This window comes from Cupriavidus sp. TMH.W2, assembly GCF_050847365.1.
In the GTDB taxonomy this organism is placed as follows: domain Bacteria; phylum Pseudomonadota; class Gammaproteobacteria; order Burkholderiales; family Burkholderiaceae; genus Cupriavidus.
The window spans coordinates 2099058-2154807 of sequence record NZ_CP193793.1; the positions used below are offsets into that span (position 1 = coordinate 2099058).

At 66.0% G+C, this 55750-nt stretch carries 54 protein-coding genes and 1 pseudogene (2 of these 55 only partly in view); 25 read left to right on the top strand and 30 right to left on the bottom strand.

The genetic code is table 11. The features are described from left to right. Positions 1-783: the 5' portion of an IclR family transcriptional regulator gene (locus ACREYQ_RS27000; RefSeq protein ID WP_432261037.1), read on the bottom strand. 48 nt of this gene lie to the left of the window's left edge; 783 of the gene's 831 nt are visible here — the first part of the coding sequence; its start codon is at positions 781-783; its stop codon lies beyond the left edge, outside the window. Positions 784-1116: 333 nt separating this feature from the next. On the opposite strand from ACREYQ_RS27000, the gene ACREYQ_RS27005 reads away from it, so the two are divergent. The 4 genes from ACREYQ_RS27005 to ACREYQ_RS27020 all read left to right on the top strand — a co-directional run bounded on the left by ACREYQ_RS27005 (position 1117) and on the right by ACREYQ_RS27020 (position 6197). Continuing rightward, a complete protein-coding gene (locus ACREYQ_RS27005) occupies positions 1117-2553 on the top strand; it encodes an amino acid permease (protein ID WP_432261038.1) in 1437 nt (478 codons plus the stop codon). 81 nt (positions 2554-2634) lie between these two features. Further along, the gene (locus ACREYQ_RS27010) at positions 2635-4197 is read left to right on the top strand and encodes a PLP-dependent aminotransferase family protein (protein ID WP_432261039.1); all 1563 of its coding nucleotides are present in this window, start codon (positions 2635-2637) and stop codon (positions 4195-4197) included. Between the two features lie 140 nt (positions 4198-4337). After that, positions 4338-4736, top strand: a complete 399-nt coding sequence (locus ACREYQ_RS27015) for a nuclear transport factor 2 family protein (protein WP_432261040.1) — start codon at positions 4338-4340, stop codon at positions 4734-4736. A 15-nt stretch (positions 4737-4751) separates the two neighbouring features. After that, positions 4752-6197 (top strand): NAD(P)/FAD-dependent oxidoreductase, encoded by a 1446-nt coding sequence (locus tag ACREYQ_RS27020; RefSeq protein ID WP_432261041.1) that lies wholly within the window; start codon positions 4752-4754, stop codon positions 6195-6197. A gap of 46 nt (positions 6198-6243) precedes the next feature. On the opposite strand, the gene ACREYQ_RS27025 is transcribed toward ACREYQ_RS27020, so the two are convergent. Next, positions 6244-7017 carry an SDR family NAD(P)-dependent oxidoreductase gene (locus ACREYQ_RS27025; protein WP_432261042.1) on the bottom strand — a complete coding sequence of 258 codons (774 nt, stop codon included), beginning with the start codon at positions 7015-7017 and terminating at the stop codon, positions 6244-6246. A 194-nt stretch (positions 7018-7211) separates the two neighbouring features. Between ACREYQ_RS27025 and fusA the strand changes: the two genes are divergently transcribed. After that, a complete protein-coding gene (gene fusA, locus ACREYQ_RS27030) occupies positions 7212-9278 on the top strand; it encodes an elongation factor G (RefSeq protein WP_432261043.1) in 2067 nt (688 codons plus the stop codon). A 7-nt stretch (positions 9279-9285) separates the two neighbouring features. Here fusA and ACREYQ_RS27035 read toward each other — a convergent pair whose 3' ends face one another. From ACREYQ_RS27035 to paaA, 9 genes are all read right to left on the bottom strand, one after another. Next, a complete protein-coding gene (locus ACREYQ_RS27035) occupies positions 9286-10950 on the bottom strand; it encodes a cation acetate symporter (RefSeq protein ID WP_432261044.1) in 1665 nt (554 codons plus the stop codon). Further along, complete coding sequence (locus ACREYQ_RS27040) at positions 10947-11255, bottom strand: DUF485 domain-containing protein (protein ID WP_432261045.1); 309 nt, start codon at positions 11253-11255, stop codon at positions 10947-10949. The genes ACREYQ_RS27035 and ACREYQ_RS27040 overlap by 4 nt, the downstream gene beginning before the upstream one ends. A gap of 253 nt (positions 11256-11508) precedes the next feature. Then, complete coding sequence (gene paaK, locus ACREYQ_RS27045; RefSeq protein WP_432261046.1) at positions 11509-12858, bottom strand: phenylacetate--CoA ligase PaaK; 1350 nt, start codon at positions 12856-12858, stop codon at positions 11509-11511. 66 nt (positions 12859-12924) lie between these two features. Beyond that, a complete protein-coding gene (paaN, locus tag ACREYQ_RS27050) occupies positions 12925-14589 on the bottom strand; it encodes a phenylacetic acid degradation protein PaaN (RefSeq protein ID WP_432261047.1) in 1665 nt (554 codons plus the stop codon). Positions 14590-14647: 58 nt separating this feature from the next. Beyond that, positions 14648-15724 (bottom strand): 1,2-phenylacetyl-CoA epoxidase subunit PaaE, encoded by a 1077-nt coding sequence (paaE, locus tag ACREYQ_RS27055; protein ID WP_432261048.1) that lies wholly within the window; start codon positions 15722-15724, stop codon positions 14648-14650. 19 nt (positions 15725-15743) lie between these two features. Beyond that, positions 15744-16259 (bottom strand): 1,2-phenylacetyl-CoA epoxidase subunit PaaD, encoded by a 516-nt coding sequence (gene paaD, locus ACREYQ_RS27060; RefSeq protein ID WP_432261049.1) that lies wholly within the window; start codon positions 16257-16259, stop codon positions 15744-15746. A 5-nt stretch (positions 16260-16264) separates the two neighbouring features. Then, complete coding sequence (gene paaC, locus ACREYQ_RS27065; RefSeq protein WP_432261050.1) at positions 16265-17029, bottom strand: 1,2-phenylacetyl-CoA epoxidase subunit PaaC; 765 nt, start codon at positions 17027-17029, stop codon at positions 16265-16267. A 13-nt stretch (positions 17030-17042) separates the two neighbouring features. Further along, positions 17043-17324: a 1,2-phenylacetyl-CoA epoxidase subunit PaaB gene (gene paaB, locus ACREYQ_RS27070; RefSeq protein ID WP_078200774.1), complete on the bottom strand. Its 282-nt coding sequence runs from the start codon at positions 17322-17324 to the stop codon at positions 17043-17045. 55 nt (positions 17325-17379) lie between these two features. Beyond that, positions 17380-18366, bottom strand: coding sequence for a 1,2-phenylacetyl-CoA epoxidase subunit PaaA (gene paaA / locus ACREYQ_RS27075; protein ID WP_432261051.1), 987 nt, complete (start codon positions 18364-18366; stop codon positions 17380-17382). A gap of 130 nt (positions 18367-18496) precedes the next feature. On the opposite strand from paaA, the gene paaX reads away from it, so the two are divergent. Next, complete coding sequence (paaX, locus tag ACREYQ_RS27080) at positions 18497-19453, top strand: phenylacetic acid degradation operon negative regulatory protein PaaX (RefSeq protein WP_432261052.1); 957 nt, start codon at positions 18497-18499, stop codon at positions 19451-19453. A gap of 49 nt (positions 19454-19502) precedes the next feature. On the opposite strand, the gene ACREYQ_RS27085 is transcribed toward paaX, so the two are convergent. From ACREYQ_RS27085 to ACREYQ_RS27115, 7 genes are all read right to left on the bottom strand, one after another. Continuing rightward, positions 19503-20351, bottom strand: coding sequence for an ureidoglycolate lyase (locus tag ACREYQ_RS27085; protein WP_432261053.1), 849 nt, complete (start codon positions 20349-20351; stop codon positions 19503-19505). A 36-nt stretch (positions 20352-20387) separates the two neighbouring features. Continuing rightward, complete coding sequence (locus tag ACREYQ_RS27090) at positions 20388-21170, bottom strand: SDR family oxidoreductase (RefSeq protein ID WP_432261054.1); 783 nt, start codon at positions 21168-21170, stop codon at positions 20388-20390. 12 nt (positions 21171-21182) lie between these two features. Beyond that, on the bottom strand, positions 21183-22241 hold the full coding sequence (gene uxuA / locus ACREYQ_RS27095) for a mannonate dehydratase (RefSeq protein WP_432261055.1): 1059 nt from the start codon (positions 22239-22241) through the stop codon (positions 21183-21185). Positions 22242-22295: 54 nt separating this feature from the next. Beyond that, the gene (locus tag ACREYQ_RS27100; RefSeq protein ID WP_432261056.1) at positions 22296-23843 is read right to left on the bottom strand and encodes a UxaA family hydrolase; all 1548 of its coding nucleotides are present in this window, start codon (positions 23841-23843) and stop codon (positions 22296-22298) included. Between the two features lie 34 nt (positions 23844-23877). Further along, positions 23878-25164 carry an MFS transporter gene (locus ACREYQ_RS27105; protein WP_432261057.1) on the bottom strand — a complete coding sequence of 429 codons (1287 nt, stop codon included), beginning with the start codon at positions 25162-25164 and terminating at the stop codon, positions 23878-23880. A gap of 168 nt (positions 25165-25332) precedes the next feature. Further along, entirely contained in the window at positions 25333-26463 is a 1131-nt protein-coding gene (locus ACREYQ_RS27110; RefSeq protein WP_432261058.1) for a mannitol dehydrogenase family protein, read from the bottom strand. A 16-nt stretch (positions 26464-26479) separates the two neighbouring features. Continuing rightward, positions 26480-27502 (bottom strand): zinc-binding alcohol dehydrogenase family protein, encoded by a 1023-nt coding sequence (locus tag ACREYQ_RS27115; RefSeq protein ID WP_432261059.1) that lies wholly within the window; start codon positions 27500-27502, stop codon positions 26480-26482. A gap of 242 nt (positions 27503-27744) precedes the next feature. Here ACREYQ_RS27115 and ACREYQ_RS27120 point away from each other — a divergent pair, with 242 nt between their 5' ends. Then, on the top strand, positions 27745-28452 hold the full coding sequence (locus ACREYQ_RS27120; protein ID WP_432261060.1) for a FadR/GntR family transcriptional regulator: 708 nt from the start codon (positions 27745-27747) through the stop codon (positions 28450-28452). 50 nt (positions 28453-28502) lie between these two features. On the opposite strand, the gene boxA is transcribed toward ACREYQ_RS27120, so the two are convergent. The 3 genes from boxA to boxC all read right to left on the bottom strand — a co-directional run bounded on the left by boxA (position 28503) and on the right by boxC (position 33110). After that, positions 28503-29783, bottom strand: a complete 1281-nt coding sequence (gene boxA / locus ACREYQ_RS27125; RefSeq protein WP_432261061.1) for a benzoyl-CoA 2,3-epoxidase subunit BoxA — start codon at positions 29781-29783, stop codon at positions 28503-28505. A 195-nt stretch (positions 29784-29978) separates the two neighbouring features. After that, entirely contained in the window at positions 29979-31406 is a 1428-nt protein-coding gene (boxB, locus tag ACREYQ_RS27130) for a benzoyl-CoA 2,3-epoxidase subunit BoxB (RefSeq protein WP_432261062.1), read from the bottom strand. A 45-nt stretch (positions 31407-31451) separates the two neighbouring features. Further along, complete coding sequence (boxC, locus tag ACREYQ_RS27135) at positions 31452-33110, bottom strand: 2,3-epoxybenzoyl-CoA dihydrolase (protein ID WP_432261063.1); 1659 nt, start codon at positions 33108-33110, stop codon at positions 31452-31454. A gap of 389 nt (positions 33111-33499) precedes the next feature. Here boxC and ACREYQ_RS27140 point away from each other — a divergent pair, with 389 nt between their 5' ends. The 7 genes from ACREYQ_RS27140 to ACREYQ_RS27170 all read left to right on the top strand — a co-directional run bounded on the left by ACREYQ_RS27140 (position 33500) and on the right by ACREYQ_RS27170 (position 40016). Further along, a complete protein-coding gene (locus ACREYQ_RS27140) occupies positions 33500-33976 on the top strand; it encodes a DUF4863 family protein (protein ID WP_432261064.1) in 477 nt (158 codons plus the stop codon). 8 nt (positions 33977-33984) lie between these two features. Further along, a complete protein-coding gene (locus ACREYQ_RS27145) occupies positions 33985-35532 on the top strand; it encodes a 3,4-dehydroadipyl-CoA semialdehyde dehydrogenase (RefSeq protein ID WP_432261065.1) in 1548 nt (515 codons plus the stop codon). A gap of 85 nt (positions 35533-35617) precedes the next feature. Next, positions 35618-37222 carry a benzoate-CoA ligase family protein gene (locus tag ACREYQ_RS27150; protein WP_432261066.1) on the top strand — a complete coding sequence of 535 codons (1605 nt, stop codon included), beginning with the start codon at positions 35618-35620 and terminating at the stop codon, positions 37220-37222. Between the two features lie 47 nt (positions 37223-37269). Continuing rightward, on the top strand, positions 37270-38628 hold the full coding sequence (locus tag ACREYQ_RS27155) for an MFS transporter (protein ID WP_432261067.1): 1359 nt from the start codon (positions 37270-37272) through the stop codon (positions 38626-38628). 505 nt (positions 38629-39133) lie between these two features. Continuing rightward, on the top strand, positions 39134-39358 hold the full coding sequence (locus ACREYQ_RS27160; RefSeq protein ID WP_432261068.1) for an isochorismatase: 225 nt from the start codon (positions 39134-39136) through the stop codon (positions 39356-39358). A 97-nt stretch (positions 39359-39455) separates the two neighbouring features. Beyond that, positions 39456-39677: a translation initiation factor IF-1 gene (gene infA, locus ACREYQ_RS27165; protein WP_008646230.1), complete on the top strand. Its 222-nt coding sequence runs from the start codon at positions 39456-39458 to the stop codon at positions 39675-39677. Between the two features lie 84 nt (positions 39678-39761). Beyond that, positions 39762-40016: a translation initiation factor 1 gene (locus ACREYQ_RS27170; RefSeq protein ID WP_115212181.1), complete on the top strand. Its 255-nt coding sequence runs from the start codon at positions 39762-39764 to the stop codon at positions 40014-40016. A gap of 51 nt (positions 40017-40067) precedes the next feature. Here the strand turns inward: ACREYQ_RS27170 and ACREYQ_RS27175 are convergent, their stop codons facing one another. From ACREYQ_RS27175 to ACREYQ_RS27190, 4 genes are all read right to left on the bottom strand, one after another. Then, positions 40068-40442, bottom strand: a complete 375-nt coding sequence (locus ACREYQ_RS27175; RefSeq protein ID WP_432261069.1) for a hypothetical protein — start codon at positions 40440-40442, stop codon at positions 40068-40070. A 91-nt stretch (positions 40443-40533) separates the two neighbouring features. Next, entirely contained in the window at positions 40534-40860 is a 327-nt protein-coding gene (locus ACREYQ_RS27180) for a hypothetical protein (RefSeq protein WP_432261070.1), read from the bottom strand. A 65-nt stretch (positions 40861-40925) separates the two neighbouring features. Continuing rightward, a complete protein-coding gene (locus tag ACREYQ_RS27185; protein ID WP_432261071.1) occupies positions 40926-41228 on the bottom strand; it encodes a hypothetical protein in 303 nt (100 codons plus the stop codon). Between the two features lie 189 nt (positions 41229-41417). Further along, entirely contained in the window at positions 41418-41621 is a 204-nt protein-coding gene (locus tag ACREYQ_RS27190; protein WP_010812830.1) for a cold-shock protein, read from the bottom strand. Positions 41622-41902: 281 nt separating this feature from the next. Between ACREYQ_RS27190 and ACREYQ_RS27195 the strand changes: the two genes are divergently transcribed. Further along, positions 41903-42130 (top strand): hypothetical protein, encoded by a 228-nt coding sequence (locus tag ACREYQ_RS27195; RefSeq protein WP_432261072.1) that lies wholly within the window; start codon positions 41903-41905, stop codon positions 42128-42130. Between the two features lie 81 nt (positions 42131-42211). Here ACREYQ_RS27195 and ACREYQ_RS27200 read toward each other — a convergent pair whose 3' ends face one another. Then, on the bottom strand, positions 42212-44449 hold the full coding sequence (locus ACREYQ_RS27200; RefSeq protein ID WP_432261073.1) for an NADP-dependent isocitrate dehydrogenase: 2238 nt from the start codon (positions 44447-44449) through the stop codon (positions 42212-42214). A gap of 340 nt (positions 44450-44789) precedes the next feature. Between ACREYQ_RS27200 and ACREYQ_RS27205 the strand changes: the two genes are divergently transcribed. Continuing rightward, complete coding sequence (locus ACREYQ_RS27205) at positions 44790-46151, top strand: esterase-like activity of phytase family protein (protein WP_432261074.1); 1362 nt, start codon at positions 44790-44792, stop codon at positions 46149-46151. A 121-nt stretch (positions 46152-46272) separates the two neighbouring features. Next, positions 46273-47661: an IS4 family transposase gene (locus ACREYQ_RS27210; RefSeq protein WP_432257562.1), complete on the top strand. Its 1389-nt coding sequence runs from the start codon at positions 46273-46275 to the stop codon at positions 47659-47661. 63 nt (positions 47662-47724) lie between these two features. Here the strand turns inward: ACREYQ_RS27210 and ACREYQ_RS27215 are convergent. Next, a pseudogene (locus tag ACREYQ_RS27215) lies at positions 47725-48087 on the bottom strand (methyl-accepting chemotaxis protein); the annotation flags it as partial. Positions 48088-48243: 156 nt separating this feature from the next. Between ACREYQ_RS27215 and ACREYQ_RS27220 the strand changes: the two are divergent. After that, positions 48244-48672, top strand: coding sequence for a phasin family protein (locus tag ACREYQ_RS27220; protein ID WP_432261075.1), 429 nt, complete (start codon positions 48244-48246; stop codon positions 48670-48672). On the opposite strand, the gene ACREYQ_RS27225 is transcribed toward ACREYQ_RS27220, so the two are convergent. Further along, positions 48669-48974 carry a DUF1272 domain-containing protein gene (locus ACREYQ_RS27225; RefSeq protein WP_432261076.1) on the bottom strand — a complete coding sequence of 102 codons (306 nt, stop codon included), beginning with the start codon at positions 48972-48974 and terminating at the stop codon, positions 48669-48671. The two genes, ACREYQ_RS27220 and ACREYQ_RS27225, sit on opposite strands and share 4 nt — an antisense overlap. Before the next feature lie 101 nt (positions 48975-49075). On the opposite strand from ACREYQ_RS27225, the gene ACREYQ_RS27230 reads away from it, so the two are divergent. Then, on the top strand, positions 49076-50812 hold the full coding sequence (locus tag ACREYQ_RS27230) for a SulP family inorganic anion transporter (protein ID WP_432261077.1): 1737 nt from the start codon (positions 49076-49078) through the stop codon (positions 50810-50812). Here ACREYQ_RS27230 and ACREYQ_RS27235 read toward each other — a convergent pair. Further along, the gene (locus tag ACREYQ_RS27235; protein WP_432261078.1) at positions 50787-51230 is read right to left on the bottom strand and encodes an EamA family transporter; all 444 of its coding nucleotides are present in this window, start codon (positions 51228-51230) and stop codon (positions 50787-50789) included. The genes ACREYQ_RS27230 and ACREYQ_RS27235 overlap by 26 nt on opposite strands. A 257-nt stretch (positions 51231-51487) precedes the next feature. On the opposite strand from ACREYQ_RS27235, the gene ACREYQ_RS27240 reads away from it, so the two are divergent. The 6 genes from ACREYQ_RS27240 to ACREYQ_RS27265 all read left to right on the top strand — a co-directional run bounded on the left by ACREYQ_RS27240 (position 51488) and on the right by ACREYQ_RS27265 (position 54463). After that, positions 51488-52096 (top strand): C39 family peptidase, encoded by a 609-nt coding sequence (locus tag ACREYQ_RS27240; RefSeq protein ID WP_432261079.1) that lies wholly within the window; start codon positions 51488-51490, stop codon positions 52094-52096. Further along, positions 52093-52998, top strand: a complete 906-nt coding sequence (locus ACREYQ_RS27245) for a transporter (RefSeq protein ID WP_432261080.1) — start codon at positions 52093-52095, stop codon at positions 52996-52998. The genes ACREYQ_RS27240 and ACREYQ_RS27245 overlap by 4 nt, the downstream gene beginning before the upstream one ends. A gap of 23 nt (positions 52999-53021) precedes the next feature. Beyond that, on the top strand, positions 53022-53453 hold the full coding sequence (locus ACREYQ_RS27250) for a hypothetical protein (RefSeq protein ID WP_432261081.1): 432 nt from the start codon (positions 53022-53024) through the stop codon (positions 53451-53453). An 11-nt stretch (positions 53454-53464) separates the two neighbouring features. After that, positions 53465-53833: a hypothetical protein gene (locus ACREYQ_RS27255; protein ID WP_432261082.1), complete on the top strand. Its 369-nt coding sequence runs from the start codon at positions 53465-53467 to the stop codon at positions 53831-53833. Next, entirely contained in the window at positions 53818-54162 is a 345-nt protein-coding gene (locus tag ACREYQ_RS27260; protein ID WP_432261083.1) for a hypothetical protein, read from the top strand. The genes ACREYQ_RS27255 and ACREYQ_RS27260 overlap by 16 nt, the downstream gene beginning before the upstream one ends. Before the next feature lie 106 nt (positions 54163-54268). Further along, positions 54269-54463, top strand: a complete 195-nt coding sequence (locus ACREYQ_RS27265) for a hypothetical protein (RefSeq protein ID WP_432261084.1) — start codon at positions 54269-54271, stop codon at positions 54461-54463. Between the two features lie 137 nt (positions 54464-54600). Here ACREYQ_RS27265 and ACREYQ_RS27270 read toward each other — a convergent pair whose 3' ends face one another. Beyond that, on the bottom strand, positions 54601-55750 hold the 3' portion of the coding sequence (locus tag ACREYQ_RS27270; protein ID WP_432261085.1) for a cytochrome-c peroxidase. 173 nt of this gene lie beyond the right edge of the window; 1150 of the gene's 1323 nt are visible here — the last part of the coding sequence; its start codon lies beyond the right edge, outside the window; it ends in the stop codon at positions 54601-54603.

Below are 55750 nucleotides of genomic sequence, written 5' to 3' on the forward strand. Positions count from 1 at the left end.
CTCGATGGCGGCCAGCGCACCCGCCGCGCGCTGCAGCGCCGGCAGCAATTGCAGCACCTTGTCACGCGCCACGCGCATCACCGGAGCCTGCAGCGCCAGCCCCAGGTTGGACTTGCCGCCGTCCGCCGCCGGCACCAGCACGCCGATGCAGACCAGCCCCGGCAGGAACTCTTCATCGTCCATCGCGTAGCCGTCGCGCTTCACCCGCTCCAGTTCGGCTTCCAGCTGCGCCTGGTCGGTCAGCGTGTTCTGCGTGTACCGTTCCAGCTCCGCGTTGGCCAGCAGCCGCTGGCGCTGCGCCGGCGCCAGCTGCGCCAGGAACAGCTTGCCCGTGGCCGAGCAGTGCGCCGGCACGCGCGAGCCCGGATGCAGGTAAAAGCGCAGCGGCGCCGCCGTCTCCACGCGGTCCAGGTACAGCACCTCGCCGCCGGAGAACGCGGTCAGGTTGCAGCTCTCGCCCACCTCTTCCACCAGCCGGCGCAGCACCATGTGGCGCGCGCCGTGCGAGGTGCTGTTGAGCAACAGGTTCTCCGCCAGCCGGCGCAGCCGCAGGCCGGTGCCGTATTGCCGCCCGTCGCCGTTGCGCTGGATCAGGCCCGCCGCCTCGAGCTGCTGCAGCATGCGGTGCAGCGTGGGCTTGGGCAGGCCGGTTTCTTCCACCAGCGCCTGCAGGTTGAAGGACTGGTCCTTCTCCGCGATGACTTCGAGCAGGCCGAACAAACGCAGTGCCGGCGTGTCTCCATCCGGCCTGGCGTCACTTTTGGCGAGGCGCATATCGTTCATGCCTGGCTCCATCATAGGTAAGTTTCATTTTCAGAGTCAAATCATATCAATTATCGAAACTTCCAGTTGACCTTCTCCTTCGAACGACCTACATTTCGGTTAAACAATGATTTTTCGGAACTTCTGGTTCCATTTTTTAAGCGAACACCGGAGACAATTCAATGTACGGATAGGCCATCCCTCTCCCGGGATTGCAAATACTGAACGACCACGGCCCCGTGCTGGCATTTACTGCCCAGCCACCTATACCGAAGAGAAGCCGTGGCGCCTGCCTTAAACGCTGGACTGCCTGCAACGCAGTACGAACAGCAAGCGCAGCACAGGAGACACAACATGATCCAACAACCCCAGTCCGGCAACGGACTATCGCACGGCCTCAAGCAACGCCACATGACCATGATCGCGCTGGGCGGCGTGATCGGCGCGGGCCTCTTTGTCGGCAGCGGCGTCGTCATCAAGTCGGCCGGCCCCGCCGCGGTTATTTCCTTCCTGATCACCGGCTTGCTGGTGGTGCTGGTGATGCGCATGCTGGGCGAAATGGCCTGCGCCATGCCCGGCAGCGGCGGTTTCTATGAGTATGCACGCGAAGCCTGGCGCGACCGCCCGGCGGTGGGCAACCTGGCCGGCTTCCTGACCGGCTGGATGTACTGGTATTTCTGGGTCATCGTGGTGGCGCTGGAAGCCGTGGCCGGCGCCGACCTGGTGCGCTACTGGCTGCCGGACGTGCCCAACTGGATCATCAGCCTGGTGCTGCTGGTGATGCTGACGCTGACCAACCTGGTGTCGGTCAAGTCATTCGGCGAGTTCGAATTCTGGTTCGCATCGATCAAGGTGGCCGCGATCATGGTGTTCCTGTTTATCGCCGGCGTCTATGTACTGGGCCTGACTCCGGGCGCGCATGGCATGCAGGTGGCCAACCTCACCGCCAACGGCGGCTTCATGCCGCACGGCATCGTACCGGTGCTGACCGGCGCGGTGGCGGCCACGGGCTTCTACTTCGGGGCCGAGATCGTCACCATCGCCGCCGCCGAGACCGCCGAGCCGCAGAAGGCGGTGGCCAAGGCCACCAGCTCGGTGATCACGCGCGTGCTGGTGTTCTATGTCGGCTCGATCCTGCTGGTGGTCTGTCTGGTGCCGTGGAACTCCACCAGCATCGGCACGCCGTACGTCAGCGCGCTGAACGTGATGGGCGTGCCGGCGGCCGCGCAGATCATGAACGCGATCGTGCTGACCGCGGTGCTGTCGGCGCTCAACTCTGGCCTCTATGCCTCGTCGCGCATGCTGTTTGCCCTGACGCGCCGTGGCGACGCCCCCAAGTCGCTGGCCCGCGTCAGCCGCAACGGCGTGCCGGTGCGCGCCATCCTGGTGGCGACGCTGTTCGGCTATGGTGCGGTGGTGATGTCCTATGTCTCGCCGGACAAGGTGTTCGCCTTCCTGGTGAACTCGTACGGCACGGTGGCGATCTTCGTCTACATCCTGATCGCGATCTCGCAGCTGCGCCTGCGTTCCCGCCTGGAGCGCGAGGCGCCGGGCCAGCTGCGCGTGCGCATGTGGTGCTACCCGTACCTGACCTACCTGGCGATCTTCGGCATGGTCGGCATCGTGGTGGCGATGGCCTTCATTCCCGACCAGCGCACGCCGCTCGCGCTTGGCGTGGTCAGCCTGGCGATCCTGCTGCTGGCCTACGCCGCGCGCCAGCTGTTTCGGCGCGGCGCGGATCAGGTAGTGCCGCTGGCGGAAATTCCGCGCCCCGACCTGCATGAGTATTGATGACTGACGCTGTCCGACCCTGACTGAAGTGGCGCGCCGGTGCGGTATGCTGGCGCGCTTCGCCATTCTGGCAACCTGCCCATGAGCCTGAAGTCTCCCACTACCCTCTGGTCCCAGCTGTTCCAGCAGCATGCCCATTCGGGCCTGAGCCTGCAGGGCAAGATCCGCCAGATGCTGGTTTCGGCCATCCTCGACGAGCAATTGCCGCAAGGCGAGCCGCTGCCCAGCAGCCGCGAACTGTCGGCGCAATTGCGCGTGGCGCGCAACACGGTGGTACTGGCTTACCAGCAGCTGGTCGACGAAGGCTACCTGGTGGCGCGCGAGCGCAGCGGCTATTTCGTCAACCCGGAGATCCTGGGCACGCGCGTGAGTGGCGTGGCCTCGCTGCGGGGCGAAGCGGTGCCCGCCCGCTCGGGCGAGCCCGACTGGGAGCGGCGCTTTGTGTTCCGCCCCACGCAGCAGCGCAATATCGTCAAGCGTGCCAACTGGCGCGACTACCCCTACCCCTTTATCTACGGCCAGTACGACCCGGTGCTGTTCCCCACGGCCGACTGGCGCGAATGCTGCCTGAAGGCGCTGAGCGTGCTCGACATCCACGACTGGGCCCAGGACATGATCCTGCGCGACGACGAGTCGCTGGTGCAGCAGATCCGCACCCGCGTGTTGCCCCGCCGCGGCGTGTGGGCCGGCGCCGACGAGATCGTGGTGACCGTGGGCGCGCAGCAGGCGCTGTACCTGCTGGCCGACCTGCTGGTCGGCGCCGACACGCCGGTGGGCATCGAGGACCCCGGCTATCCGGACGCGCGCAATATCTTCGGCTCGCACACCTCTCATCTGGTGCCGCTGCCGGTCGACGGCGACGGCCTGACCCTGTCCGACGCGCAGCGCGCCTGCGACTACGTCTATGTGACCCCCGGCCACCAGTGCCCCACCACCGTCACCATGCCGCTGGCGCGGCGCCAGGCCCTGCTGCGCCAGGCCGAGGAAGCGGACTTCGTGCTGATCGAGGACGACTACGAGAGCGAGAGCCGCTTCGAAGGCGACCCCACGCCCACGCTCAAGAGCCTGGACCGCAGCAACCGCGTGATCTACGTCGGCAGCCTGTCCAAGAGCCTGGCGCCGGGGCTGCGCATCGGCTACATCGTCGGGCCGGCGCCGCTGATCGCCGAGCTGCGCGGCGTGCGGCGGCTGATGCTGCGGCATCCGTCGGCGTATATTCAGCGCGCGTTCTCGCTGTTCCTGTCCCTGGGCCACTATGACGCGCACCTGCGCCGGCTGGCGGCCGCGCACCGCGAGCGCGCCGAAGCGGTGCTGGCCGCGCTGGCCACGCATATGCCCGACTTCCGCGCCGTGCCGATCGCCGGCGGCGCCTCATGCTGGATCGAGGGGCCGTCCTGGCTCGATGCCGACGCGCTCGCGCGGCTGGCCGAGCTGCAGGGCGTGCTGATCGAGCCCGGCAGCGTCTTCTTCATGGCCGAGCCCGCGCCGCGCAACCGCTTCCGGCTGGGCTACTCATCGATCTCGCTGGACCGCATCGAGCCCGGCATCCGCGTACTGGCGGGCGTGGCGCGTGAGCTGCAGGCCACCGCCAGCAGCGCTGCGCCCGCCGCCACGGTCACTTCCCGGGCCCGCCCCGCGGCCTGAACACGCCAGCGGCGCTGTCTCTCGCCCCTGGCCCAAGCGATTATCCCGAACTGGCGCTACAGCGCCGCGGCTGGCTTCCCTATCCTCGAGTCATGGCCGGTTCCCCACGGACCGGCAGACAACACTCAGGAGACCAACCCATGTCCAAGGACAACACCGCCGCCGGCATCGAACTGCTGCAGGCCTTCAACGACGCCTGGAACCGCCACGACATCGAAGCCCTGATGCGCTTCATGGCCGATGACTGCGCCTTCCACGGCGTGGCAGGTCCCGACCTGCTGGGCCGCAGCTTTATCGGCCGCGACGCGGTGCGCGAAGGCTTCCAGCTGGCCTGGCAGACCTTCCCCGACGCGCAATGGGTCGATGGCGACCACTTCGTCGTGGGCGACCGCGGCGTCAGCGAATCCACCTTCCGCGGCACCCGCGCCGACGGCGCCCGCATCGAGGCGCGCATGGTCGACGTGTTCACCTTCCGCGACGGCAAGATCGCGGTGAAGAATGCGTACCGCAAGGATCGCCCGCCCGTCGTAGCAGCCTGACCGGAGAGACGCGCCATGCAAGCCGTAGCCCCCCGCAGCAGCCTTCTTGCCGGCGAGCAGTCCACCGCGCCCACCCGGCCGTACGACCCCGCCTACGATCCCCTGCACACGCCCAACCCCGGCCATGGCCGCGAGTACGCGCCGACCTACTGGATCGGCACCGCGGGCGAACCGCCCGCCGACGACGGCCCGATCACGCACGACATCGACGTGGACGTGGCCATCATCGGCTCGGGCTTTACCGGCCTGACCTGCGCCATCTTCCTGGCGCAGGAATACGGCATCAAAGCCACCGTGCTCGAAGCCAACCGCGTCAGCTGGGGCTGCAGCACGCGCAACGGCGGCCAGGCCCAATGCGCGTCCGGGCGGCTCAAGCGCTCGCAGTGGATCCAGCGCTACGGCCTGGATACCGCGCTGCGCCTGCATGAAGAAGTCTGCGACGGCATGGAGACCTTCAAGGGGCTGATCAAGGACATCCCGTGCGACCCGCAGCCCGGCGGCCACCTGTATATCGCGCATCGCGCCAAGGTCATGCCTGGCCTGGAAAAGGAAGCCAAACTCCTGCGCGAAGTCTTCAAGTACGACGCGCGCATCATGGACGCCGACACCGTGCGCCGCGAATATGTCGACGACAAGGAAGCCGCGGGCGCCATGCATGAACCCGAAGGCATCGGCATCCACGCCGGCAAGCTCGCCTTCGGCTACCTGCGCCGCGCGCGCGAACTGGGCGCCAAGGTGCATCCGTCCAGCCCCGTGACCGGCTGGGAAACCCGCAACGGCGTGCACTACCTGCGCACCCCCGGCGGCATCGTGCGCGCGCGCGCCGTGGGCGTGGCCACCGGCGGCTATACCTCGCAGTCGCTGCACCGCGAGCTGAAGAACCGGCTGTTCCCGATCCTGTCGAACTCCATCGTCACGCGCCCGCTCACGGCAGCCGAACTGGCCGCGTGCAACTTCCGCACCACCCAGGTCATCACCGACACGCGCATCCTGCGCCACTACTACCGCCTGATGCCCGACGGCCGCCTGCAGATCGGCAGCCGCAGCGCCATCACCGGCAACGACGCGCCGCAGGAACAGTACAAGCAGAAGCTGATCGCCGACATGCACCGCAAGTTTCCCGCGCTGCAGGGCATCCAGGTCGATTATTCCTGGTGGGGCTGGGTGGACGTCAGCCACGACATGATGCCGCGCATCACGCAGCCCGATCCCGCGCAGTCGATTTACTACGCCATGGGCTACGGCGGCAACGGCGTGATGTACTCCGCCCAGGCCGGCAAGCGCCTGGCGGCGCTGATCGCCGGCAAGTCGTCGGCGCTGCCGGAGCTGCCGATCTTCGGCTCGCCGCTGCCGTTCCCGAACGTGCGCGAGATGGTGGAATCGCAGATGTTCGCGCCGTTCCGGAGGCTGGGGCAGCGGGTGTTGTATCACTGGTATCACCTGAAGGACGACGTGCTGTAAGTGGCGCGTGGGCGTGCCCCGGGCGCGCCCACGCCACGGCCGCCGCTTAGAACAGCGTATAGCCGCCGTCAATCACAAAGGTATCGCCCGTGTGGTACGCCGACGCCGGGCTCATCAGATAGACCGCGATTCCGCCGAAGTCGCTGCCCTCGCCCCAGCGGCGCATCGGCACGCGCTTGTGCACCATCTCCTGGAAGGCGTCGTTGGTCTGCGCCACGCTGGTCATCTCGGTCTTGATCCAGCCCGGCAGGATCGAATGGGCGCGGATGCCCTTGCGCGCATACTCGACAGCCAGCCCCCGCATCATCGAGATCACGCCGCCCTTGGTGGCGGCATAGTGCTCGGAGCGCGGCGCGCCCTCAATCGCAGCGACCGAGGCCGTGCTGCACAGCACCCCGCCCTCGCCCTGCACCAGCAACTGCCGGACTGCCGCGCGCAACGTAAAGAAGGCGCCGTCCAGGTTGACGCGCATGGTCCTGCGCCAGGCCTCGGTTGCCATCTGGTCAAACGGCCCCTTGTTGCCGCTGCCGACGCCGGCGTTGGCAAAGCAGCCGTCGAGGCGCCCCAGCGCGGCCACCGTGCGCTGCATTGCAGCATCGACCGCCTGCTCGTCGCCGACATCGCAAAGCTCGGTATGCACCTTGCGGCCATGCCGGGCCAGCCGGTCCGCCGCGGCGGCGTTCTTGTCCGCATTGGTGCCCCAGATGGCGATATCGGCGCCGGCGGCGGCCAGCCCCTCGGCAATGCCCAGGCCGATGCCGCCATTGCCGCCGGTCACCAGCGCCACTTTTCCTGTCAGGTCGAACGGGTGCTTCGTCATAGTGTCGTCTCCTCGGGTAGTTGGACATTCTTCACACGCGCGGCGGCTTCAGGCGTCGTCGGATCGGATGAAAATGACGGGGCGGTGGATTGCAATTGCTGCGGCGCAGCGTGCGGGGACAGACCCGCGCATGTGGTAGTGGCGGCCAATTTCGCCAATAATTCCCGGACAGCCATTGCCGGACGAGAGCCACCATGCACGATAGTCCCGATGCCATCCGCACCGTCGCCCTGCTTGGGCACGCGGGCTGCGGCAAGACCTCGCTGATCGAGGCACTGCTGTACAAGGGCGGTGCGCTGCACACGCCCGGCAGCATCGAACGCGGTTCCACGGTGTGCGACACCGATCCGCTGGAGCGCAAGTACAAACGCTCGCTGAGCGCCGCCGTTGCCCACCTGCATTACCGCGATACCCGCATCTACCTGCTCGACACCCCCGGCTACCCTGACTTCTCCGGCCTCGCCATCAGCGCGCTGGCCGCGGTGGAGACCGCCGCGATCGTCATCAATGCGCAGACCGGCATCGAGATGACCACGCGCCGGGCCATGGCGTGGGCCCAGGCGCGCCAGTTGTGCAGGATGATCATCATCAACGGCATCGACGGCGACAAGGTCGACCTGCCAACGCTGCTGGCGGATATCCAGGAGGCCTTCGGCAAAGAGTGCCTGCCGATCAACCTGCCGGCCGGCCACGGCGGCAAGGTGGTCGACTGCTTCTTCAATCCGGCCGGCGAGTCGGATTTTTTATCGGTGCCCGCCGCGCACGATGCGCTGATCGACCAGGTGATCGAGATCGATCCCGAGCTGATGGAACTGTACCTGGAGCAAGGCGAGGCGATCACGCCGGAGCAGCTGCATGCCCCCTTCGAGCGCGCGCTGCGCGAAGGCCACCTGGTGCCGATCTGCTTTACGTCGGCGGCCACCGGCGCCGGCATCACGGAACTGCTCGACGTATTCGTGCAACTGCTGCCCAACCCGACCGAAGGCAATCCGCCGCTGTTCTATCGCGATACCGGCGAAGGCGCCGGTGAAGGCAGCGAGCACCGCAAGGCCGTGCGCGCCGAGCCGGTGCCGCACAAGCACGTGCTGGCCCATGTCTTCAAGGTGGTGATCGATCCCTATGTCGGCAAGCTGGCCGTGTTCCGCATCCACCAGGGCACGGTCACGCGCGACAGCCAGCTCTATATCGGCGACGGCCGCCAGCCGTTCAAGGTGGCGCACCTGCTGCGGCTGCAGGGCAAGGAGACGCAGGAAGTGCCGCGTGCCGGCCCTGGCGATATCTGCGCGGTGGCGAAGGTGGACGAGCTCGGCTTCGATGCCGTGCTGCACGATGCCACCGAGGACGGCAATATCCACCTCACGCCGCTGGAATTCCCAACCCCCATCTACGGGCTGGCCATAGAACCGGCGCGGCGCGGCAACGAGCAGCGCCTGGCCGAGGTGCTGCACAAGCTCAGCGCGGAAGACCCGTGCCTGCGCATCGAGCATCCGGCGGGCACCAATGAAACCGTGGTGTTCGGGCTGGGCGAGTTCCACCTGCGCTGCGCGCTGGAGCGGCTGACCGAGCAGTACAAGCTGGAAGTGTCGACGCACCCGCCCAAGATCGCCTATCGCGAGACCATCGGCGGCAAGGCCGAGGGCCATCACCGGCACAAGAAGCAGACCGGCGGCGCGGGGCAATTCGGCGAGGTGATGCTGCGCATCGAACCGCTGGCGCGCGGCGAAGGCTTTGAGTTTGTCGATGCGGTCAAGGGCGGCGCGATTCCCGGGCAGTTCATTCCCGCCGTCGAGAAAGGCATCCGCCAGGTGCTGGACAGCGGCCCGCTGGCGGGCTTCCCGATGCAGGACGTGCGCGTGACCGTCTATGACGGCAAAAGCCACCCGGTCGATTCCAAGGAAGTCGCGTTCGCGACCGCCGGGCGCAAGGCCTTCATCGACGCGGTGCTCAAGGCCAGGCCCAGCGTGCTGGAGCCGATCGTCGAGATCGAGGTCACCGTGCCGGGCACCGCCATGGGCGACATCATCGGCGACCTCTCCACCAAGCGCGGCCAGGTCCATGGCACGCGCACCGCGGCCGGCAACGCGGTGATCGTGGCCGGCCAGGTGCCGCTGTCGGAACTGAACGACTACCAGTCACGGCTGAACAGCATCACCGGCGGCCACGGCAGCTACACCATCCAGTTCAGCCACTACGACTACGTGCCGCCGGCGCAGCAGGACAAGATGGCGTCCCGCCACAAGGCCCAGCAGGACACTGACTGAGCCGCACTCAGTGCTGGCTGGCGCCGGCCGCGCCGATGCCGGTCATCGCACGCACGAACTGCGCGCCATAACGCTGGCGCTCGGCGCTCGCCTGCGCCGAGCGGTCCAGCACGGACACCAGCCAGGCGCAGGCAAAGGCCAGCGTCATCGAGAACAGCGCCGGATTGGCATAGGGGAACACCGGCTTGGCGTGGTGCAGGATGCCCACCCAGACCGTCGGACCCAGCACCAGCAGCGCCACCGCCGAGGCCAGCCCGGCCAGGCTGCCGGCCACCGCGCCGCGCGTGGTCAGCCCTTTCCAGAACATCGACAGGAACAGCACCGGGAAATTGACCGAGGCCGCGATCGCCAGCACCAGTCCTGACAGGAAGGCGATGTTCTGCTTCTCGAACATCACGCCCAGCACCATCGCCAGCACGCCGATCACCAGCGTGGCGGCTTTCGATACGCGGATCTCGTCCTTCTCGCTGGCCTGTCCGCGGCGGAACACGTTGGCGTACAGGTCGTGCGAGACCGCCGACGCGCCCGACAGGGCCAGGCCCGCCACCACCGCCAGGATGGTCGCGAACGCCACCGCCGAGATAAAGCCGAGGAAAAGGTCGCCACCGATCGCATGCGACAGGTGCACCGCCACCATATTGCTGCCGCCGATGATCTTGCCGGCCGCGTCGCGATAGGCCGGGTCGGCGCCCACCATGACGATGGCGCCGAAGCCCACCACCAGGATCAGCAGGTAGAAGTAGCCGATGAAGCCGGTCGCGTAGAGCACGGACTTGCGCGCCTCGCGGGCGTCGGCAACGGTGAAGAAGCGCATCAGGATGTGCGGCAGGCCGGCGGTGCCGAAGATCATGCCGACGCCAAGCGAGATCGCGTCGACCGGATTCGACACCAGCCCGCCCGGCGACAGGATCGCCAGCCCCTTGTCATGCACCTTGGCCGCGCCGGCGAACATAGCTTCCGGGCTGAAGCCGAAATACGCGAGCACCATGATGGCCATGAAGGTCACCCCGCCCAGCAGCAGCGCCGCCTTGATGATCTGCACCCAGGTAGTCGCCAGCATGCCGCCGAACATCACATACAGCACCATCAGCAGGCCCACGATCACCACCGCCGATTCATAGCTGGTGCCGAACAGCAGTTCGATCAGCTTGCCGGCGCCGACCATCTGCGCCACCAGGTACATGATCACCACGGTCAGCGTGCCACAGGCGGCGGTGATGCGCACCGGCTTCTGCGCCAGGCGGTACGACACCACGTCGGCAAAGGTATAGCGGCCGAGGTTGCGCAGCCGTTCGGCGACGATGAACAGGATGATCGGCCAGCCGGCGACCACGCCCAGTGCGTAGATCAGCCCGTCATAGCCCTTGTCGAACATCATCGCGGAAATGCCCAGGAAGGACGCCGCCGAGACCATGTCGCCGGCGATCGCCAGGCCGTTCTGAAAGCCGGTGAGGCCGCCGCCGGCGACGTAGAAGTCCGACGCCGAGCGCGTGCGCCGGGCGGCCCAGCGCGTGATGCCGAGCGTGAAGAGCACGAACAGCAGGAACATGAAGATGGCGCTCCAGTTCAGCGGCCGTGGCGCGGCATCGCTCTGGATCGCAGGTGCCGCCGTGGCGGCCAAGCTGGCAAGCCCGGCCAGGGCCGCGCACAGGAAACGGTAGGCGGGCTTCATGCCTGGCACTCCTTGCGCACGCGCTCGTTGAGCGGATCGAGGTCGCGGTTGGCGCGGTGCACGTAGATTCCGGTGAGCAACACGGCGGCGAAGATCACCGCCACGCCCACGGGAATACCCACCGTCATCACACCCGCGCCAACAGGCGTGCCGAGCGTTGCCGGCGAGAAGGCCAGCAGCAGGATGAAGCCGAAATAGATCGCCAGCATGATGAACGTCAACGACCAGCCAAGGCGTGCGCGCCCGCTGGTCAGACGGATGAAATCGGGGTGATTCTGGATGGCTTCCAGTTGTCGCGCGTCCATGGTTGTCTCCTTTGGCGCAGGGTTGGCGTGGCGCCTCTGGGTGGGCGCCATCGTTGGGATAAATGGTTGAGGCTTTGAATCTGCGTGCGGTGTGCTCCCCTCTCCCGCTTGCGGGAGAGGGGCAGGGGGTGAGGGCAGGCGCCGGCATAACGACGCCCTTCACTTCGTTGATGCTCCGGCCCTCACCCCCACCCCTCTCCCACTTCGCGCGAGAGGGGAGCGTCCGCGTGGGGTGGCGGTAGAAAATGGCGCGTCAGATCGCCCCGACCGGCTGCTCGTGTGTCACCTTCGGCCGCATATCGACCACCCGCCGCGCCTTGCCCACAGTAGTCCGCTCAATACCTTCCGCATCCACCACCTGTACACGCGTCGTCACGCCCACATAGGTCTTGATCTGCTCCTTCAACTCGCGCTCCAGCATCGCGCGGTCGTCGGCGCACAGCGACGCCGAATGCTCGGGCCGCGCCTCGACCCGCACTTCCAGCTTGTCGAGGTGGCCGTCGCGGGTCACCACCAGCTGGTATTGCGGCGCCAGCGCCGGCGACTTCAGGATCAGCTCCTCGATCTGCGACGGGAACACGTTCACGCCGCGGATGATCAGCATGTCGTCCGAACGGCCGGTGATCTTGCCGATGCGGCGCATCGACCGCGACGTGGGCGGCAGCAGGCGCGTAAGGTCGCGCGTGCGGTAGCGGATCACCGGCAGCGCTTCCTTGGTCAGCGAGGTGAACACCAGTTCGCCCTCCTCGCCGTCCGGCAGCACCTCGCCGGTCACCGGATCGATGATCTCGGCGTAGAAATGGTCTTCCCAGATCACCGGGCCGTCCTTGCTCTCGATGCATTCGCAGGCCACGCCCGGGCCCATGACTTCGGACAGGCCGTAGATGTCCACCGCGTCGATGCCGGCGCGGGCCTCGATCTCGGCGCGCATCGCGTCCGTCCACGGCTCGGCGCCGAAGATGCCGACCTTGAGCGAGCTTTCCGACGGGTCCATGCCCTGGCGCTCCATCTCCTCGATCAGGTTCAGCATGTACGACGGCGTCACCATGATGATGTTGGGCTGGAACTCGCGGATCAGCTGTACCTGTTTCTCGGTCTGGCCGCCGGACATGGGGATCACGGTGCAGCCCGCCTTCTCGGCGCCATAGTGCGCGCCCAGGCCGCCCGTGAACAGGCCGTAGCCATAGCTGACATGGACCAGGTCACCCGCGCGGCCGCCCGCTGCGCGGATGGAGCGCGCCACCACGCCGGCCCAGGTATCGATGTCCTTCGCGGTATAGCCAACCACGGTCGGCTTGCCGGTGGTGCCGCTCGACGCGTGCACGCGCGCCACCTTCTCGCGCGGCACCGCGAACATGCCGAAGGGATAGTTGTCGCGCAGGTCCTGCTTGGTCAGGAACGGAAACTTCGACAGGTCCGACAGCGACCGCAGGTCGTCCGGATGCACGCCCGCAGCGGCAAAGGCCTTGCGGTAGTGCGGCACGTTGTCATAGGCATGGCGCACGCTCCATTTCAGCCGTTCCAGCTGCAGCGCCTGCAGTTCGTCGCGGCTGGCGCGTTCGATCGGCTCCAGCTCGTTGGGATTGGGGATGCGTTGAACCATTGTCTACTCCATCTCGTTATGATGGCGCCGCGAGCAAGGGGGGCCGGCGCCGGGTACTGCCTTGGGTCAGATATGCGAACGGCTCTGGACGACGCGGAAGCGGTTGGCGACGAAGGCGGCATCCGACAGCGAGGCATTGGCCGCCGGGTTGGCACCGGTGGCGTGGAAGTCGCTGAATGCTGCCGACTGGTTGACGAACACGCCGCCGGTCAGGTTCAGCGACAGGGCCACGCCGGCGTCTTCGGCGGCATCGCGGATGGCTTCGGTCACGCCGGCATCGGTCGTATAGGCGGAGAGCGTCAGCGCGCCGTGCTCCTTCGCGCCGCGGTGCGCCAGCGCGATGCTGTGCGCGGCGCTGTCCGTGGCAACGATGAACGAGATCGGGCCGAACAGCTCCTGCATGATCTTGCCCTCATCGCTGGCATCCACCTTCAGCACCAGCGGCGTGCGGATGCGCGCGCCGGGGAATTCGGGGTGTTCCAGCACGCGGCTGTCGGCGACGATCTGACCCAGCGCGCGCGAGGATTCGATACGCTCGACCACACCGTCGTTCTGGATCGCGCCCAGCAGTTCCACGGCCTTCGCCGGATCGGCCGTCAGCTTGCCGACGGCCTCGCCAATCGCCGCGGCCACCTGGTCGAAGCTGACGCGCCCTTCCGGCGTATCGATGCCATCCTTCGGCACGTAGATGTTCTGCGGCGCCGTGCACATCTGGCCCGAGTACAGCGCCAGCGAGAACGCGATATTGCGCACCATGCCCTTGAAGTCGCTGGTCGAGTCGATCACGATCTGGTTGACGCCGGCCTTCTCGGTGTAGACCTGCGCCTGGTGCGCATTGCGCTCCAGCCAGTCGCCGTTGGCGGTGCTGCCGGTAAAGTCGATCAGGCGCACTTCCGGGCGCAGCGCGAGCTTCGACGCCATGCGCTCGGTCGGGTCGTTGGCCACCAGCGTGACCAGGTTGGGGTCGAAGCCGGCTTCCTGCAGCACCTCGCGCGCCACCTCGACGGTGATCGCCAGCGGCAGGATCGCGCCCGGGTGCGGCTTGACCACCACCGCGTTGCCGGTCGCCAGGCTGGCGAACAGGCCCGGATAGCCGTTCCAGGTCGGGAAGGTGCAGCAGCCGATTACCAGGCCCACGCCGCGCGGCACCACGGTATAGCGCTTTTCCATGCGCAGCGGCTCGTTCTTGCCCTGCGGCTTTTCCCAGATGGCCCGCTTCGGGATGCGGCGCATCTCGTCCCAGGCGTAGGCCACCGCTTCCAGGCCACGGTCCTGCGCGTGCGGGCCGCCGGCCTGGAAGGCCATCATGAAGGCCTGGCCGGTGGTATGCATCACCGCGTAGGCAATCTCGAAGCTGCGCCGGTTCAGTCGCTGCAGGATCTCCAGCGAAACCCCTACCCACGCTTCAGGCCCAGCCTTGCGCCAGGCAGGCATACCTTCGGCCACGCCGGCAAAGAGCTGGTCGAGGTCGGGCTTCGGATAGCTGATGCCCAGCTCCGGGCCGTAGGGCGAGACTTCCTTGCCGGCCTGCCCGACGGTGCCCGGCTGCGACAGCGCGAACGGCTGGTTCAGGCGGGCCTCGAAGGCGGCCTTGCCGTCGGCGTTGGCGGTTTCGCCGTAGGCCTTCGGGCTCGGCATCTCGGTGAAGGGGCTCCAGTAGCCGCGCTCGGCGATGGCTTGGGTGGCTTGTTCCAGCAGCGCCTGGTGGCGTTCAAAAAACGGATGGGACACGGCTTGCTCCGGGGGCAGAATGTTTTGTGTATGGTTCGGGATGGCGACAGGAACCGCTTCAGGTTTCCTGGTCGAAGTCGATCACCAGCTTGTCGCTGACGGCATAGCTCTGGCAGCTCAGGATGAAGCCGCGCGCGACCTCGTAGTCTTCCAGCGCAAAGTTGACGTCCATGTCGACCTCGCCTTCGATGCGCTTGCAGCGGCAGGTCGAGCAGACCCCGCCCTTGCATGAATAAGGCAGCTCGATGCCCTGCGCCAGCGCGGCGTCGAGCACGGTTTCCCTGTTCTTCTCCAGCGTGAAGGAGCGCGTGCGGCCGTCCTGGATCACCGTGACCTCGCACTGCTGCTGGCCGACCTGCTTGTGCGCATGCGCGGCCGGGCGCGCCGAAGGGATGCTGGTGGCGAACAGCTCGCGCTTGATGCGGGCCTTGTCGACGCCGTTGTCGGCCAGCGCCTGCGACACCTCTTCCATCATCGAATGCGGGCCGCAGATAAAGGCGACATCGATGTCCTGTGGCCTGACCCAGTGCCTGAGCAGCGCATTGACCTTCTCGCCGTCGATACGGCCGTTGAAGAGGTCGATGTCCAGCTGCTCGCGGCTGAGCACGAACACCAGGTTGAAGCGCTGCAGGTAGGTGTCCTTCAGGTCCTCCAGTTCCTCCTTGAACAGCACGGAGGACGAGGCGCGGTTGCCGTAGAACAGCGTGAAGCGGCTTTCGGGCTCGGCCTGCAAGGTGGTCTTGATGATCGACAGCATCGGCGTGATGCCGCTGCCGGCGGCGAACGCCACGTAGTGCCTGGCGTGCGTGGCGGACAACGGCACATGGAAGTGGCCCGACGGCGGCATCACTTCGAGCTTCATGCCGGGCTGCAGCTGCTCGTTGGCCCAGTTGGAGAACAGGCCGCCGTCGACGCGCTTGATTGCCACGCGCAGCTGTTCGTCCTGCACCGCCGAGCAGATCGAGTACGAGCGGCGCACGTCCTCGCCGCCGATGCCGGTGCGCAGCGTCAGGTGCTGGCCCTGCACGTAGCGGTAAGTATCGGCCAGCGCATCGGGCACGGCAAAGGTCACGGCCACGGCGTCGCGGGTTTCGCGGGTGACCGAGGCCACCGTCAGTTCATGGAATTTGCTCATCTCACTACCTCGGTCCGGCTCAGTGCGCCTTGAAGTAATCGAACGGTTCCTTGCAGTCGCCGCAGCGGTACAGGGCCTTGCAGGCGGTCGAGCCGAACTGGCTGACCAGCCGGGTCTGGCGCGACCCACAATGCGGGCAGGGCACCACCAGCGCCGGCGCCGCCCTGCGGCTGATGCCGCTGATGTCGATCACCCGCTGCGCCGGCGGCGCGATGCCGTAGCCGGTCAGGCTGGCCTTGCCGCGCGGGGTCATCCAGTCGGTGGTCCAGGCCGGCGCCAGTTGCGTCTGCACCTGCACAGCATCGACGCCGTGTTCCGCGAGCGCGCTTTCGATGCCCTCGCGGATTACCGTCATCGCCGGGCAACCGGAGTAGGTCGGCGTGATGGTGACGACGCAGGTCTCACCGACCCACGCCACGTCGCGCACGATCCCGAGGTCCACCACCGAAATCACCGGGATCTCCGGATCGGGCACCGTATCGAGCCAGGCCCAGACCTGTTCGACGGCGGGGCGTGCCAGTGCTTGCGCGGTCATGGGGATCACCACTGCGCGCCGGGATAGGCGCGTTGCAGGAACTGCATCTCGGCCAGCAGGTAACCGAGGTGTTCGGTATGACGGCCGTGGCGGCCGCCGCTCTGCGCCCACTGGCCGGCAGGCACGCGCAGCGTGGCCTCTTCCAGCACCTCGCCGACGTGGCGCTGCCAGGGCCCGGCCAGGGTTGCCGGATCGGGAATCACGCCGTCCCGCACCAGCGCGGCCTCGGCCGCATCGGCCTCGAACAGCTCGCCGGTGAACATCCACAGGTCGTCGAAGGCGTCCTGCATGCGGCGGTGGCTCTCTTCGGTGCCGTCGCCCAGGCGCACCACCAGGTCGGCGCTGCGGCGCACGTGGTAGGTCACTTCCTTGACCGACTTGGCGGCGATCTCGGCGACGCGCGCATCGGTCGATCGCTGCAGTCCCTCCAGCACAAAGTAGTGCCAGGTGTCGAACAGGAACTGGCGCGCCAGCGTATCGGCATAGCTGCCGTTGGGCTGCTCCGCCAGCAGCAGGTTGCGGAACTGGTGCGCGTCGCGCAGGTAGGCGAGCTGGTCGGCGTTGCGCCCCGCGCCCTCCACCTCGGCGGCGTAGCCCAGCCACAGGCGGGTCTGGCCGACCAGGTCGAGCGCGACGTTGGTCAGCGCGATGTCCTCTTCCAGCGCCGGGCCGCGGCCACACCATTCAGACAGGCGCTGGCCGAGCACCAGCGTGGTGTCGCCCAGGCGCAGCAGGTACTCGTGAAGATGAGCGAGCTTGTGGTTGTCCATGATCCGGGCCGTGTCAGATGTGCTTGACGGCTTCCGGCATCGGGAAGAACGTCGGATGGCGGTAGACCTTGCTGTTGGCGGGCTCGAACAGCGGGCCCTTGTCGCCGGGGCTGCTGGCGACCACGTCGGCGGCCTTCACCACCCAGACGCTGACACCCTCGTTGCGGCGCGTGTAGACGTCGCGGGCGTTGTTGATCGCCATTTCGCCGTCAGGCGCGTGCAGGCTGCCCACGTGCTTGTGGGCCAGGCCGTGCTGGCTGCGGATAAAGATCTCCCAAAGCGGCCACTCTTTCATGGCAACCTCCTGTGTGATGCGGGTTCGATGGGTAGCGGCGCCGTGCGCCGCAGGGTCAGGCGGCGGCTTGCTGCGCCGGCTTGTCGGCGTGGGCCACCAGTGCGTCGCGGAACCATGCGCCGTCGTCCCAGGCCTTGACGCGGGTGCGCAGGCGGTCGCGGTTGCACGGGCCGTTGCCCTGGATGACGTGGTAGAACTCGGACCAGTCGATCTCGCCGAAGTCATAGTGGCCGCGTTCCTCGTTCCACTTCAGTTCGGGATCGGGAATGGTCAGGCCCAGGTATTCGGCCTGCGGCACGGTCTGGTCGACCATCTTCTGGCGCAGCTCGTCGTTGGAGAACAACTTGATGCGCCATTGCATCGACTGCGCGCTGTTAGGCGAATCGCCGTCGGACGGGCCGAACATCATCAGCGCCGGCCACCACCAGCGGTTCAGCGCGTCCTGCGCCATCTGCTTCTGCTCGGGCGTGCCATTGCACAGCGACAGCAGGATGTCGTAGCCCTGGCGCTGGTGGAAGGACTCTTCCTTACAGACGCGCACCATGGCGCGCGCATATGGGCCGAACGAGCAGCGGCACAGCGGCACCTGGTTGATGATGGCCGAGCCGTCCACCAGCCAGCCGATCATGCCGATATCGGCCCAGCTCAGCGTGGGGTAGTTGAAGATGCTGGAATACTTGGCCTTGCCGCTGTGCAGGTCGCCCAGCATCTGGTCGCGCGACACGCCCAGCGTTTCCGCCGCGCTGTAGAGGTACAGGCCATGGCCGGCCTCGTCCTGGATCTTGGCCAGCAGCACCGCCTTGCGCTCCAGCGTGGGGGCGCGCGTGACCCAGTTGCCCTCGGGCAGCTGGCCCACGATCTCGGAATGGGCGTGCTGCGAGATCTGGCGCACCAGGGTCTTGCGATACGCCTCGGGCATCCAGTCCTTGGCTTCGATCTTGATGCCGGCATCCACGCGGGCCTGGAACTCGCGTTCCTGCGGGTCCATCTCTTCCATTGCGCGGAGCCTTGTCGCTCCTGTCTCCACCAGCTGTGCGTACATCGTCTGCTCCACCTGTTTTGCCCGTGATCGACGTCTTGATCTGCGTCAATCTCGTAAGTTGAAATGGATGGTAGTGATACAATTTGATTCAAGCAATCGACGTTTGTGTATCACTTTTGGAGACTCGCCGATGGCGAAGCCCGACCCGGATCCGGTTTCCCCGCGCGTGACGCGGCTGGCACGCGGGCTCAAGCTGGGCGCCAACTCGCTGCTGGTGACGCTGTTCGGCGACGTGGTCGCGCCGCGGCCCCAGGCGGTCTGGCTGGGCAGCCTGATCCGCCTGGCGGCGCCGTTCGGCATCAATGACCGGCTGGTGCGCACCGCCACCTTCCGCCTCACTGCCGATGACTGGCTGGCCGCCACGCGCATCGGCCGGCGCAGCTACTATGGGTTGTCGGAAGCCGGCCTGCAGCGTGTGCTGCACGCCGGCAAGCGCATCTACGCGGGCGAGGCGCCCGAGTGGGACGGCCGCTGGACGCTGGTGCTAGCGCGCAGTGACGTGCGCGCCACGATCCGGCAGCGCCTGAAGCGGGAATTGCTGTGGGAAGGGTTCGGTGCGATTGCGCCGGGGGTACTGGCTCACCCGAATGCCGACCTGGCGTCGCTGCGCGAGATCGTGCAGGCGACACACGCGCAGGAGTATGTGGCGGTGATGGAGGCCCGCAGCCTGGAAGCGTTCTCGCCCCGGCCGCTGCAGGTCTTGATGCAACAGACCTTCAAGCTGGGAGACGTAGCCGCCGCATGGCAGGCGCTGCTGCGTCGCTTTTCACCGCTGCTGGACGAAGCCGCGCAGCTGGCGCCGGCGGATGCCTTTTTCCTGCGCACGCTGCTGGTTCACGAATACCGGCGCGTGCTGCTGCGCGACCCCAACCTGCCGGAAGTGCTGCTTCCGGCGGACTGGCCCGGCCGCACGGCGCGCGGCCTGTGCAGCGCCATGTACCTGGCGCTGCTCGATGCCAGTGAGGACTATCTGCGCCGGAACGTGGAAGCGGCTCACGGCCCGCTGCTCAATGCGGGCCATGTCCTGCGCAAGCGCTTCCGGGCCGGCAGCCATGCAGCCGCCGCCCGTGACCACGCCGCGCCGTAAGGCGCCTCACAGGAAACGCTTGAGCAAGTGCGAAACGCGCCGGACACTCTTACTGTGCGGCAATGGTCCACTGCCGCTGCTCGCCAAGCCCGGTAATGCCCAGGCGCATGGCCTGTCCAGACTTCAGATAGATTGGCTGCGGCTTGATGCCGAGCCCGACGCCCGGCGGCGTGCCCGTCGAGATCACATCGCCCGGCTGCAGGCTCATGCACGAACTCACGTACGACACCAGCTTTGCGACGCTGAAGATCATGGTGCGCGTGTTGCCGTTCTGGTAGCGATGACCGTCCACTTCCAGCCACAGGTCCAGCACCTGCGGGTCGGGCACCTCGTCGCGCGTGACCAGCCACGGACCGATCGGGCCGAAGGTATCGAAGCCCTTGCCCTTGTCCCACTGGCCGCCGCGCTCGAGCTGCCATTCGCGTTCGGACACGTCATTGACCACGCAGTACCCGGCCACGTAGTCGAGTGCATTCGCCTCGTCGACATACTTGGCCGGCTTGCCGATCACGACGCCCAGCTCGACTTCCCAATCCGTCTTGGTCGAGCCGCGCGGGATCTCGACGTCGTCGTGCGGCCCGTTGATCGCGCTGGTCCATTTGTTGAAGATCACCGGTTCGCTCGGCACCGCCACGCCGGATTCGGCGGCGTGGTCGGCATAGTTGAGGCCGATGCAGATGAACTTTCCCACCTGCCCCACGCACGGTCCAATGCGCGGCTCGCCCGGGACGGCCAGCAGTGCGCGCAAGTCCAGTTCGCGCAACCGTGCCAGCGAGGCATCGGAGAGGACATCGCCGGCAATGTCGTCAACCACGCCAGACAGATCGCGGATCACGCCGTCGGCGTCGATCACGCCAGGCTTTTCCTGGCCCTTCGGCCCAAAACGCAGGAGTTTCATTTCAACTTGTTGAAGAAGGTAGTTGCTCTGTGTGGATTAATTCGACCAGCCGCCATCGATCAGGTGGATCTGGCCGGTCGTGAACGCGGCCTCGTCGGAAGCCAGGTAGGCCGCCAGCGCGGCAATCTCCTCAGGCCGGCCGATGCGCCCCATGGGCTGCCGCGCGACGAACGCCGCCTCGACCTCGCCGCGCGATTTCCCCTGCGCTGCGGCTTGATCGGCAATGCGTTGTTCGAGCGAGGGCGACGTCACGGTGCCGGGGCAGATCGCGTTGCAGCGGATGCCCTGCGCGATGAAATCCGCCGCCACCGCCTTGGTCAGGCCAATCACGGCAGCCTTCGATGCGCCGTAGACGAACCGATTCGGCACGCCTTTCACGCTCGACGCCGCTGAAGACATGTTGATGACCGAGCCACGCCCGCGCTCCAGCATGGCGGGTAGGAAGGCGCGGATCGTCCGATACATCGACTTGACGTTGAGGTCGAACGAGAAATCCCAGTCGTCCTCGCTGCATTCGAGCACCGTGCCGGCATGGACGAAACCAGCGCAGTTGAACAAGACGTCGATGGGCCCGAGCGCGTCAGCCAACGCGCGTACCTGGGCGCTGTCGCGCACATCCAGGCGTCGCGCTTCAAAAGGCGCGGCTTCGAGCGCCTCCACGCGGATGTCGGTGGCGACCACGCGCGCACCTTCCCGCGCAAATCGTTCCGCGCAGGCGCGCCCGATGCCCTGTGCAGCCGCCGTGACCAGCACGGTCTTGCCCGCAAGCCGGCCTTCGAACGCCTGCTGGGCAGCAGGCATGGTGGTGGTTGTACTCATCGATTCCGTTCCTTATTTGTTTGTCGCGCCCGGCGATTGATTTGCGAGACCTTCCCAGAGGCCGTTCAGGTAGACCGCCCCCAGAGCGCGGTCATACAGGCCGTAGCCCGGCTTGCCCGTTTCGCCCCAGATCATCCGGCCGTGATCCGGGCGCGCGTAGCCTTCGAAGCCGGTTTCGACATAGGCCTTGACGATCTCGGCCATGTCCAGCGAGCCGTCGGCCGAACGGTGCGAGGTCTCGTAGAAGTCGCCGTCGGCGCTGGTCTTCACGTTGCGCAGATGCGCGAAATGGATGCGGCCACGGCCGCCGAATTCCCGCACGAGCGCCGGAATATCGTTGCCTTGGTCGGCACCGAGCGAGCCGGAACACAACGTCAGGCCGTTGGCGGGGTCGTCGACAATGGACAGCAGGCGCAGCAGGTCCTCGCGGTTCTTGACGATGCGCGGCAGGCCGAAGATTGGGCGCGGCGGGTCGTCCGGATGGATCGCCATCTTGATGCCGGCCTCTTTCGCCACCGGAATGACCGCGCGCAGAAAGTATTCGAGATTGGCCCACAGCCCGGATTCGTCGAGCGCCTCGTACTCTCGCAGCAGCGCCTTGAGTTCTTCCGGGCGATAGCTCGCGTCCCAGCCCGGCAACTGGATGCCGTTGCTGATATCCAGCCGCTCGATCGCCTGCGCATCGAATGCGAGTGTGGTCGAGCCATCGGGCAGGCGCGTTTCCAGCGACGTGCGGGTCCAGTCGAACACCGGCATGAAGTTGTAGCAAACCACCTTCACCCCACATGCGGCCAGGCTGCGCAGCGTTTGCCCGTAGTTGGCGATCAGCGCGTCGCGCGTAGGCTTGCCGAGCTTGATGTCCTCGTGCACCGGCACGCTTTCGATCACCTCGAGCTTGAGCCCGTGCGTCTCGATCTTGTCCTTGAGCGCCAGGATCTTGTCGAGCGGCCACGCCTCGCCGACGGGAACATCGTAGATGGCCGAAACGATGCCGACCATGCCGGGAATCTGGCGGATGTGGGCCAGTGGCACGGGGTCAGTGTCGCCGTACCAGCGAAACGTCATTTTCATGATGACTTTCCTTTGAGCTCTTCGGGAAGCATTCGTAATATCGGCTGCGCGCCGTTACATCACCGCCCCAACCTGCCACGGCACGAATTCGTTCTGGCCGTAGCCGTGCGCCTCGCTCTTGGACCGCGTGCCCGATGCACAGTCCAGCATCATCTGGAAGATCGCCTCGCCCAGTTCATCGATGCTGGCGGCGCCGTCGACAATGCCGCCGCAGTTGAGGTCGATGTCGTCTTCCTGGCGCTCCCACAGCGCCGTGTTGGTCGCCAGCTTGAGCGACGGCGACGGCGCGCAGCCGTAGGCCGAGCCGCGCCCAGTCGTGAAGCAGATCAGGTTGGCGCCGGAGGCCACCTGGCCGGTCGCCGACGTTGGGTCGTAGCCGGGCGAATCCATGAACACGAAGCCCTTGGCGCGGATCGGCTGCGCATACTCGTACACGTCGACCAGGTTGGTCGTGCCACCCTTGGCAACCGCGCCCAGCGACTTTTCCAGAATCGTCGTCAGCCCGCCGGCCTTGTTGCCCGCCGACGGGTTGTTGTCCATCTCGCCGCCGTTGCGCTTGCAGTAGTCCTCCCACCAGGCGATGCGCGCGAGCAGCTTCTGGCCCACCTCCGGACTCACTGCGCGGCGCGTCAGAAGATGCTCCGCACCGTAGATTTCCGGCGTTTCCGACAGGATGGCCGTGCCGCCGTGCCGCACCAGACGGTCGACCGCCGCGCCCAGCGCCGGGTTGGCCGAAATGCCCGAGTAGCCATCCGAGCCGCCGCACTGCAACCCGACGCACAGGTGCGATGCGGGAACGGGCTCGCGCCGCACGCGGTTGGCATCGGCAAGCATCTCGCGCACCATGGCGATCCCGCGCTCGATGGTCTTGCGCGTGCCACCGCTGTCCTGGATCGTGAAGGTGCGCAGGCGCGTCTTGTCACCCTCCAGCCCTCCGGTTTCGAGCACGCCGCCGATCTGGTTCGTCTCGCAGCCAAGACCGACAAACAGCACCGAGGCGAAATTCGGATGCGCGGCATAACCGGACAGCGTGCGGCGCAGGATGGCAATGCCCTCGCCTTGCATGTCGATGCCGCAACCAAGTCCGTGCGTGAGCGCGATGACGCCGTCGACATTCGGAAAATCCGCCAGCGCTTGCGGGTGAACGTCACGGCGGAAGTGATCGGCAATCGCGCGCGCGACGGTCGCCGAGCAGTTCACGCTCGTCAGCACGCCGATGTAGTTGCGGGTCGCAACGCGGCCATCCGCGCGGCGGATGCCCATGAACTGCGCAGGCTCCGGCACGCAGGCGGTCGGGTGCGCGTCGGCACAGAACGCGTGCTCGCGGGCGAATTCCGCCATGCCCAGGTTATGCACGTGCACATGCTGGCCCCGTGAAATAGCGTCGCGCGCCACGCCGATGATCTGGTTGTAGCGCTTGACGGACTCGCCCTTGGCGATGTCGCGCGTCGCGATCTTGTGGCCCGGCGGAACCAGCCCGGACACCACCAGCGCTTCGGAGTCGATCCGGGTGCCGGACATGAGTTGCCGGGTGGCGATGACGACATCGTCATTGGGATGCAGGCGGATCACCGCCTGCGCGGCGGACGCTAAAGTCAACATGAAACAGCCTCGAAAACGGGGGGAAAAGAATGAATCAAAGCGACGAGCGCGCGGCTTCCGGCATCGTGCGGCCATCCGGCTCGATGGACAGCGGCTCGATTTTGCCGACGATCATCAGATAGCTGAACGCACCCAGGAAGCAGAACCCGCCCGCAACGATGAGCGGAATCGTGAACGAGCCCTTGGTGATTTCGAGCATCACGCCAGTGAAGGTGGTGATGAAGATGCCCGCCAGGTTCGACGCAAAGTTCTGGATGCCGCCAATCGACGCCACATGGCGCGGCGTGGGTGCGACATCGCCGGGCAGCGACCAGATGCTGGCGGCAGCAAAGGCGAGGCTGCCGTACGAAATGCCAAAGAACAGCAGCACCAGGTAGACGTTGGTGGTGAATGCCGACAGCGTGATGGCCGACGACATCAGCATGCCGCCCACCATGCAGGTCTTGCGCGCGGCGGTCAGGCTCCAGCCGCGGCGGTACAGCGCATCGGACACGAAGCCGCCCAGCCAGCCGCCCGGGATCGCGATCAGCGCGGGAATCATCCCGAGCGTGCCGAGCGCCTTCAGCGAGAAGCCATGCGTCTGCACCAGATAGGTGGGAAACCACGTGATGAAGAAATAGATGACGAAGTTCAGGCAGAAGAAGCCCAGCATCATGCCCCACAGCGTGCGGTGGCGGAACAGCGAGCCCCAGGTGACTTCCTGCCCCGCAGCGCGGGCTTGCGGTGCTTGCACGACGTCGTGCTCGCCCGTCATGTCACCATGCGCGGGGGCGCGGTAGATGATCAGCCAGCCGACGATCCACACCGCGCCAACCAGGCCGGTGATGACGAACGCGGCCTTCCAGCCGAGCGTGCTGATGATCAGCGCAACCAGCGGAATCGACAGCGCGGAGCCCACGCGCGACCCGCTGTCGAAGATGCTGGTGGCCAGCGCGCGCTGCTCCGGCTTGAACCACTGGCTGACCAGCTTTGCGCACGACGGATACGCACCCGCCTCGCCCACGCCGAGCAGCAGCCGGCAGCCGAACATGCCGGCGACGCTCGTGGCGAATGCGGTGACGGCCGTGAACAGCGACCACCAGCCGACAGCAAGCGGCAGCGCAATGCGCGCCCCGACACGATCTACAAACCAGCCGAATGGCATCTGCATGAACGCGTAGGTCCAGAAGAACCCGCTCAGGATCAGGCCCATCTCGGCGGGCCCGATGTTGAGTGCCTTCTGGATTTCAGGCGCCGCAACCGCCAGATTCGCACGGTCGACGTAGTTCACGGCGATCGCCAGAAAACAAAACAATATGACGACCCATCGCATCTTCCTCATCACTGTGTCTCCTTTGGTGCCGGCATCTGTCGTGTCGTATAAGCAGCCCGCCGTGATGCCGTCAAGGCGGGCCGTCTTTCTCGTTGCGTCCGCTCTGGCGGCGGCTCGCAGGGTGATCGAATGCTGTTGGCGGCTTCGCGTTGGCGGGAAGCTGCCGGTGCGGCTGCATCAAGCCGGGATCGAAACGCGCAGTGCCGTGTTCAGGCGCGGCTGGCTCAAGTTCAGGCCAAACTCGCGCGCCATGTCGATCACCGGCTGGAAGCGGCGCGCCTTCTTCTGCTCATGGTTGCGGGCGATGTCGGACAGGCGGTGGTCGAGAAACGGATTTTCGAAACGCTCGCGCACATCGTCGAGGTACGCGCGCGCCGCGTCGCCCTTGCCCGACGCGTCGAAGACCGGCAGCACTTCGTCGCGCCACAGCGATTCCAGATCGGTGCGCAATGCCGGATCGCGCATTGCATGAAGCGTGTTCTCATCGGCCCGGCGGCCATCGACAAGCCAGCGCTCGGCCAAGTAGGTATGCCCGAGATTCAGCAGCAGGAGCTTGAGACGTTCGTAATGCGGCAGGTCGTCGGTCACCGCCATCGCATCGTGCTCGCACGGCAGCACCATGCCTGCGCGGCGCTCGATGGCCCACAGCGCATACGGTTCGGCAATGGCGCCGATGGGCCGGATCGGCTCCGACACGATGCGATCCACGAGCGAGTTCACCCAGATGCAGGTCTGCTCGATGTAGCGGACGAAGGCCGCATCGGCCAGCCACTCGCGAGCGATATCGGCGACGAGCGCACGCAGCGTGTCGCCGTTGTTCGAGATGAGTTCGCATGGCAGCAGCGTCAGCGGTGCTGCGTCGGCCGCAAAGCGTGCGTGCAGCAAGACCACGAGCTTGGCCGCAAAGCCAAGCGGCACGCGCGCCCCTGGCGCCAGCAGATCCGCGGTGTCTTCGGTAAAGCTGGCGTAACCGCTGTCGCTCGTGTTGGAGATCACCACCTTGGCATCGCGTGCGAAGCGCTCGCGCACGAGCGGCCAGTCGGTGTTGGCATCGAGCGCCTCGCTGATGGCGGAGCATTCGGTGGTGGCGTCGATTACCGTGTCGCGCCGCACGCCGCGAATCCGTACCGGGTAATGCCCTTGCACACGCAATGCCCCGATGCGGGCGCGGCTTTCCGGATTGGAGGTGGTCTGTACGACAGTGACATGCCCAAGTGCTCGGCCCGCGCCAAGCGCCTCGGAGATGAAGAGATCCGCATGCGCCTGCAAGAATCGGCTGGTGCCGAACTGGAGAATCGGATTGCCCATGACGCTCGCTCCGCGTTCAGCAGGCGACCAGCGCCTTGATGACGCCGGCGTTTGGATCGAGCAGTCTGGGGAATTCGGCCGGCAGGTCGCCGAGCGCGAGCGTGTGCGTGTTCAGCGCCGCCGTGGGAATCTTGCCCGCGCGCATGGCATCGAGCACGGTTTCGAAGTCGGCAGGCGTCGCGTTGCGGCTCGCGAGCAAGGTCGTCTCGCGCTTGTGGAATTCCGGATCGGAGAACGAAATGCGGTGGCTGACGATCGACACCAGCACATACTTGCCGCCGTGCGCGACAAATTCCAGGCCGCGTTCCATCGCCTTGATGTTGCCAGTCGCGTCGAACACGGCATCAAAGAACTCGTTGTTCGTGAGCTCGGCAAGCTGCTTGGCGTCGGTTGCGGCCTCGGTGGTATCCAGGAGCACCGCGTGGTCGGCGTTCAGCGCTTCGGCGCAGACAGACAGGCGGTCGGCACGTCCATCCAGCACGGCAACCCGCGCGCCGCGCAGCTTCGCAAACGTCACCACGGCCATGCCGATCGGCCCGGCGCCCACGACCAGCACGCGCTGCTCGGGCTTGACGTCGGCACGCGCCACTGCGTGCGCACCGATGGCAAGGAATTCGATCATTGCCGCCTGGTCCAGCGTGACGCCGTCGGCCTTGAAGACGAATGCTTGCGGAACAGCAAGGTATTCGACCATCCCGCCATCCGCATGCACGCCGAGCACGCGGATGTTCACGCAGCAATTGGTCTTACCAGCTCGGCATGCGACGCAGTGCCCGCACGACAGGTAAGGCATCACGTAGACCTGGTCCCCCGCCTTCACGCGCGCATCCGCCGGCGCCGACTCCACGATGCCGGACAGCTCATGTCCCATCACCCGCGGGTACGACAGATACGGCTGGTTGCCGGTGTAGATATGGAGATCCGTGCCGCACACGCCCACGCGCTTCACACGAATCAGGACATCGTCGGGCCCGGCTTCGGGAATGGGCTGGTCGGTGACGGCAAGCTTGCCGGGTTCTTCGCAAATGACGGTTTTCATCGGGCTCGGGGACGGATTGGGGTGCTGCAATACCAGCGCGTCACACATTGCGTCTGGTCTGACCAGATCGAAAAATATAAAAATTTGCTAAACTGGTCAAGCCAATTTTCCGAACTCAGGGAAACTCCGAATGCCGGCAGTCGGGTGCAGGAACGTGCCAGTGCCAACGGCTTCGATTTACAATCGCCGCACCCTGTGCCGGCCGAGAAGCAGCCGGCGCCCGCATTGATAGGAATCACTCCGTGGCTGTCAAACCTGCCGAGACGCGTCGTCTCTATCTCCAGATCGCCGACAAACTGCGCGCGTTGATCGATCAACCGGACTTCGCACCAAACGGACGCTTGCCGTCCGAGCGCGTGCTGGCGGAACGGCTGGGCGTGTCACGGCCGTCGGTGCGGGAAGCGCTGGTGGCGCTGGAACTGGAAGGCCGGGTCGAGATCCGCATGGGCTCCGGCGTCTATATCTGCGCCACGCCCAATGCAGCGGCCAATGCCGCGCCCCCGGAAACGGAACTCGGTGACAGCCTGCTCGACATCATGGCCGCCCGCGCGGTGATCGAAGGCGCCATTGCCGCGAGCGTCGCGCCTTTCAGCAAGCCCAAGGCGTTGAAGGTGCTGCGCGGCATCTATGAAACAATGGCGCAGGAAGTTGAGGCCGGGCAGGTTCCGATCGGCGCAGACCGGGCGTTTCATGTCGCGATTGCGCAGATGACAGGCAACGACGTGCTGGTGCGCACCGTCACCGCACTGTTCGACGAACGGCATAGTCCGCTGTCAACCAAGCTGCGCGGGCACTTTGAAAGCGAAAGCACGTGGGCTGCCGCGCTCGACGAGCACAAGGACATCCTCGAAGCGCTGGAAGCACGCGATGCGATCCAAGCGCAAGCGGCCATGCAGCGCCATTTGAAAGCATCGCTCGAGCGGGTCATGGCCCGCCCCAAACATACCTGATCGAATGCGCGCGTCCGACCCGCCCGTCGACACGACGGAGCGGCCAACCCTCAGTACGTCTCGAGGTGCAAGCGGCCCTCACGTTTGAGGCCGTCAGCCAGCGCCTCCCACTGCAACCCCGCCTGCTGCGCCACGTCGCGCAGCGCCAGCACCACGCCCTCTTCCATGCTCTTGAGCCCGCAAACATAGAAGTGCGTGTCGGGGCTTGCCAGCAGTGCGGCCAGATCCGCCGCGCGCTCGCGCATCAGGTCCTGCACATAGCGCCTGGGCTGCCCCGCCGTGCGCGAGAACGCCAGGTTGATGTCGATGAAGTCCTTGGGCAGGTTCTGCAGCGGGCCGAAGTAAGGCAGCTCTTCGCGCGTGCGCGCGCCGAAGAACAGCATCAGCTTGCCGCCGTCGAACTTGCCGGCCTTGCGCAGGCGCCGGCGCCATTCGGTCATGGCGCGCATCGGTGCGCTGCCGGTGCCGGTGCAGATCATCACGATGTTGGAGCGCGCGTGGTTCGGCATCAGGAAGCTGGCGCCGAACGGCCCGATCACTTCCACCTTGTCGCCCACCTGCAGGTCGCACATGTAGTTGGAGGCCACGCCGCGAACGGGGTTGCCGTCGTGGTCCTGCAGCACGCGCTTGATGGTCAGCGACAGGTTGTTGTAGCCGGGCCGCTCGCCGTTGCGCGGACTGGCGATCGAGTACTGGCGCGCATGGTGCGGGCGGCCGCTGGCGTCGGCACCCGGCGGGACGATGCCGATGGACTGGCCTTCCAGCACCGGGAACGGGGTCGCGCCAAAGTCCAGCACGATATGGTGGGTGTCGTACTCGCGGCCGACCTCGGTGACGCGCGCGTTGCCGGTCACCGTGGCGGTGATGGTCTTGTGCGCGGATTTCGCGCCATACAGGTTGGTGTAGGCGTGCGCGGCGGACCACGGCGGCACGGTGGCGCCGTAGCGGGCGCTGTTGAACACTTCCTCGCCGGTGCCGGCCAGCGGCGATGCCGTCGCGGCTTCGGGCGCGGCGGCCTGCGCGTCGGCGCCGGGCGCCAGGTCGGCCAGTTGCTCGGGGGACAGTTCTTCCGGCAGCGTGTCCCAGCCCAGTTGCTCCTCGATGCTGTAGGCGCGCAGGCGGGGCATGGCGCGCCAGTTGTCGATCGAGCCGGTCGGGCACGGAGAAATGCAGGCCATGCACAGATTGCACTTGTCGGCATCGACCACGTAGTTGCGCGCGTCATGCGTGATCGCGCCCACCGGGCAGGTGGCTTCGCAGGTGTTGCAGCGGATGCAGATCTCGGGATCGATCAGGTGCTGCTTGATGACTTGAATTTCTGCCATGTCCATGGCGGTCTCCACAAATTCAGAGTGCTTGCAGGGCGAATATCCTCTGCCCTCGGTGTTCCCCTCTCCCCTCAGGGGGGGGTGGGGTGAGGGGTGGTTTAAGCACCGGCGCTTCGTTGATGCTCCCGCCCTCACCCCCGCCCCTCTCCCGCAGGCGGGAGAGGCGAGCAAACCCACAGCGCGGGAAATGCCAGTGGCTCAGTTGAAGCGCACGTATTCGAAATCCACCGGCTGGCGGTTGATGCCCATCACCGGCGGCGCGATCCAGTTGGCGAACTTGCCCGGCTCGACCACGCGGCCCATCAGGCTGGCGACAAAGGCGCGGTCGCCATCGGTGGGCAGCCACTGGTCGCGGAAGTCGCGCCATTCGGCATCGGAGATCACGCGGCCGTCCGGCGATACCTTGACCCCGGCCAGCGCGCCGATATTGCGGTGGAAGGCCTTGTGCGGCACCTTCAGGCGGAACGGGATGCCGGCCTTGTCGATGACCTTGTTCCAGCGCTCGATGCCGGCCATGCTGTCCTTGATGTAGTCGTCGCGCAGCACTTCATTGAGCGCGTTGAGCATCGGCACTTCCTTCTCGCTCAGCTGGCCGTTCTGCGCCTGCAGGATGCGGTAGGTCTGGCCCTTGAGCACGTGGTCGTCCATGCGCTTGCCTTCTTCGTAGCGGCCCTTCAGGCCGGTGCTGTAGAAGGTGGCGGCATTGCTGGACTCGTCGGCGCCGAACAGGTCGATGGTGACGCTGTAGTGGAAGTTCAGGTAGCGCTGCAGGGTCGGCAGGTCGATCACGCCGGCGGCGCGCAGCTTCGCCGGGTCATCGGTCTTGAGCTCGTTCATCACCTGGCAGGTGCGCTGGATCACGCGCGACACGCCGGACTCGCCCACAAACATGTGGTGCGCTTCCTCGGTCAGCATGAACTTGGTGGTGCGCGCGAGCGGGTCGAAGGCGCTTTCGGCCAGCGCGCACAACTGGAACTTGCCGTCGCGGTCGGTGAAGTAGGTGAACATGAAGAACGACAGCCAGTCAGGCGTCTGCTCGTTGAACGCCTGCAGGATGCGCGGGTTGTCCTGCTGGCCGCTGCGGCGCTCCAGCAGGGCCTCGCCCTCCTCGCGGCCGTCGCGGCCGAAGTGCTTGTGCAGCAGGTAGACCATGGCCCACAGGTGGCGACCCTCTTCCACATTCACCTGGAACAGGTTGCGCAGGTCATACATGCTGGGCGCGGTCAGGCCCAGGTGGCGCTGCTGCTCGACCGACGCCGGCTCGGTATCGCCCTGCGTCACGATGATGCGGCGCAGGTTGGCGCGGTATTCGCCGGGGACGTCCTGCCACGCGTCTTCGCCCTTGTGGTCGCCAAAATGGATCTTGCGGTTGGCCTCGGCCGGGTTCAGGAAGATGCCCCAGCGGTAGTCCGGCATCTTGACGTGGCCAAAGTGGGCCCAGCCCTGCGGATCGACGCTGATGGCGGTGCGCAGGTAGATGTCATGCTGGTGCGAGCCTTCCGGACCCATGTCGTTCCACCAGCTCAGGTAGTTGGGCTGCCATTGCTCGAGCGCGCGCTGCAGGGTGCGGTCTTCGCTCAGGTTGACGTTGTTGGGAATCTTGTCGCTGTAGTTGATGCCGGACATGGGGGTCTCCTTCGGGGGACGATTCGGTTGTCGTGTAAATCTGGATCAGACGCGGTTCCAGTCGAAGGCGGCCTTGTCGCCCTTGCCGTAGACCTTGAGCGCCCCCTTGTCGCCGACCGCGTTGGGGCGCTGGAAGATCCAGTTCTGCCACGCAGTCAGGCGGCCGAAGATGCGGGTGAACATGTTTTCCTGGCCGTTGAAGCGCAGGTTGGCTTCCATGCCGGTGAGCGCATCGGGCGACATCGCCACGCGCTCTTCCAGCGCGATGCGCACTTCGTCGGTCCAGTCGATGTCGTCGGGGTTGGCGGTGACCAGGCCCAGCGCATGGGCGGCATCGGCATCGAGCGGCTGGCCGGCTTTGGCGCGCACGGCGTCCAGCGCGGGCTGCTCGTCATAGAAGCGGCGGCCCAGGCGGCTCTGGCCGGTGGCCATCGGGTACAGGCCGAAGTTGACTTCCGCCACGGTGATCTTCGGCGCGCGGTCTTCGTCGTCCGGCAGCGCCAGGTGGTAGCTGCGGTCGCAGGCCAGCGCCAGTTCCAGGAAGGTGCCGGCAAAGCACGATTGCGGCTCGATCAGCGCGAACAGGCTGCGCGACGACACATCCAGCCGGCTCAGCGTGCGGCGCAGCAGGCCGATGGTCTCGCGCACCAGCCAGTGGTCCTTGTGCGCCAGCAGCGTGGCGTCGGTGGCCAGCACGGCGGCGGCATCGCCGCTGGTCTTGATCAGCCAGGTGCCGATGTCCAGTTCATTGGTGCGCATCGACAGGATGGCGTCTTCCAGTTCGCGCGCCAGTTGCAGCGGGTACCAGGCGGCGCCGGCAGCGGCGATCTCGTCGATGCCCTGCGGCTGCGCGCCGGTGGGGGCCTTGACCGTGAAGGTGGCGGTGCGCCCGGCACGGTCGATCTCGACCGTCACATGGGTGTAGCGCAGCGCATCGGCTTCGATGGTGCGTTCGATCGGGGCCAGCGCCACGCCCTTGCCGTCGGCCGGGCGGTCGCTCTGCGCGGCCAGCGCCAGCGCGCGCTCCTGCACCTTCTGCGCGAACACGGCCGGCTTGGCGATGTCGTCGACCAGGCGCCAGTCCTTGGCACGCTGGCCGCGCACGCCTTCGGTGGTAGTGCAGAAGATATCGGCCAGGTCATGGCGCACATGGCGCTTGTCGGTCACGCGGGTCAGGCCGCCAGTGCCAGGCAGCACGCCCAGCAGCGGCACTTCCGGCAGGCTCACGGCCGACGAGCGGTCGTCCACCAGCAGGATCTCGTCGCAGGCCAGCGCCAGCTCATAGCCGCCGCCGGCGCAGGCGCCGTTGACCGCGGCCAGGAACTTCAGGCCGCTGTGCGCCGACGAGTCCTCGATGCCGTTGCGGGTCTCGTTGGTGAACTTGCAGAAGTTGACCTTCCACGCATGGCCGCTGACCCCCAGCATGAAGATATTGGCGCCGGAGCAGAACACCTTGTCCTTGCCGCTGGTGACGACCACGGTGCGCACTTCCGGGTGCTCGAAGCGGACGCGGTTGAGCGCGTCGTTCAGCTCGATGTCGACACCAAGGTCGTAGCTGTTGAGCTTGAGCTTGTAGCCGGGACGCAGGCCGGCGTTCTCGTCGATATCCACCGCCAGCGTGGCGACGGGGCCGTCGAACGTCAGCTTCAGATGTTTGTATTGGGAGGGGGCGGTCTGGTAGTCGACGCGGGGGGCGGTGGTCACGGCGGTGTCTCCTCTGCAAAACTGCACGATAGTGCGTGAACTGAGCTTTGATAAAACGCACTATAGTTCATGAATTAGCACTAGAGCAAGAAATATTGTGCAGAATCCAGAGGAAGAGATGCCAGCATCGCATAGTCGCGTGCAGGCTCGACAAAATGTGACGCGGTCGTGCTAAGTCGCGCCTTGTTTGCCATATTCTGGCCAGGTATTGGGGGAAATGGCAGAGCCTGACCGATGGCGGAGAACACTGCCCGTCGCCGGTCGGGTTAACCCAGACCATGCAATATAATGCTTGACACTTATTTGGCTGGGCTCTATTTTTCCATCAATGCACAATAATGCATGAGTCCGGTGCCAGCGACCGGCAACACAGATGGAGCCCCCCTGATATGCCTGCACGCCCTTCCCAGGCCGCATTCCGCAGCCAGATCGCGCAGCTGACCGCGCAACTGGCCGGCCGCCCCCTCGATATCTCACTGGACGCCTGGCTGAATGCCGAGCACGGCGCCGGCAGCCCCACGTACCAGCAACTGAAGGACGCCTGCCAGGCCGGCGTGGCCGAAGGCTGGCTGTGCGACCGCGAAGGCGGCGGCATCCGCTACGGCCGCATCTTCAAGCCCGCCGACGACCTGCACGGCTTCTCGGTCGACGTGGTCGACATGCAGGACATTGCCGGCCCGCACCATACCCATCCCAACGGCGAGATCGACCTGATCATGCCGCTCGAGGGCGAGGCGCAGTTCGACGGCCGCCCCGCCGGCTGGCTGGTGTGCCCGCCGGGCAGCGCCCACCGCCCCACCGTCAGCAACGGCCGCGCGCTGGTGCTCTACCTGCTGCCGGAAGGCCGCATCGACTTCACGCGCTGAGATCCTCCATGACTGAATTGCTATCCAACTACCTTGGCGGCAAGTGGCTGGCCGGCAGCGGCGCCGGCACGCCCTTGTTCGATCCGGTGCTGGGCGACGAACTGGTGCGCGTGGACGCCACCGGCCTGGACCTCGCGGCCGGCTTCGCCTTTGCCCGCGAACAGGGCGCGGCAGCCCTGCGCGCGCTGACCTACCGCCAGCGCGCGGCGTTGCTGACTGACATCGCCAAGGTGCTGCAGGCCAATCGCGATGCCTATTACGACATCGCCACGGCCAACAGCGGTACCGTAAAGAACGACTCGGCAGTCGACATCGACGGCGGCATCTTCACGCTCGGCACTTATGCAAAACTGGGCGATACACTCGGCGACCGGCATTACCTGCTGGACGGCGAAGCCGCGCGGCTGGGCAAGGACCCATTGTTCCAGTCGCAGCACGTGCTGGTGCCCACGCGCGGCGTGGCGCTGTTCATCAATGCCTTCAACTTCCCGGGCTGGGGCTTGTGGGAGAAGGCGGCGCCGGCACTGCTGGCCGGCGTGCCGGTGATCGTCAAACCCGCCACTGCCACGGCCTGGCTGACCCAGCGCATGGTGCGCGACGTGGTCGAGGCAGGCGTGCTGCCGGCAGGCGCGTTGTCAGTGGTTTGCGGCAGCTCGGCCGGGCTGCTGGACCCGTTGCAGCCGTTTGACGTGGTGTCGTTCACCGGTTCGGCCGATACCGCCGCAGTGATCCGCTCGCATCCCGCCATCGCGCAACGCTCTGTTCGGGTAAATATCGAAGCCGACAGCATCAATTCCGCCGCGCTGCTGCCGCAGGACGGCCCCGACACCGCCGCCTTCGACCTGCTGGTGAAGGAAGTCGTGCGCGAGATGACGGTCAAGTCCGGGCAGAAATGCACCGCCATCCGGCGCGTGTTCGTGCCTGAAGCGCTGTATGCCCAGGCCGCCGAGGCCATCGGCGCACGGCTGTCGAAAGTCACCGTGGGCAACCCGCGCAACGATACGGTGCGCATGGGCGCGCTGGTCAGCCGGGCGCAGTTCAACGCCGTGCAGGACGGGCTGGCAAACCTGCGCAAACACGCACAGGTGCTGCATGACGGCACGCAGCGGCCACTGGTGGATGCCGCCCCGGCCGTGGCCTGCTGCATCGGCCCGACGCTGCTCGGCGTGACCGATGCGGACGCTGCCGCAGCCGTGCATGACACCGAAGTGTTCGGCCCGGTAGCCACGTTGCTGCCCTACCGCGATACGGCGCACGCGCTTGCGCTGGTACGCCGGGGCCAGGGCTCGCTGGTGGCATCGCTCTATGGCAGCGACACCGCCGCACTGGGCGCTGCAGCGGTCGAGCTGGCCGACAGCCACGGCCGCGTGCATGTGATCTCGCCCGACGTGGCGCAGTTGCACACCGGCCATGGCAACGTCATGCCGCAATCGCTGCACGGCGGCCCCGGCCGCGCCGGCGGCGGCGAAGAGCTGGGCGGCCTGCGCGCCCTGCACTTCTACCACCGGCGCAGCGCCATCCAGGCCAGCACCGCGGTCCTCGACGCGCTCGCCTGACCGTTCAAGCCAACCCGCTTCACCGCGCCGCCACGCCCGCATGGCGGCGCGCGGCACACCGTCCACCAGCAACGGGGAGACACCCATGAACGCCACGCCCGCAGAGACACCGGTCCGGCCACCCGGCCCGTCCTTCAACTTTGCCGAGCACCTGCTTGGCTGCAATGCCGGGCGCGCCGGCAAGGTGGCCTATGTCGATGACGACGGCCGGCTCACCTATGGCGAACTGGCGCAGCAGGTGCAGCGCCTGGCCGCCGCGCTGCTCGGCGCCGGCATCCGCCGCGAAGAGCGCGTGCTGCTGCTGATGCACGACTGCACCGACTGGCCGGTCTGCTTCCTGGGCGCGATGTACGCCGGCATCGTGCCGGTGGCCGTGAACACCTTGCTGACCGCAGAGGACTACATCTACATGCTGCAGCACAGCCGCGCGCAGGCGGTGCTGGTATCGGCCGCCCTGCTGCCCGTGCTGCAGGAGGCGCTGGCACGTCCCGGGCATGAAGTCGGGCAGGTATTCGTGTCCCGTGCGCATGAGCCGCTACCCGATGGCATGGCGGCGCTGGATGCGGTGCTTGCCGCGCAAACGCCGCTGCCAGCGCCTGCCGCCACCAGTTGCGACGATCCCGGCTTCTGGCTTTACTCGTCCGGCTCGACGGGCCAGCCCAAGGGCGTGGTGCACAGCCACGGCAACCCGTACTGGACCGCGGCGCTCTATGCCGGCCCGGTGCTCGGCCTGCAGGAGCAGGACGTCTGCTTCTCGGCGGCCAAGCTGTATTTCGCCTACGGGCTGGGCAACGGGCTCAGCTTCCCGCTCAGCGTCGGCGCCACGGTGGTGCTGATGGCCGAGCGGCCAACGTCCGAGGCCACCTTCCGCCGCTGGCTCCAGCACAAGCCAACCGTGTTCTTCGGCGCGCCGACCGGATACGCCGGCATGCTCGCCTCGCCCGCGCTGCCGGCACGCGCCGAGGTGGCATTGCGGCTGTGCTCGTCCGCCGGCGAGGCGCTGCCCGCCGATATCGGCCAGCGTTTCACCGCACATTTCGGCTGCGAGATCATCGACGGCATCGGCTCCACCGAGATGCTGCATATCTTCCTGTCCAACCGCCCCGGCCAGGTGCGCTACGGCACCACCGGCTGGCCGGTGCCGGGCTACGCCATCGAGCTGCGCGACGAAGACGGCCGCCCGGTGCCAGACGGCGAGATCGGCGACCTCTATATCCAGGGCCCCAGCGCCGCGATGATGTACTGGGCCAACCGCGAGAAATCGCGCGAGACCTTCCGCGGCGGCTGGACCAAGAGCGGCGACAAGTACGTGCGCAACCCGGATGGCAGCTACAGCTACGCCGGGCGCAGCGACGACATGCTCAAGGTCAGCGGCATCTATGTGTCGCCGTTCGAGGTCGAGGCCACGCTGGTGCAGCACCCCGCAGTGCTGGAAGCCGCGGTGATCGGCGTACCCGACCATGAGGGGCTGATCAAGACTAAGGCCTTCGTGGTGCTCAAGGCGGGCGCGCGGCTCGGCGACGGCGAACTGAAGGCCTTCGTCAAGGAGCGGCTGGCCGCCTACAAGTACCCGCGCGCGATCGAGTTCGTCGAGACGCTGCCCAAGACCGCCACCGGCAAGATCCAGCGCTTCATGCTGCGCGAACGAGAACTGCAGGCCGCCGCAGAGCGCGCCGCTGCGGTGGCGTGAGCGGCAACGCCGCCCGCCCCGAGACATCACCATACCGGAGACAAACCATGCGTCAGATCGATGTCCACAAGCTGGCCGACGAGGCCCGCTTCAACCGCTTCCATGCGCTGATCCTTTCCTGGTGCGCGCTGATCATCATCTTCGACGGCTATGACCTCGCCGTGGCCGGCATCGCCCTGCCGTCGATCATGAAAGAGATGGGCGTGACCCCCACCAGCGCCGGCTTCATGGTCAGCTCGGCGCTGTTCGGCATGATGTTCGGCGCGATCTTCCTCGGCACCGTGGCCGACCGCATCGGCCGCAGGCGCGCCATCGCCATCTGCATCCTGCTGTTCAGTGTCTTCACCGCGGCGGCGGGCTTTACCAGCGATCCGGTGACGTTCAGCGTCATGCGTTTCCTGGCGGGGCTGGGCATTGGCGGCGTGATGCCCAACGTGGTGGCGCAGATGACCGAGTACGCGCCGCGCAAGCTGCGCGGCACGCTGGTGACGCTGATGTTCAGCGGCTACTCGGTCGGCGGCATGCTGGCCGCATTGCTGGGCAAGGGGCTGATTGAAAGCTACGGCTGGCAGTCGGTGTTCATCGCCGCCGGCCTGCCGGCGGTGCTGGTGCCGCTGGTGCTGCGCTCGCTGCCGGAGTCGATGCCCTACCTGATCCGCACCGGCCAGACCGCGGCGCTGCAGGCTGTGGCGTCGCGGCTCGTGCCCTCGCATCGCCCGCAAGCCGGTGACACGTTTACCCTGCCCGCCGATGACAAGGCCGGCAGCGCGCCGATCCGGCGCCTGTTCCAGGACGGCCGCGGCTTCAGCACGGTGATGTTCTGGGTGGCGTTCTTCATGTGCCTGTTCATGGTGTACGCGCTCAGCTCCTGGCTGGCCAGGCTGATGGCGGGCGCCGGCTACAGCCTGGGCTCGGCGCTGACCTTCGTGCTGGCGCTGAACTTCGGCGCCATGCTCGGCGCCATCGGCGGGGGCTGGCTGGCCGACCGCCTGCCGATCAAGCATGTGCTGATCGGCATGTATGCGCTGGCCGCGATATCGATCACGCTGCTGGGCTATCCGATGCCCAGCGCCGCGCTGTTCGTCGTGGTGGGCCTGGCGGGTGCTTCCACCATCGGCACGCAGATCGTCACCTATGCCTATGCGGGCCAGTTCTACCCGATGGCGGTGCGCGGCACCGGCATCGGCTGGGCTTCCGGCGTGGGGCGCAGCGGTGCCATCCTGGCACCGATCGTGATCGGCGTGCTGGTGGGGATGTCGCTGCCGCTGCAGCAGAACTTCATGGCGATGGCGATCCCGGCAGTGATTGCGGTGGGGGCGGTGTCGATGATCAACCATCGGCGTTCGGCATCGGCGCAGGCGGATGTTGATGTGCTGCCCGTGGGGACGGCTGTGAAAAAAGCCTGAAGAGAATCCTGCTTGCCAGTTGTTGGCGCCCCCTCCGGCGGGAGGGAAGCGAACCGGCCTCAGCGCTGGCAATCCAGCACCTCGTGGCGGCGGCACCAGGGGCACTGCCCGTCACGCCGGCAGGGTTGGCCCGAAAGTGGTATCATGCAACTTCTTATGCACGGATCGGCAACGCCCGACATCTGTGCGCCAGCCGCAAGACAATCTCACAAAAGCATTCAGCGGCGGCATATCGGGCGTACACCCGATGCGTCCTTGGGCCAGCTTGTGCAGAACGGCCCACCACCCTATCCGACCGGCGGCACGTCCGCTCCGCAGCGATCGCCCCTGTACCTGGCGCATCGGCTTGCGCAGGCATGGTCCACTTCACGCCAGATGCAACGCCTGCGCAGCCGCGCGGGCCCGACGCTGGCCTACAGCAACGGCGAACGGCCGCCACCGCGCGACGCCTGCATCGGAACGATGCTCCGCGCCCCTGCGGCCACGCCCATGAACAGGCATCACATTGAATCGACTCAACACTACCCCTTATACCGTCTCCGTCTATCCCATCCAGCAGGAACCCGGCCTCTGGTTCGCGACCTACATGATTGCGGAATACCGCAATGGCGCCGAACGCATCGTGGCCAACGTGGCCATGCGTCACGACACGCACCGCTCTGAAGCCCGCGCCAGGCAGTCCGCCCGCCGTGCCGGCGAACGCGCCGCGGCACGCCTGCGCCAGCAGTAAGCCAGACCCGCAAGCCTCATCCCATCGGCCAGCTGGTGTCCATCTGGCCATCACCACAGCGCGCGCACGCAAGGCGCGGCTACAGCAAGGAGCCTCCTTGGCAAAAGAAGAGCTGGTCGAATTTGGCGGCAAGGTGTCGGAAGTCCTGCCCGACAACCGTTTCCGCGTGATCCTGGAAAACGGCTTCGAAGTCTGGGCGTATTCGTCCGGTCGGCTGAAGAAGAACCGCATCCGCGTGCTGGCGGGCGACCGCGTCACGCTGGAGATGTCGCCCTACGACCTTACCAAGGGGCGCATCAACTACCGGCACAAGTCGTAGGCCAGCGCCACCTCGCCATGGCATGCGCCGCGCCGGCGCGTGCCGTCCCGCAACGCCTCATCCCTCAATCAAGGAGAACCGATCATGTCCGTCATCGAAGAATGGGAAGCCCTGCACCTGACGCCCGAAGGCTGGCAGCCGGGCAGCTACCGGCATGCACCGTGGCAGGCTGTGGAAGTCGCGCCGCCCGCATCGGGCGTGCTGACGGTCAGGCGCCATGTGACGGCCACCTATTGCGGGCCGTCGCGCGCGGTGGAAGACCGTACCCCCGAGATCGCCGACATGGCACTGATCGAAGCGCTGCTGGAGCGCCACGGCAACCCTGTCTTCCAGATCTGATCCTGGCGTGATGCGCGCTGGTGCAGCGGTTGCGGCCAGCGCAGCAGCGCGTCAGCCAAGCACGCGCACATGCTGCCGGGCCGTCCTGAGCCCGGCGCCTACCGTCCGCAACTCGCCGTCCCACGGCGCGGCGGCCAGGTCCAGCACATAGTCACCTTCGCGCGCCTTGTCGTGCAACTGGTCGCGCACCACCTGGCCGATGGCCAGGCGGCACAGCGCCTCGCCGCTGGCGGCAAGCTGCCCGCGCAAGGCGCCCGGGTCGGTCAGCACCCCGAACGAACGCCGCCCTGCGCCCACGAAGCTGGTGAACAGCACGCCGGTGGGACGCTCCGCATCGATAAAGCAGACTGCCACGTGATAGGTGATGCCATTGCCCTCGCCGGGCAAGGTGCACAGAAAACCGGATGATCCCGTACGCATGTCCATGAACGGACTCCTTGCAGTCTGACGAATGACGCCGCGCGTGTATCCGGTTTGAGCAGCCGGTCTTTGGACCCGGCCGCTGCAAAGCCGTCGCCTATAGCGACGTTACGGATTCGCCGGCAACCAGGCCGTTGATGATGTCCTCGCCGAACTGCAGCGCACCGCGGCGGGCCGAGCCGATGTTCTCCCAACGGGACTCGCCCAAGGGAAACACGCGCGCGTGGTCCTCGCCCGGGCGATAGCCTTCGCGGCAAATCACGATCGAGGCCAGGAAACTGTTGTCGGGCCTGGTGCGCGGCCAGGACTGCTCGGGCCGGTGGCGATAAACCAGGGGATACAGGTCAAAACCCTTGTAGCTGGCAAAGGGAGTGCTGCCGGGAATATTGTTGCCAGGACTTCGGCTGGGAGTGCTGTCGCTCACGACGGCTCCATGCGGCATCGTGCCGCGTTGATGGGATGAATGGCTGCGTTGGTGACTGGGTACGCTCAGGACGCCATCGGCGAACCTGCCGGTACTACCGACACCCCCGGCACTGCGCCGTTGATGATGGCCTCGGCATAGCGCAGCGCACCACGGCGCGCGCCGCCGACGTTGTCCCAGGGCGTGGCGTCCAGGCGGAACGTGCGTGCCTGCGCGCCTTCGGGCGACTCGCCCTCGAGGCAGATCACCACTGCGGCATCGAACGAGCGGTCGGGCCGCGGCTCGGGCCAGACACGCGTGACGGCATGCTTGTACACCAGGGGATAGAGGTCATATCCCTTATAAGTCGCAGCTGGATAGATATCCATGGCAGCCTCCGCCCGAATGGTGGTCCTGCCCTCACTCTACGCCTGTTGGCAGGCCCGCTGTGGCTTTATTTGACCATTTTCCGGCCATTTGCCGGTTATCAGCGGGCAAAATAAAAAAAGCTCCGCCTGAGCGGAGCCTTTTTGATTGGACTGGCGCCGGGGCGCTCAGCTCAACTCAGGTCTGTGCGTTCAGATCGGCTCGATCTTGGTCGCGGCCGGGCCCTTTTGGCCGACGCCAGCGACGTAACGCACCTTCTGGCCTTCTTGCAGCGACTTGAAGCCGTTGCCCTGGATTTCGGAGAAATGCGCGAACAGGTCGTTGCCGCCTGCATCAGGCGTAATGAAGCCAAAACCCTTCGAATCGTTGAACCACTTGACGGTACCGGTTTCCATGTTGGATTCCTTAATAAGTTTTTCTCACCGGCAAAAGCGCCGGCAAGGCATGACGATCAAGGAAGACACAAGGAGAAAAAGTGGCGCCGTGTGGGCAAGCACCTGGACTTCTAGGTTGCTGCTTGAAAGATCCTGCACCCACCCTTATACAGGTCACCCCCTGCCATGTCAATGAACTTCACTGAATCGGCCCGGAATCACATGGAAAGTGCGGGTTGCGGGTCCCGCCGCCCTGAACGGGCCGGCATGCTACAGTGGCCCATCGAACGGAACACACACGGATGACACTCTGCACTGCCTGCCAGGCCATCGAACGCCATGTGCGCGGCGCCCCCGGGCACGCGGCATTGCGCATCACCGATACCCAACGCATCAAGCCGCCGCGCTCGGCGGCCGTCACCATCAGCAGCTTTGTCTGCCAGGACTGCGGCGCCCTGTGGACCTACCGGGACCAGAAGAGCGGTCCGGAGCAAGGATGGGACATCCACGTGGAAGCCCAACAGCCGTAGCGCACCCGCCGCGCAAAGAAAAACCCCGGACCTGGGTCCGGGGTTTTTCTTTGCGCCGGCCCGCGGAACGGGCCAGTGCGATCAGGCGGCCACCGATGCCAGCGCGGTGTTCAGCGTCTGGCTCGGGCGCATTGCGGCGCTGAGCTTGGCGGCGTCCGGCTGGTAGTAGCCGCCGATGTCCACCGGCTGGCCCTGTACCGCGGCCAGTTCGCCAATGATCTTCTGCTCGTTGTCGGTCAGCGTCCTGGCCAGCGGCGCGAACTTCGCGGCCAGTTCCGCGTCGTCCGACTGGGCCGCCAGTTCCTGCGCCCAGTACATTGCCAGGTAGAACTGGCTGCCGCGGTTGTCCAGCTGGCCGGTCTTGGGCGACGGGCTCTTGTTGTTGTCCAGCAGCTTGCCGGTGGCCGCGTCCAGCGTCCTGGCCAGGATCTTGGCGCGCGCATTGTTGGTCTTGATGCCGACGTCTTCCAGCGACACCGCCAGCGCCAGGAACTCGCCCAGCGAATCCCAGCGCAGGTGGTTTTCTTCCACCAGCTGCTTGACGTGCTTCGGTGCCGAACCGCCGGCGCCGGTCTCATACATGCCGCCACCGGCCATCAGCGGCACGATCGACAGCATCTTGGCGCTGGTGCCCAGTTCCATGATCGGGAACAGGTCGGTCAGGTAATCGCGCAGGATGTTGCCGGTCACCGAGATGGTGTCCAGGCCGCGGATCACGCGCTCCAGCGTGTAGCGCATGGCGCGCACCTGCGACATGATCTGGATGTCCAGGCCCTTGGTGTCGTAGTCCTTCAGGTAGGTCTCGACCTTCTTGATCAGCTCGGCTTCGTGCGGACGGTACGGGTCCAGCCAGAACACCGCCGGCATGCCCGAGTTGCGCGCGCGCGTGACGGCCAGCTTGACCCAGTCGCGGATCGGCGCGTCCTTGACCTGGCACATGCGCCAGATGTCGCCCTGCTCGACGTCCTGCGTCAGCAGCACTTCACCGGTGGCCAGGTCGACGATGTTGGCCACGCCGTCTTCGGCGATCTCGAAGGTCTTGTCGTGCGAGCCGTACTCTTCGGCCTTCTGCGCCATCAGGCCAACGTTGGGCACCGTGCCCATGGTGGTCGGGTCGAAGTTGCCGTTGGTCTTGCAGAAGTTGATGATCTCCTGGTAGATGCGGGCAAAGGTGCTCTCCGGGATCACGGCCTTGGTGTCCTTCGGTCGGCCGTCGGCGCCCCACATCTTGCCGCCGATGCGGATCATGGCCGGCATCGAGGCATCGACGATCACGTCGTTGGGCGCGTGCAGGTTGGAGATGCCCTTGGCCGAATCCACCATGGCCAGTTCCGGGCGATGCTCGTGGCAGGCGTGCAGGTCGCGGATGATCTCTTCGCGCTTGGAGCTGGGCAGCGCCTCGATCTTTTCGTACAGGTTGACCAGGCCGTTGTTGACGTTCACGCCCAGTTCATCGAACAGCGCGCCGTGCTTGGCAAAGGCTTCCTTGTAGAAGATCTTGACGGCGTGGCCGAACACGATCGGGTGCGACACCTTCATCATGGTGGCCTTGACGTGCAGCGACAGCATCACGCCGGTCTTGCGCGCGTCTTCGAACTGCTCTTCATAGAAGTCGCACAGCGCCTTCTTGCTCATGAACATGCTGTCGATGATCTCGCCGTCCAGCAGCGCGACCTTGGGCTTGAGCACGATGGTCTTGCCGCTCTTGGTGACCAGCTCCATCTTGACGTCGCGGGCGCGGTCCAGCGTCATCGACTTTTCGCCGTGGTAGAAGTCGCCATGCTTCATGTGGGCCACGTGCGTGCGCGAGGCCATGCTCCACTCGCCCATGCTGTGCGGGTGCTTGCGCGCGAAGTTCTTGACCGCTGCCGGGGCGCGGCGGTCGGAGTTGCCTTCACGCAGGACCGGGTTCACGGCGCTGCCCAGGCACTTGGAATAGCGCTTCTGGATGGCCTTCTCTTCGTCGGTCTTCGGGTCTTCCGGATAGTCCGGCACCTTGTAGCCCTTGCCCTGCAGCTCGCGGATGGCGCTGACCAGCTGGTGCACCGAGGCGGAGATGTTGGGCAGCTTGATGATGTTGGTGTCCGGCAGCTGCGTCAGCTTGCCCAGTTCGGCCAGGTTGTCCGGCACGCGCTGTGCTTCGGTCAGGAATTCAGGGAACTCGCCCAGGATACGGCCCGCCACCGAGATGTCGCTGGTGGTCACGTTGATGCCGGCCGGCTTGGTGAAGGTCTGGATGATCGGGAGGAACGCACTGGTCGCCAGCAGCGGAGCTTCGTCGGTCAGCGTGTAGATGATGGTGGGTTGCTGGTTACTCATTGCTTCTCTCAGATCCTCGAACGGGTGGTGGGACATCCGCCGGCTGGGTCACAGCCGGCGGCAATCTAGGCGAAAAATAGAATTTTGCCTCAGTTTGCTTTCACGAGACTGAAAACCCGCCGGTTTTTGCGCGGCTATCGGCAGAAATCCGGGCGTTGGCCCGCGCGTAGCGCCGCCCGCGCAGCACAATCGTTCGCAGATTGCACCGACACGGTGCCCGCAAGGTGGCCACGCTGCAGTGCAGCATGGCCGAAACCGTGCGGCCCGAGGATCATAGTACTGTCAAACTTGGCGCCGACAATGCAGCGTTTTGTCCTCTTTAACGCCAAGGAAAACCACAATGCCTCGTCATTTGCTGCTGGCCCCGGTGGCCGTCGCGCTGGGCTGCCTGGGCGCGGCGCAGGCGTGGGCGCAGGCCCCCGCTGCCTACCCCGCCACGCTGGCCGGCCATGCCGTGCTGCCGGCCCAGACCATGCTCGCCGTGCCGAAGGACGCGCCCGCTGACCTGCAGGTCAGCGGCAAGTTCACCACCGCGCAGCGCGTGGAGGCGCCGGGCACGGTCGAAGGCAAGTCCAACGGCCGCCCCACCGGCGTATCGCTGCCATTCCGCGGCCAGCCGGCGCAGGGGCATTCCGGCATCAAGCACATGGCCGACGGCAGCTTCTGGGTGCTGACCGACAACGGCGCCGGCGCCAAGGCCAACTCGCCGGACTTCATGCTGTACCTGAACCACTACAAGGTGGACTTCGCCAGCGGCCGCTTCCAGCGCCTGAAGACCATCTTCCTGCACGACCCGGACAAGAAGGTGCCGTTCCGCATCGTCCATGAAGGCACGAAGCCGCGCTACCTGACGGGCTCGGACTTCGATACGGAAAGCTTCCAGTTCGCCGGCGGCGCGATCTGGATCGGCGACGAGTTCGGCCCCTTCCTGGTCAAGGCGGACATGAACGGCAAGGTGCTGGCCGTGTTCGACACCCTGGTCGACGGCAAGGTGGTGCGCTCGCCTGACCATCCCGCCGTCACGGCGCCGGGCGCGCCGGACGGCAGCGTCAAGTTCCAGGTTCGGCGCTCCAAGGGCTTCGAGGGCATGGCGTCCTCGCCCGATGGCAGCAAGCTGTACGCGCTGCTGGAAGGCGCGCTGTGGGACGAGGCCGCCAGGGGCTATGAGAACGAAGGCGGCAAGCCCTACCTGCGCGTGCTGGAGTTCGACGTCAGGCAGCAGGCCTGGACCGGCCGCCACTGGAAATACGTGCTGGAAGGCGCCAGCCATGCCATCGGCGACTTCAACATGATCGACGCCACCACCGGCCTGATCATCGAGCGCGACAACGGCGAAGGCACGCCCGACAAGGCCTGCCCGGCCGGCCAGAAGCGCACGGACTGCTTTGACGACGTCGCGAAGTTCAAGCGCGTGTACAAGGTGGAACTGAGCGATGCCAACGCCGGCGGGCCGATGCGCAAGATCGGCTATATCGACCTGCTGCGCATTGCCGATCCGGGCAAGCTTGCACGCAAACCGTTGACCGATGGCGTGCTGGCGTTCCCGTTCTTCACCATCGAGAACGTCGACGTGGTCGACGCCACGCATATCGTGGTGGGCAACGACAACAACCTGCCCTTCAGCAGCAGCCGCGAGCCGAACCAGGCCGACGACAATGAGCTGGTGTTGCTGGAGGTGGGGGAGTTTCTGAAGGCGCGCTGAGGTTAGCGCCGAGACGGATGCGCTCCCCTCTCCCGCGGGACTTGTCTTTACCCACATCTCGATAGGAAAGGTTGTAAACGGGATTGGACGGTGTTAACTTCGGGGAAGTTGACAATCAGTGGTGGCAATTTTGTCTGATACGGAAGATCTGGAAGACTGGGCCAGCGACGAATTCGGTGGCGCTCAGTTGGGCGATGCACGTCGCACGCAGCGCCTTGTGGCATTGGCGCGCGGACTAGCGCAAAAAGCCCATGTTTCGTTCCCGCAGGCCTTGAGTGGTGCCCAACTCAAGGCGGCATATCGCTTCTTTGATAATGAGGCGGTCGACCCGGACGGAATACTGGCGAGCCACGTCGTTCAAACCGTGGGTCGCATGCAGCAGGTACCTGTCGTATTGGCGGTGCAGGACACCACGGAATTCAATCTGGCAAATTTGCCCGCGACTGAGGGACTTGGTCACGGCACGGGCGGCAATTTGCGCGGATTCATGTTGCACAGCGTGCTGGCGGTGACGCCTGAGGGCCTGCCACTGGGCGTGTTGAGCATGAAGACGTGGGTGCGTGCGCCGCAAGCATCGGGCAAGGCCAGGCAGCGCCGGGCGCTGTCCATTCGTGACAAGGAAAGCGTGAAGTGGCTGGAGGGGCTGGAATGCCTTGAGCCGCTCAAGATGCAGTGTCCGGACACGCACCTTGTTGCCGTCAGCGATCGCGAGGGCGATGTGTACGACGTGTTCCTGGCGCAGCGCCCAGCGGGGGTGGACTGGTTGGTGCGGGCCGCCTGGAATCGGGGCGTGGATCACCCAGAGAAGTATCTGTGGGAGACGGTTGCTGCGGCCCCCGTACTCGGGGAGACCGTCCTGCACGTGCCCAGGAGTGGCGCCAGGCAAGCGCGTAGCGCCCGACTGGCTTTGCGCTGTGTGCCCGTCCAACTGCGACCGCCGCGCAGCCGCGGTGCAGAGGCCCTACCAAGCCTCGAAGTGTTTGCCATTCACGCACTGGAAATCGATCCGCCCGAAGGTGTTGAGCCGCTCGAATGGATGTTGCTCAGTTCGATGCCCACCCAAACGCTGGAAGATGTGCTGGAACGGCTGAGCTGGTATGCCCGGCGCTGGACCATTGAATCCTGGCATCGTGTCCTGAAAAGTGGCTGCCAGATCGAGGCTCGGCAGTTCGGGACGCTGGAGCGGTTCCTGCGCGCCACGGCGCTGTTCGCCGTGATCGGCTGGCGCATCATGTACGCGACCATGCTCGGCCGGCTTGAAGCCGATATCCCTTGCTCGGTGCTATTGCAGTCGCTCGAATGGCAGGCCTTGTACTGCCGCACGCACGGCACAACCAAGCCACCGGAGCAGGCACCCAAACTCAGCGAAACGGTCCTTTGGATCGCCAAGCTCGGTGGCTACCTGGGTCGCAAAAACGACGATCCCCCCGGTGCTACTGTCCTCTGGCGCGGCTTCCTCGTTTTGCACGAAATCACCGAAATGTATCGGATCTTCCAGAAAAACGAGTAAGCCGCCGGAAGTTGTGGGTAAAGGCAAGCCCGCGGGAGAGGGGAGAAAACCAGCGGCCTGTACTTACGCCGCCAGCCTGAACGTCGACACCGCCTCCTTCAGCCGCTGCGCCTGCTCCTCCAGCGATCCGGCCGCGGCGGCAGCCTCTTCCACCAGCGCGGCATTCTGCTGCGTCACGGTATCCATCTGCGTCACCGCCTGGTTGACCTGCTCGATCCCCGCGCTCTGCTCGGCCGAGGCGGCACTGATCTCGCCCATGATGTCGGTCACGCGCTTGACCGCGGCAACGATCTCCACCATGGTCTGGCCGGCCTGCGTCACCTGCATGGTGCCCTTCTCGACGCGGTCGACCGAATCGCCGATCAGCGCCTTGATCTCCTTGGCGGCGGAGGCGCTGCGCTGCGCCAGCGTGCGCACCTCGCCCGCGGATGCCAACGGCATGGGGGTTGGAAACTTTCGGGTCTTCCTCGATTGACGGCCAGAAGTGTGCGGATACCGGCTATAGTGATCAGGAACCCGGCCAAAGGGCGCTCCATCCCCGCCGCCGGCCACCCTGCCAGTCCTTCCTGAAGGAGTCCCAGCATGGCCACGCCTCCCAATCCCTTTGCAGACTTCACCAAGATGATGGAACAGTTCCGCCTGCCGGGCGTGGACATGAGCGCGGTCATCGAAGCGCGCCGCAAGGACATCGAGGCCCTGACCGAGGCCAACAAGCTGGCCTATGAGGGGATCCAGGCCGTGGTGCAGAAGCAGCAGGAGATCTTCGCCCAGACCATGCAGCAGTTGCAGGCGGCCGCTCAGCAGTACGCCGCGGCGGGCAATCCGGCCGAGGCCATGGCCAGGCACAGTGAATTCGTGCAGCAGCAGTTGCACCAGGCACTGGAGAACATGCGCGCCCTGGCCGAAACCGCGCAGAAGGCGCAGGCCGAAGCGCTGGCGGTGATCAGCAAGCGCGCCGAGCAGAATGTGAAAGAGGCCAGCGAGCTGCTCCAGCCGAAATCCAAAGGCTAGCGCTGCTCAGGCGGGATCGGGGCGATCGCCTCGGCAAAGCGGGCGTGCGCCGCAAGGTCGACCGGCCGGTGCTTCACCTTGGTGCTGGCCGGGTCATTGCCGAGATAGTTGCCGTTCTTCCAGTCGCGCGCCGGGCGCACCGGCCGCGGCGTGAAGCCACCCCCGCAGTTCGGGCAGACATTGCCGAGCATGTCCACACACCCCGCGCAGAACGTGCATTCGTACGAGCAGATGCGGGCTTCGGCGGATTCGGGTGGCAAGGGCTTGTTGCAATGTTCGCAGCCCGGTCTGAGTTCCAGCATGTCGCTTGCCTCCTGTATGGATGAACGATTCGGGATCACCGCCATCGTAGCCGCATTTCCCGGCCAGGCAAGCCATCGCTGAACCCACCACCCACCCCGCCATGCTGCACCACGCCCTGACCCGCCTGATGCCCGGCGCCGCCGAGCTGCTGCGCTACCGCCGCAAGGATTTCCCGGTGGACCTGCAGGCAGGCGTGTCGGTGGCCGCGGTCAGCCTGCCCATCAGCGTGGCCTATGCCCAGCTGGCCGGCTTCAGCCCGGTGGTCGGCCTGTACAGCGTGGTCCTGCCGATGCTGGTCTATGCGCTGTTCGGCTCGTCACGCCAGCTGATCGTCGGTCCCGACGCCGCCACCTGCGCGATGATCGCCGCCACGCTGTCGCCGCTGGCGCTGCCCGACAGCGAGGCCTACCGCGCGCTGTCGGTGTCGCTGACACTGCTGACCGGCGTCTTCTGCGTGCTGGCGGGCAAGTTCCGGCTGGGCTTCCTGGCCGATTTCCTGTCCATGCCGATCCTTGCCGGCCTGCTCAACGGCGTGGCTATCAACATCGCCTTCAGCCAGATCGGCAAAGTTACCGGACTGACGCTGGCGGGCCGCGACGTGATCGGCCAGGCGGATTCATTCCTCGCGCAGGCGGGCGCGATCCACTGGCCCACGGCCGCGCTGGGCGCGCTGACGCTGGCGGTCTACTTTGGCGGGCGCGCGTGGCAGCCGCGCGCGCCCGCCGCGCTGTTCGCGCTGGCCTTCGCCACCTTCGTCAGCTGGATGCTGGGCCTGCAGGGCCTCGGCGTCCAGGTGGTGGGTCCGGTGCCGGCCGGGCTGCCGCGGCTGATCGCGCCGTCGATGCCGCACGAGCTGTTCGGCACGCTGGTGCCGGCCGCGGCCGCGCTGGCATTGGTGTCGCTCAGCAGCGGCATGCTGACCAGCCGCAGCTTTGCCGCGCGCAACGGCTACACCATCGACGCCAACCAGGAGTTCATCGGCATCGGCGCGGCCAGCATCGCCAGCGCGCTCAGCCAGGGCTTTGCCGTCAGCGGATCGAGCTCGCGCACCGCCATCAACGAGGCCGCCGGCGGGCGCACGCGCATGGTGTCGGTAGTGGGCGCGGTGACGGTGCTGCTGGTGCTGCTGTTCCTGACCGACCTGCTGGCGGCGCTGCCCACGGCCGCGCTGGGCGCGATCCTGATCGCCTCGGCCTTCAGCCTGTTCGACTTTGGCGGCCTGATGGCGCTGCGCCGCTACAGCCGCGCCGAACACGGCATTGCGCTGGTGACGGTGGCGGGCGTGGTGCTGCTGGGGGTGATGTCGGTCATCCTGCTGGCCGTGGCCATTGCGCTGCTGCGCTTCCTGGCGCAGATGGCCCGCCCCGACGAGCAGCAACTGGGCTTGTGGCAAGGCCACGATGGTTTCTACGAACTGGCCCACTACCCCGAGGCCCGGCCCTTGCCGGGCCTGCTGATCTATCGTTTCGAATCGCCGCTGACGTTCTTCAACGCGGACTTCCTGCGCCAGCGCATCCTGGCGCTGACCGTGCTGCGAGAAGCGCGCTGGGTCGTCATCGATGCCATCTCCATCGCACACGTCGACCTGACCGGCGCCACCATGATGCGCGACCTGCAGGCGCAGCTGTCCGCGCGCGGTACCCAACTGGCAATCGCCGGGCGCACCGCGCAGCTGACCTCCTGGCTGGAGCGCCGCGGCGTGCCGCCGGCAAGCACCGGCATCCTGTTCTACCCGTCCAAGCAGGCCGCGCTGCACGCCTACCTGGCACGGGCGCGCAACGAACCGGCCCCGGACGGCGAGGCACCTGGCCCTAGCGCCGCAGACTCAGCACCATGACCCCGGCCGCCACCAGCGCAATCCCCAGCCACTCGCGCGGGGCGGGCCGCTCGCCCAGGAACAGCACCGCGAACACCGCCACCAGCACCAGGCTGAACTTGTCCACCGGCGCCACCTTGGACGCATCGCCAATCTGCAGCGCGCGGAAGTAGCACACCCAGGAAGCACCGGTCGCCAGCGCGGACAGGGTCAGGAAGATCCAGTTCCGCGGCGTGAACATGGCCGGGTTTCCCCATTTGCCCGTCACCGCCACGAACACCGCCAGCACCCCGGTGATGATGACCACGCGCACCAGCGTGGCCATATCCGGATCGATGCCGGCCAGGCCGACCTTGGCAAAGATCGCCGTGAATGCGGCAAAGACAGCAGACATCAGCGCCCAGGCAAACCAGGCAGGCATGGCGGCAAGAGGGGTCATGGGCAGACTCCGACGGATCAAGGATAGAGCCCCGAATCATAACCACAGCCGCAGCAACCGCGAACCGATTGCGAAGATTCATCCGTAACCGCAGACCTATCGCGGCATCAGGCAGCCACGGCCGCATGGGTTCGCTGATTCGGCCGTCTCCGCCGGTGGGCTGGCGTCGTTAACCTGCAGCACATCGACATCAATGAGAATGATTTTCATCTCAGCACTACCCCGCACGTCGCCGGATCTGCTCCAGACGCCTCGACATGAAACGCCAGGTCATTCCTCTTCTCGCGCTGACATTTGCCCAGCTTTGCCAGGCCACTGCGGCAGGCACACCCCCGGTGCGCTCATGGAAGGCGATGCGCGATGACGGCGTCGTCAAGCAACGGTTCGACTATTCCTGCGGGGCCGCTGCGCTGGCTACGTTGCTGCAGCATTACTACGGCGAGGCGGTCGACGAAGCCGCCGTCCTGAAGCAGATCGCCGCCAAGGGCCCGGCCACGTTCAGCAGCTTGTCCGCTGCGGCCAGTCACTTCGGCTACGAAGCGCGCGGCTACGCCCTTTCGCTGGAAGCGCTACGCCAGCTGGGACTGCCCGCCATCGTCTTCCTCCATGCAGGCAACGACAACCACTTCTCCGTGTTGCGCAGCATCGATGCACGCTCGGTGGCGCTGGCCGACCCATCGCTCGGCAACCGCGTCTACGCCATCCCGGATTTCATGCGCCTGTGGACCACCCGCCTCAGCCGCGACTATCCGGGCCGCGCCCTGGTCGTGCTGCCACGCAAGACGGACCGGGTGGGCGATCCGCGGTTCATGCGGCCCATTCCCGCCAGGTTCGGCGGACTAATTCTAAGGCCCTTCCGACCATGATCCGTCGCCTGACAAGGATGGTCGCCGCGACCGCCGCCCTGGCTCCGTGTTCCGCGTCCTCGCAGATCGTGCCGACGCTGGAGGACCTGCTGACGGCCCAGAACCGCTGGCGTGCAGACGCCGGGCTCTCCTACTTCAACCATGAGGCGACCGGGACGGCCGCCCGCGGCCCAATCTATATCCAGGTGGGGCAGAACATTGTCCCGGTCGCAACCGGCTTGGTGCCGAAAACCCGCAACGTCGATTCACTGGTGGCGTATGCCGGCCTGCGCTACGGGTACTCGTCCGACACCGAACTGTCGTTTTCAGGCACTGGTTCGTACACCAGCGAGCGGACCCTGCTCGAAGGGCTCAACCGCGAGTCCAGCAACAACACCAGCTTCTCCAGCCTTTCGCTTGCCATCAGTCACCGCTTCCTGAAGGAGCAAGGCAGCCCTGGATTGGTGGCCTTTCTGGAAACCGGTGCGGTGGAGCACAGCAGCGATGCCACCTCCTACTTCAGCAGCTTCACCGCTGCCGGCACGCTCTATCGCACCATCGACCCGGTGGTGCTGAGCCTGAACGCGTCCTATCGCCTCAACCTGCCGCGCCATGACAGCGTCGCCAGGCCTGGCAATGTGCTGATGCTGACGCCGCAGGTCGGCTTTGCCGTGAACGAGACCGTCACTCTCTATGGCGGCATCAACTGGCAATTGCAGCAGGCAGAGAACGACCCGCAAGGCCTGCCCTCGCAACGCAGCACGCAAACCGCGCTGGTGTTCGGCCTGGGCTATCGCGCCAGTGACCGAACCACCATTTCGCTCAGCGGCAACGCCAATGTCAGCGGGCGCGGCGGTACGCAGATAACGCTCGGCACGGTAGTAAAGCTGGGCGCCATGCCCGAAAGGGAACGCTTGCAGTAACCACCTTTTAAGGAGAGGAACCGATGGAACACGTACGAAGAACCACGGCCGCACTGGCGCTCGCAAGCTTGTGCTGCGGTGCGTGGGCAAAAGCGCCCACGACGTTTGGCGATATCGAACGGATGGATGCGCCGGCGGGACTGCATATCAGCCAGATATCTGGCACCGAAATGGATTCTGTCGAGGGCTCGGTTGCGCCGGTGGTCATTGCCGGCGTTGCAGCAGTCAGCGGCGCGATTGCCAATGGCGCCACCTATTGGGTCAACACCCCCAACCCGACCGCCGCAGGCCTTGTCTGGACTGCCGGGACCGGGTTCAGCGCCGGAACCGTCGGTGGCATTGCTGCCACGATGCCGCCGCTAGGAGCGTTGCTCGCCACCGGCGCCGCGGCCTTTATCCCAATGCTCCCCGAGCCGACACGGTCGAAATGCGGGGCCGCCGGCCTGGGTTGCTGAAGCGCTAAATCATGAAGGCTGGCGACACCATTCGCCGGCCGATCACAGAACTGGCAATGGACTACGGCATCACTGATCAAGAGAAGCTCAAGGCAGTGTATTCCTGCTTTGTCTTCTTCTATTTCATCCCGAGACTGCTGTTGTTTCCGTTCGTCCATGGCGAGCGTTATCTCATGACGGTTTTCACGTTATGCGCGGTGTTTGCCGCGAACTATCTCCTGCTCAGGCATTTCTTTGGAGGCGAGGTGGCGCCAACGCTCTACGAAGCGTGCTACGGCCCCGTCATGAGCGTCTGGATGGCGCTGCTCAATAGCAAGATCGAGAAGGACAATCCGGGTTACTACAAGAATGAGGTTCGCCGCAGATGGCAGGGACGCTAACGCTGTCAGAATTCCAGGTCAACGCCTATGGCATTGCCATGCTCGGCTACATAGCCATTGTGCTCGGCATCCTGGTGCCGAAGTATCTGTTTGTTCCAACGATCCTGCGGCGCCGGTATGGCTGGGCAGCTGCGGCACTCGCCGGTGTCCTGATGGTCAACCTCTGTGTCTTTACCGCGCTGATGCCGGCAAGGCCGCGCGTGCCGTTGGACGAGTCCTTCGCCGGCGTGTTCCTGAGCCTGTGCGTGTCGCTGGTTCTGTGCCAAAGGGCCAAGACAAAAGCCAGTGGCACCGGGCTCGGCAACGGATCCGGAGCGCCGGGCAAGTAGCGCCACATTACCTCGTTACTTACCCTCGATGGAAAACCGCTCGCGGGCACGATGCTCCAAAAGAAATCATTTGCAGAAACCACCCTTGACTTCAAGGAGAACACCAATGCACGACGCAAAGAAGACTGCGGCCATGCTTATGCTGGCCTGCGTGTGCTGCGACGCATGGGCCAAAGCGCTGACGTTTGAAGAAATCGAGCGTGCAGATACCGTTTCCGGACGATATATCAATCACCTGTCGGCGACGGAGATGGATACGGTTGAAGGACCGGTTGCGCCTCCTCCGCACTACGTGTCCTGACGAACGGGGACCGCGTGGCATCGCTTCACTGAGATCACCCAACATCCGTCCGCTTTTGCGCTGAGATCTATCCTCTTCGGGATCAGCTTCGCATACGCGCCAGCGTGACAGCCCCCTCAATACGGCCGGGCGGCCGATCAGCGCGCCGCCGAAGCGCGATACCCGTCAGTCAGCGTGCTCAGGAACGCAATCACGTCGCGGATCTCGCCCTCCGCCAGCGCGGCTCGGCCGCCTGGACGGCCGCCGAAGGGCGGTTCCATATTGACGTTGCCGCGATAGCGCTCGGGCAGGTCGTCGAACTTGTCCACGCCGCCATCCGGCTTGCGCGGATACCACTTGCCCGGGCGGGTGTCGCGCTCGGCGTAGAAGTGCATCACCTCGTCCAGCGAGTGGAGCATGCCGTTGTGAAAGAAGGCCTTGCGCGTCGCCACATTGCGCAGTGAGGGCGTGCGGAACAGGCCGCAGTATGCTTCGTGCCCGCGCAGGTCGGTGCGGTCGGGGCCGCACAATCCCAGGTCGAAGAATGCAGGGTCGCCGTTGCCGGCCAGTTTGCGGTTGCGCGGCACGCCAAGCGCGATGAATCCAAAGTCGCTGAACGCCGGAAACACGCCGTCGGCGCTGATTGCGCTGGGATGGCAGGCAGCGCAGTTTCCCTTGGCGGGATCGTTGAACACCTTCAGCCCGCGCGCCTCCTGCGGACTCAGTTTCGCCTGTCCGCGCAGCACGGCATCGTACTTGCTGGTGTAGGGGTAGAACTCCGCCGGCGTTTCCTGGAACACCTCCAGCACCATCAGCACGGCCTGGAAGGCCGTGTCGTCGCGGTCGAGAATGTCCGGCCCGAACACTTCGCGGAATGTCTGCGCGTGGCGGCCCGCGCGAACGCGCGCCACCACGGCCGCCGGATCCTGGTTGGCCATCTCGTGCGGCGACAGCAGCGGAATGCGCGCCTGCTCATGGGTGGAGGACGCCCTGCCGTCCCAGTTGTGCCCCCCTGCGGGCCCCTGGTCTTCGCTGTCGTTGCCGTCGTTCTCGTGGAAATGCTCGGTAAACGGCGGCACATTCTGCACGTAGCGCAACGAAGGCGCGGCGCGCACGCCGGTGCGCCGCATATCGGCGCCGCCCAGTTGCACGGACAGGTCGTTGGCTGGCCCGTAGGCATGCTCCGGGCTATGGCAGCTGGCGCAGGACAGCTGCCCCGATGCGGACAACGAGGGATCGAAGAACAGTGCCTTGCCCAGCGCGTTCATGGCCGGTACCGATGGCCTGCGCGTCGCCAGCATGGTGTAG

What these genes read in the sequence shown, in the direction of transcription:
- ACREYQ_RS27240 (WP_432261079.1), top strand. Translation starts at nt 51,488, where the DNA reads ATGAAACGCCAGGTCATTCCTCTTCTCGCGCTGACATTTGCCCAGCTT.
- ACREYQ_RS27010 (WP_432261039.1), top strand. Translation starts at nt 2,635, where the DNA reads ATGAGCCTGAAGTCTCCCACTACCCTCTGGTCCCAGCTGTTCCAGCAG.
- ACREYQ_RS27265 (WP_432261084.1), top strand. Translation starts at nt 54,269, where the DNA reads ATGCACGACGCAAAGAAGACTGCGGCCATGCTTATGCTGGCCTGCGTG.
- ACREYQ_RS27110 (WP_432261058.1), bottom strand. Translation starts at nt 26,463, where the DNA reads ATGGGCAATCCGATTCTCCAGTTCGGCACCAGCCGATTCTTGCAGGCG.
- ACREYQ_RS27205 (WP_432261074.1), top strand. Translation starts at nt 44,790, where the DNA reads ATGCCTCGTCATTTGCTGCTGGCCCCGGTGGCCGTCGCGCTGGGCTGC.
- ACREYQ_RS27020 (WP_432261041.1), top strand. Translation starts at nt 4,752, where the DNA reads ATGCAAGCCGTAGCCCCCCGCAGCAGCCTTCTTGCCGGCGAGCAGTCC.
- ACREYQ_RS27250 (WP_432261081.1), top strand. Translation starts at nt 53,022, where the DNA reads ATGGAACACGTACGAAGAACCACGGCCGCACTGGCGCTCGCAAGCTTG.
- ACREYQ_RS27025 (WP_432261042.1), bottom strand. Translation starts at nt 7,017, where the DNA reads ATGACGAAGCACCCGTTCGACCTGACAGGAAAAGTGGCGCTGGTGACC.
- ACREYQ_RS27245 (WP_432261080.1), top strand. Translation starts at nt 52,093, where the DNA reads ATGATCCGTCGCCTGACAAGGATGGTCGCCGCGACCGCCGCCCTGGCT.
- ACREYQ_RS27235 (WP_432261078.1), bottom strand. Translation starts at nt 51,230, where the DNA reads ATGACCCCTCTTGCCGCCATGCCTGCCTGGTTTGCCTGGGCGCTGATG.
- ACREYQ_RS27145 (WP_432261065.1), top strand. Translation starts at nt 33,985, where the DNA reads ATGACTGAATTGCTATCCAACTACCTTGGCGGCAAGTGGCTGGCCGGC.
- ACREYQ_RS27035 (WP_432261044.1), bottom strand. Translation starts at nt 10,950, where the DNA reads ATGAAGCCCGCCTACCGTTTCCTGTGCGCGGCCCTGGCCGGGCTTGCC.
- ACREYQ_RS27185 (WP_432261071.1), bottom strand. Translation starts at nt 41,228, where the DNA reads ATGGATATCTATCCAGCTGCGACTTATAAGGGATATGACCTCTATCCC.
- paaK (WP_432261046.1), bottom strand. Translation starts at nt 12,858, where the DNA reads ATGGTTCAACGCATCCCCAATCCCAACGAGCTGGAGCCGATCGAACGC.
- ACREYQ_RS27225 (WP_432261076.1), bottom strand. Translation starts at nt 48,974, where the DNA reads ATGCTGGAACTCAGACCGGGCTGCGAACATTGCAACAAGCCCTTGCCA.
- ACREYQ_RS27195 (WP_432261072.1), top strand. Translation starts at nt 41,903, where the DNA reads ATGACACTCTGCACTGCCTGCCAGGCCATCGAACGCCATGTGCGCGGC.
- boxA (WP_432261061.1), bottom strand. Translation starts at nt 29,783, where the DNA reads ATGGACATGGCAGAAATTCAAGTCATCAAGCAGCACCTGATCGATCCC.
- paaC (WP_432261050.1), bottom strand. Translation starts at nt 17,029, where the DNA reads ATGGACAACCACAAGCTCGCTCATCTTCACGAGTACCTGCTGCGCCTG.
- paaX (WP_432261052.1), top strand. Translation starts at nt 18,497, where the DNA reads ATGGCGAAGCCCGACCCGGATCCGGTTTCCCCGCGCGTGACGCGGCTG.
- paaB (WP_078200774.1), bottom strand. Translation starts at nt 17,324, where the DNA reads ATGAAAGAGTGGCCGCTTTGGGAGATCTTTATCCGCAGCCAGCACGGC.
- ACREYQ_RS27200 (WP_432261073.1), bottom strand. Translation starts at nt 44,449, where the DNA reads ATGAGTAACCAGCAACCCACCATCATCTACACGCTGACCGACGAAGCT.
- ACREYQ_RS27015 (WP_432261040.1), top strand. Translation starts at nt 4,338, where the DNA reads ATGTCCAAGGACAACACCGCCGCCGGCATCGAACTGCTGCAGGCCTTC.
- ACREYQ_RS27255 (WP_432261082.1), top strand. Translation starts at nt 53,465, where the DNA reads ATGAAGGCTGGCGACACCATTCGCCGGCCGATCACAGAACTGGCAATG.
- ACREYQ_RS27190 (WP_010812830.1), bottom strand. Translation starts at nt 41,621, where the DNA reads ATGGAAACCGGTACCGTCAAGTGGTTCAACGATTCGAAGGGTTTTGGC.
- ACREYQ_RS27085 (WP_432261053.1), bottom strand. Translation starts at nt 20,351, where the DNA reads ATGAAACTCCTGCGTTTTGGGCCGAAGGGCCAGGAAAAGCCTGGCGTG.
- ACREYQ_RS27140 (WP_432261064.1), top strand. Translation starts at nt 33,500, where the DNA reads ATGCCTGCACGCCCTTCCCAGGCCGCATTCCGCAGCCAGATCGCGCAG.
- paaA (WP_432261051.1), bottom strand. Translation starts at nt 18,366, where the DNA reads ATGTACGCACAGCTGGTGGAGACAGGAGCGACAAGGCTCCGCGCAATG.
- boxB (WP_432261062.1), bottom strand. Translation starts at nt 31,406, where the DNA reads ATGTCCGGCATCAACTACAGCGACAAGATTCCCAACAACGTCAACCTG.
- ACREYQ_RS27100 (WP_432261056.1), bottom strand. Translation starts at nt 23,843, where the DNA reads ATGTTGACTTTAGCGTCCGCCGCGCAGGCGGTGATCCGCCTGCATCCC.
- paaD (WP_432261049.1), bottom strand. Translation starts at nt 16,259, where the DNA reads ATGACCGCGCAAGCACTGGCACGCCCCGCCGTCGAACAGGTCTGGGCC.
- ACREYQ_RS27150 (WP_432261066.1), top strand. Translation starts at nt 35,618, where the DNA reads ATGAACGCCACGCCCGCAGAGACACCGGTCCGGCCACCCGGCCCGTCC.
- ACREYQ_RS27155 (WP_432261067.1), top strand. Translation starts at nt 37,270, where the DNA reads ATGCGTCAGATCGATGTCCACAAGCTGGCCGACGAGGCCCGCTTCAAC.
- ACREYQ_RS27220 (WP_432261075.1), top strand. Translation starts at nt 48,244, where the DNA reads ATGGCCACGCCTCCCAATCCCTTTGCAGACTTCACCAAGATGATGGAA.
- ACREYQ_RS27175 (WP_432261069.1), bottom strand. Translation starts at nt 40,442, where the DNA reads ATGGACATGCGTACGGGATCATCCGGTTTTCTGTGCACCTTGCCCGGC.
- ACREYQ_RS27260 (WP_432261083.1), top strand. Translation starts at nt 53,818, where the DNA reads ATGGCAGGGACGCTAACGCTGTCAGAATTCCAGGTCAACGCCTATGGC.
- ACREYQ_RS27005 (WP_432261038.1), top strand. Translation starts at nt 1,117, where the DNA reads ATGATCCAACAACCCCAGTCCGGCAACGGACTATCGCACGGCCTCAAG.
- ACREYQ_RS27230 (WP_432261077.1), top strand. Translation starts at nt 49,076, where the DNA reads ATGCTGCACCACGCCCTGACCCGCCTGATGCCCGGCGCCGCCGAGCTG.
- ACREYQ_RS27115 (WP_432261059.1), bottom strand. Translation starts at nt 27,502, where the DNA reads ATGAAAACCGTCATTTGCGAAGAACCCGGCAAGCTTGCCGTCACCGAC.
- uxuA (WP_432261055.1), bottom strand. Translation starts at nt 22,241, where the DNA reads ATGAAAATGACGTTTCGCTGGTACGGCGACACTGACCCCGTGCCACTG.
- fusA (WP_432261043.1), top strand. Translation starts at nt 7,212, where the DNA reads ATGCACGATAGTCCCGATGCCATCCGCACCGTCGCCCTGCTTGGGCAC.
- ACREYQ_RS27090 (WP_432261054.1), bottom strand. Translation starts at nt 21,170, where the DNA reads ATGAGTACAACCACCACCATGCCTGCTGCCCAGCAGGCGTTCGAAGGC.
- paaE (WP_432261048.1), bottom strand. Translation starts at nt 15,724, where the DNA reads ATGAGCAAATTCCATGAACTGACGGTGGCCTCGGTCACCCGCGAAACC.
- ACREYQ_RS27040 (WP_432261045.1), bottom strand. Translation starts at nt 11,255, where the DNA reads ATGGACGCGCGACAACTGGAAGCCATCCAGAATCACCCCGATTTCATC.
- ACREYQ_RS27105 (WP_432261057.1), bottom strand. Translation starts at nt 25,164, where the DNA reads ATGAGGAAGATGCGATGGGTCGTCATATTGTTTTGTTTTCTGGCGATC.
- ACREYQ_RS27170 (WP_115212181.1), top strand. Translation starts at nt 39,762, where the DNA reads ATGTCCGTCATCGAAGAATGGGAAGCCCTGCACCTGACGCCCGAAGGC.